Raw genomic sequence first — 57,671 nt, forward strand, 5'->3', positions numbered from 1 at the left:
GCCGAGGAGCTGACCGCGCTGGACCGCGTGGCCGAGCGCAAGCTGCACGAGATCGACCGCGCGGACGTCCACGAGGTGACCGACGGCTCCGACGACGGTTTCCTCTACGCGCGCGGCTTCGTCCTCGCGATGGGGCGGGAGTTCTACGAGGCCGTGGCCCGCGACCCCCGGATGGCGATCGAGGACGCCGAGGCGGAGGCGTTCTGCTACCTGTTCGCCCGGGTGCACGAGGAGCGGTTCGGGGACTACCCGGAGACGGGGTCGGGGATCTCCCGGGAATCCTGCTCGAACGCGGCGGGGTGGCCGGAGCTGGGGGTACCGTCGAACGCGTGATCGACTTCGAGAAGCAGTCCGTCTTCAAGCTGGCGCCGTGCCGCCCCGAGGAGATCGCGTCCCAGGTGACGCCGATCATGATCCAGGGCGAGCGGGTCGTGTCGTGCTTCAAGACCGTGCGCGATTTCGTGGTGTTCACCGACAAGCGGGTCATCGCGGTGAACGTCCAGGGCATGACGGGGCGGAAGAAGGATTTCACCTCCCTGCCCTACAGCCGCGTGCAGGCGTTCTCCATCGAGACCGCCGGCACCTTCGACATGGACGCCGAACTGGATTTGTGGTTCAGCGGGCTCGGCCAGGTGCGCCTGGAGTTCAGGGGCCACGCCGACGTGAAGCTGCTGGCGCAGATCATCGGCACCTACGTGCTCTGACGCGCCGCGGTCGGGGCACGGGTTCGCCCCCTTGTCCCTCGTGTCACGCTGACGGGGAAGGGGGCGAGGGTGACGTCGACCGGGGAGGTGGCGGCACAGGTCCGGGCCGCGTGCGCGAAAGGCGAACAAGCGCGGACCGCCTTGGAACAGGCGAAAGACCTGGCCGGCGAAGCGCATGACGTGTTGGCCCGCGCGTTGGAAGGCGCACGCCACCTCGGATCCGACGTGGAACAGGTCCTGTCCGCGCTCAACCAGGTGGTGGACGGGTGCGAAGGCCACCTGTGGCCGCTGATCAACGAGGCCGTGAAAGCCGCCGAGGACTTCGCGGCCGAATTGCGGGGCGGGCGGCAGCCCACCACGTTCCCCGCCCCGACTGCCCGGGGGCCCGCACAGCCGCCGCAACAGCACCCGGCCCGCCAGTCCGACACCGCCGACCCGCCCGTGATCCCGCCCGAACGGATCGAGCGACTGCGGCGCGAACTCCCTCCCGATGTGCCTCCGCCCGATCAACGCCCGCCAGGCACGCCGCGACCCAAGACACACGGGCGGTGGATCGGTCCCGATGGACAGGCCCGGCTCGTTGTCAGCGGCGAAGACGAGATGTACCGCGAATCCGAAACTGTGCTGGCTGATCTCGGTTTTCGCAGGAAGCTGACCCGTGCGTCCGACGTCGAGATGAAGTTGGCGGCGTACATGCGCAACCACGGTGTCCGATCGGCCACACTGTTGATCAACAACTTGCCCTGCCGCGGTCCGCTCGGCTGCGATGAGCTCGTACCGGTGTTGTTGCCCGAGGGGTGCACAATGACCGTACACGGCGCAAATGGCTTCACGAAGACCTACCGAGGAGGGGCTGCACCACCGTGGCGCAAGGGCTGAACGTCTACTACGACGACGGACACGCAGACAACCCCGTTGTCATCACCGAACCGGAGGAAGTCCGGGAACTCTTCGTGGCCCTACGGGGCAAGTACTCCGCCGGCAGCGCCGTCCTGCTCACGATCGTTCCCGTCTCCGATCCGTGGAGTTCAGAGCTGAACGCGGGGATCGATGGTGACGTGGGCGTTCTGCACTACTCCGGCGAGGACCACCCGGAGGGCGTTTACAGCAGGAGTTCCACGCCTTCCAACGCCGAACCGGTGATCTACTACTACGTCACGGCGGACACGGAGTTCCCGCCCAACTCCGAAGTCCCCGTTGCCGATGTGGAAGCCGCCGTCGTCGACTACCTGACCACCGGCCACCGGCCGGAGTCCGTGGTGTGGCAGCCCACCCGCGGCATCCACGTGCCCTGAGCCGCCGGGGTCAGGTGCGGTAGGCGGCCGTCGCGAGCTGGACGAACGACCGGATCAGGTGATTCGTGTCGTCCCTCTTCCAGGCCAGCACCACGCGGCTGGGGCTCATGTCGACCACCGGCACGACGGTGAGTCCCGGGGCCGGCTCGTGGCCCAGGACCGTCACCCCGATCGTGCCGTTCCAGAGAACGGATTGCCGGCATTCCTGGACCGCGCGCACCACCGGCCCCTCGCGGGGTTCCCCGCCGTTCCAGTACGACTGCCAGAGGGGGTCGGTGCCCTCCGGGAACAGGAACCAGCGGCGGTCGGCCAGGTCGGCCAGCCCCAGGCTCCGGTGGCGGGCCAGCGGGTCGTCCGCGCGCAGCAGCGCGCCCACCGGGTCCGCGCGCAGTTCGCACACGGTCAAGCCGGTCTGGTCGAACGGCGCCCGGGTCAGGGCGACGTCCACGAGCCCGGCGCGCAGCCCGCAGGTGGGATCGGTCAGGTCGGTCTCGCGGATGTGGACCTCGACGTGCGGGTGCCGCCGCCGGTGGGCGCCGGCCAGTTCGACCACGTCCGGATCGGTGCTGTCGCCGAGGATGCCGACGGTGATGGTCGCGGGGCCGGCCGCGGCGGCCACGCGCACGCGGGCCCGGTCGGCGTGCTCCAGCAGGGCGCGGGCCTCGTCGAGCAGCACCGCCCCGGCGGGCGTCAGGTGGACACCGGTCGGGGACCGGTGGAACAGCACGACGCCGAGTTCGCCCTCCAGGTGCTTGATCGCCCGGCTCAGCGGCGGTTGGCTCATGTGCAGCCGGGCGGCGGCGCGGCCGAAGTGGAGTTCCTCGGCGACCGCCAGGAAGTAACGCAGTGTGCGCAGCTCCACGGTGCGACGATACCCGTGCGGTATCGGTTGGGTGACACAGGTCTTGGACAGCCGCGACGCCCGGCGGTGGAATTCGGGGCGTGGACATCGCGTACTGGTTCGTCGCCGGCCTGCTGAGCCTCTTCTACCTCTACTCGGGCGGGATCAAGGTGATCCGGAGCCGCGAGCGGCTCCGGCCGATGATGGCCTGGGTGGACGACACGCCGATGCCGGTCGTCCGAACCCTCGGCGTGCTCGAGGTGCTCGGCGCGATCGGCCTGGTCCTGCCGCCGCTGACCGGCACCGCGCCCTGGCTGGCCCCGGTCGCGGCCGGCGGGCTCGTCGTCCTCCAGGTCGGGGCGACCGCCGTCCACCTGCGTCGCGGTGACCGCCGCATCGCCCTCAACCTCGGGCTCCTCGTCGCCGCGGCCGGGGCAGGCTGGCTGGCCACCACCTGGTTGTAAGACCCGACCACGCACCGACGGCGGTCACCCGTCAGGCGGCGCACCTGACCGCGTTGAGGCTGACCCCGGTGAGGGGCAGCGGGGAGCCGTTGTGGTTCACGGCGAACTCGATCTCGGCGTACTGACCGGTGTACAGGTCCCGGTTCCAGGACGGGGCGTTGACCCGCACGTGGTAGGACAACTGGGTGAAGCTGCCGCCCCAGAGGTAGGCGATCGTGCCGGGGCCGCCCAGCTCGAAGTTGACGTACCAGGGCGCCGCCCGCTCCGGGCCCAGGTTCGTCACCTTCAGCTTCACCTGGTACCCGCCCTGCCAGGCGTTCACCACGGTGTACTCGTAGCGGCAGGTGAGGCGCGGCGCGGGCGGGTCGTCGACGGCGACCGCCGGGGTGGCGAGGGCGATCCCCCCGACCACGGCCAGCAGGGCGGCGAACACTCGTCTGAACCGCATGGCCGTCCTCCGGGGCAACGGGGAAGCGCTTGCCCAGCAAGCTAACGGGTGCGGCCCGGCACGCGCTACGGCCGTTCGCGAACCACTCCCCCGCCGGGACCCACGGGCCCGGAGCCCGCGACCGGGTCGGGCCGCCGCCAGTGGCGCTGGTCCAGCTCGCGGGCGCTCCACTCCCGGCCCTCGCTCGCCACCGCCTCCAGCACGCGCAGCGCGTCGACGACCCCGGCCGTGTCCAGCGCCAGGTTCCGCAACTGGTCCAGGCTCTCGACCTCCGCGTCCCGCAGCCCCTCGAAGTTCTCCACCACGACGGTGATCGACTCCCCGTTGACCAGCGACAGGCTGAACGCCTGGCTGAGCACCAGCGCGTCGTCGTCGTCCACCGGCGCCTGGTCCGGCACGACGAGCTGCCGCAGCCCCTTGGCGAACCGGACGCCGACCTCGGACACCCGGGCCGAGGCCAGCGCGTCGTACCGGAACGACGCCCGCCGCTCGTTGTGCACCGACCCGTCGAGCAGGTCGAGGTCCACCTCGATCTGCCGGACGCCCCTGGCGGTGAGGAAGAAGACCCGCACCACGTAGGCGGAGTAGCGCGGCGGACCGAGCAGCACGCGGGCCCGCGCGGCGTCCCGGGCGCCCTCCACCAGCGTCACCTGGGCCAGTACGTCGTGGGAGGCCAGATCGCAGCGGTGCAGGGCCGACATCTTGATCGCGGCCTTGTCGTGGTCGAGCCACCTGGCGATCTGGCCGTCGTCCGGCCTGGTCCTGAGTGCTTCGACGAGTTCGGCGTGGTGCCGCTGGTCGAGTCGCAACCTCTCGGCGCGGTCGCGCTTCACCCGGGCGCGCCACCGCGCCACCGCCACCAGGTGGCCGACGCCCTGACCCACGAGGGCGCACACACCGGCCGCCACGGCGAGCAGGTCGAGGACCGCCCCCAGGGCGGGCGAGAAGTACGAGAGGACGAGTTCGCCGACGATGATCGCGCCTCCCGCCGCGCACACCAGCACGTACCGCCTGAACCGGCGCCGGACCTCCTCCAGGACGGCGCTCCTCTCCACGTGCCGGTGCTCGGTGATCTCCCCGACCCGGCTGCGGATCAACCAGTTGATCGCCGAGGGGCCCACGTCCGTGCCCCGGTAGGTCTCGACGATCTCGCGCGTCAGCGACCAGCGCGGACCCTCGTCGGTCCCGGTGTCGCCGGCTCGACGGCGCTTCTCGAACCGCATCCCGACCAGTTCGGTGATCCGGGCCGCGAACCGGCGTTCGGTCTCGGTGCCCCCTCCCGGCACCCCGGCCGCGGTCGCGTTGTCGAGGCGTTCGGCCTGCTTGAGCTGCCGCAGGACGAACGCGCAGCGGTACCAGGAGAACCCGACCAGCGCCGTGCCGACCGCGGTCGCGCCCAGGATGAGCGGGAGGTGGAGGTCGTCCCAGAGCGGGCTGTGGCCGCCGAGCCGCCAGCCGCCCTCCTCCACCAGGTAGAGCACGCCGGCGGCGGCGAGCACGAACAGGAGGAGCTGGACCGGACCCGAGCGGGAGGGCTCGCGGGGCAGGTGGGCCGGTAGCGGCGGAGCGGGCTCCGGCTCGAAGAACTTCCACGACTGGCCGCGCCGGTCGTTCTCCTGGCGCCGTTCTTCGATCAGCCCCCTCCTGGCCCGGTGCGCACCGCTCCCGTGGACGCCGTCGAGCACCAGGTCCAGGTGTCGGACGGCCTCGGCGTGGCGCTCGCGGGGCAGGCTCTCCAGCCGGTCGAGGACTTCCGGACCCCGGTCCTCGGCCCGGTCGACCGCGTGGCCGACCAGGTCCAGCACGACCTCCAGCGCGTCCCACCAGTCGTCGCGCGGTAATCGGGCGGCCACCCGGTGGGCGATGTCGAGTTCGGCGAACTCGACGCTGCCCAGGTCGCGCGGCCCGCGTCCGTGCACCACGGCCAGGGCTGAGTAGTAGGCGACCCGGGTGGAGGGCTGCTCCCCCACCAGCAGGTCGTGCAGGAGCCGCCGCGCGACGTGCGCCGAGCCGGCGTCCAGGTTGGCGAGGGCGACCTGGAGGCGGCGCTCCGGCGTGTCCCCGGGGACGGCCTGGTACACGGTCTCGTGGCGGTGGAACACGGCGTTGCCCTGCACCACCCCGATCTGCGCCTCGACGGTGGCGTTGCCGCCGGCGACGTTGGTCATCGGTCCTCCCCGGTCCCCGGGCGGGACGGCGCCGCGCCGAAGGTGACGTTGCCGTTGACGACGCCGACCTGCGCGCCCACGTTGGCCTGGTCGGTGGCGGAGTTGTGGTACGTGGGCTCGTGCCGGCCGCCCCCGGGCCGGTCCGCAACCCGGTCCGCCGCCGGTCCCCCGGCCGTGTCGTCGTGCTCCGCGACCAGGGCGGCGGCGAACGCGGCGGCGTGCCGGGCCGCGAGCGGCTGGAGCCCGGCGGCGTCCGCGTCGGCCTTGCGCCCGTCGGCCCGGTCGCAGATGCCGCGCACGGTGATGGTCGGCGTGGCGTCGTTGAGGTGGCCGGCCTGCGCGACCCCGGCGCTCTCCATCTCCACCGCGACCGCGTCGTTGTAGTGCAGGCGCAACTGCTCGTTCAGCGGCGAGGTCGTCGAGTTCAGCACGACCTCGCCGGCCGCGACGGGGTCGAAGTGCACCGCCACGTCCGCGCCCCAGCCACCCCGGCGGGCCACCAGCCTGGCCAGCTGCTCCAGCCGGTGGGAGGTGTCCCAGGCCCGGGGCCTGGCCAGGAACTCGTCGCCGTCCTGGCGTCCGCCGTGCGGGGCGTAGACCCTGGTGGCGACGACCACGTCACCCAGCCCGATCCAGTCGCGCAGCCCGCCGGCGATGCCGACGAAGAGGACCGCGGCCGGGCGGAACTCGGTGATGGCGCGTTCGGTGATGGTCGCGGCGGCCGAGTTGCCCATGCCGATCGACGCCAGGGCGACGCGGCACCCCGGCCGCCGGGCGAGCCGGCCCACGTCGAACACGGTGCCCGCCGCCTGGTGGTGCGGACGCACGTCGGCCAGGTGCTCCCGCACGGCCGCGTGCTCCAGGTCGAGCGCGGTCAAGATCACGATCATCGGCTGTCCCTCCTGTGCCCGCGCAGCCAAACACCCGAGTCAATTTTCGTCAAGATGACGATTATTGCGGTTACCGCAGGTCGTAACGATGTGGTCACCTTTTGTCGTCAGAATGACGTGAATTAGGATGATGATCGTGGACGAAGAGTGGACGAGCCCGACCGTGGACGTGACGGTCGACCTGGCGGTGCTCACCGTCCGGCACGACGTCCTGGAGGTCCTGCTCGTCGAGCGCGGCGAGGACCCGTTCCGCGGCGCCCTCGCCCTGCCCGGCGGTTTCCTCGCCGACGAGCGCGAGGACATCGACACCGCGGCGGCGCGCGAGCTGGCCGAGGAGACCGGCCTCGTGGCGGACGGGCTCCACCTGGAGCAGCTGCGCACCTACGGCGCGCCCGACCGCGACCCGCGCGGCCGGGTCATCACCGTCTGCTACCTCGCCCTGATGCCCGACCTGCCGCTCCCCACCCCGGGCGGTGACGCGGCCGCCGCCCGGTGGGCCCCCGTCGCCGACGTCCGCGACGGCCGGTCGCCGCTGGCGTTCGACCACTCCGCCATCGTCGCCGACGCGGTGGAGCGGGCACGGTCCAAGTTGGAGTACACGACGCTCGGGGCGTCGTTCTGCGGCCCGGAGTTCACCGTGGCCGACCTGCGCCAGGTCTACGAGGCGGTGTGGGGCAGGCGGTTGGACGCGCGCAACTTCCACCGCAAGGTCACCGGCATCGAGGGGTTCCTGATCCCCACCGGCGAGCGCACCACCCGGCAGGGCGGCCGGCCCGCCGCCCTGTTCCGCCGCGGCCCCGCGACCGTGCTGCACCCGCCGATGCTGCGCTCCCGCGCCGACTGACCGCGTCCAGGGCCGGTGGTGCAGGCTCGTACCCGTGATCGACGACTTCGCGAAGGACTACCTGCACGGCGACCTGCGGGAGGTCCGCGAGGCGGTGCTGCGCAAGCTCGACGGCCTGTCGGAGTACGACATCCGCCGCCCCCTCACCCGGACCGGGACCAACCTCCTCGGCCTCGTCAAGCACCTGGCGCTGTCGGAGGCCCGCTACTTCGGCGAGGTCTTCGGCCGACCGTTCCCCGAACCCGTCCCCCGCTGGGACGACCTCGACCGGCGCGGCACCGACATGTGGGCGACCGAGCACGAGACCCGCGAGGAGATCACCGACCGCTACCGGCGCGCCTGGGCGCACTCCGACGCCACGATCACCGCGCTCGCCGTCGACGCACCCGGCCACGTGCCCTGGTGGCCGCGCCCCGACGTGGTGCTGTTCACCGTCCTGGTCCACGTGCTCACCGAGACCAGCCGGCACGCCGGGCACGCCGACGTCCTGCGCGAACAGCTCGACGGCGCGGTGGAGACGGGCTCGGACCGGGACGCGGCGTTCTGGGCGGACCGGTGCGCGGAGATCGAGCGGGCGGCCAGGGCCGCCGACCCGACCGGGGTGTGAGCGCGCGACGGCCACCGGCACGCCGGGCCGGTCAACCCGGCGTCACCGGAGAGGTGGCCGCCTTCAGTCGAATTCGGGTTCTCAGCCAGGAATTGTCACACGCGCTCAACGGCACAATTTGGCCGCACCCTGCCTCGATCGGCGGTCGGCTTCAGTGGGCGCGCAGAGGTGCCGTAGTCGATGACGAATGATCAGGACCGTCGCCCTTGCAACGGCAACGAGACGAGCGGTATAGCGCGACCAACCACCCTCAGCGACCCGGACTAGACCGCAAAGTATTCCATGGGCCGAACAGGTGGAATACCCTGGATCATCTGGCGCCATTCCGACATGTGGGATCTGTGATACACGGCAGAAGAACCAGGTGCGGCGCGCCGAAGAGCAGGGCCAATGCGCGTCGACCCGACTTCGAAGTTCATTTCGATTCCGTCCGACCTCAAGGATCACGGGCGGACGACGCGACACAGGAGGATGACCCATGCGCAAGTTCAGGTGGGCGGCGATCGTCGCTCTGCTGCTGGGCGGGATCGCGTTCGCCGGCGCGCCCGCCACCGCGGAGCCAGCCGGAGCCGCCCCCAACGCCCTCCGCGGTCTGTTCACCTGGTGGCACAGTGCCAGAGCCGACCACTATGCCTCCGGCACCGCGGTACGGGACAACGACGCGTTGAACGTCGGCTACACGTTCCTTCGGAATGAGGGTTACCTGCAGACGACGAACGTCAGCGGAACGGTTCCCCTGTACTTGTACTGGCACAGCGGCCGGATGGACAACCTCACCACGGCAACCGCAACCGGAATCAGCGACGCCGTCGCCTCCGGCTACACGTTCGCACGGATCGAAGGCTACGTTTTCCCGGCTTGACGCTCCCCAGCACCCAACGGCGCGGAATGAATTCCGATACATGGGCGAAACGGATATCGGGAAACGCATGAGGCCCGTTCGCTGCGTGCGATACCGGGTGTTCGTTCCCGCCGATGGGAGCTGGAACGCGTTGTGCGGGTCATCGACACCTACGTACTCCGACTCCAGGCCCGCTCGAACTCCTCGGCGGTGATCGGCGCCATGCCGTGCTCCCGAGGGCTCGATCGGCTGGTCGGTGAGCCCGAACCCGTCACCGTCCAGGCGACGCCACGAGAACCGGTGCGACCACCAAGCCCTCGACGTCCACGAACTCGAAGTACGCCCGCGGACGGTCCGACTCCTCCAGCACCCGATACCAAGAGGGCCGGGTCCGTCACCGGATCGACCGCGTCGTCCCGTCCCACCCGGACACCACACCCGGCAGCGCCTCCGCCAGCTGCGCCGGGTAGACCACCGCGTCCCCGCCGGCCAACTCCTCCACCGACCACCACCGGTGGCCGCGGATGGTGCGCTGCTCCACGTCGTCGAAGCGCGAGGTGTCCACCTCGGACCCGCGCGGAGCCCGGCCGACGAAGAACCACTCCACCGCCGCGTAGTTCCGCCCGTCGAAGGCGAACACGGCGTGCCGCTTCCACACCGGACCGACCAGCTGGTCCGCCGGCAGCGCCATCCCGGTCTCCTCGAACAGCTCCCGCACCGCCGCGTCCCGCAGCTCCTCCCCCGGCTCGACCCCGCCGCCGGTGGTGAACCAGAACAGCTCGTCCGGCCGGGTCGGGTCGAAGCCCTCGAACAGCAGCACCCGGTCGGCCTCGTCCAGCAGCACCACCCGCGCCGACACGCGCTGCACCAGCCCCGACGCCTCCGCGTCACCACCCGGTTCGGCGATCTCGAAGTACGTGGGCGTCGGCGCGGTGCCGGCCAGCCGCAGCCAGCGCACCGAGCGTCGGCGGCGCAGCGCCAGCGTGTCGCGCACGGCGTCGTTGTGCACCCGGCGCGCCAGCACCACCCGCTGCTCCGCGTCGGACAGCTCGGCCGCCAGCGCGGGCGCCAGCACCGACCGGTCCAGCCCCGCCAGCAGCGCGCTCAACCGGTTCTCCGCCGCCTCGCGGTCGGGTCGCCGCGCGCCCTCCGCCTCGTCGGCGGCCACGCCCAGCTCGGGCCTCCCGCACACCACCGCGACCGCCCGCGTCACCACCGCGCGCCGCGCCAGGGCCGCGTCCAGGGCCGCCCACGCCGAGTCCGTGCGCACGTGCAGCCGGTCCAGCCGGTTGGCCGTGCCCAGGATCCACGGACCCACCAGCAGCGCCACGCCCAGCAGCACCAGGAACGCGGTCGCGGTCCCCGAGCTGGTCACGCCTCCACCACCCGCCGCGGGTCGGCGGCCGTGGCGCTCTCGTAGACCCTGAGCACCTGGTGCGCCACCACGGACCAGTCGAACGTCATCACCCGCTGCCTCGCCACGTCCACGTACCCCGCCCGCCGCTCGGCGTCGGTCAGCAGGTCGCGCAGCGCCGCCGCCAGCGCGGCCGGGTCGCCCACCGGGGTCAGCACCCCGGCCTTGCCGTCGTCCAGCACCCGCCGGAACGCGTCCAGGTCGCTGGCCACCACCGCCGCGCCCGCCGACATCGCCTCGGTCAGGATGATCCCGAAGCTCTCGCCGCCGGTGTTGGGCGCGCAGTAGACGTCCACGCTGCGCAGCGCGCGCGCCTTCTCCTCGTCGTCGACCATGCCGAGGAACACCATCCGCGACGCCAGCTCCGGCCCGGCCTGCTCGCGCAGCTCGTCCTCGTCGCCGCGGCCCACCACCAGCAGCCGCGCGTCCGGCAGGTCCAGCGCCCGGAACGCGTCCAGCAGCACCGGCATCCCCTTGCGCGGCTCGGTGAACCGGCCGACGAAACCGATCGTGCCGCCGGGGCGCGGGTAGCCGTCCAGGGGCGCGGCGTCGGCGAAGAAGCCCACGTCCACGCCGTTGGGGATCTCCAGCGCGTCCCCGCCCAGGTGCTCCACCTGCACGCGCCTGGCCAGCGCGGACACCGCGATCCGGGCGGTGATCTTCTCCACGAACGGCTGGAGGAACGGCTGGAGCGCCAGCAGCATCTTGGACCGGGGCGTCGAGGTGTGGAAGGTGGCCACGATCGGCCCGTCCGCGATCATCAGCGCCAGGAACGACAGCGAGGGCGAGGTCGGCTCGTGCAGGTGCAGCACGTCGAACTCGTGCTCGGCGATCCACCGCCGGACCCGGGTGAACGACACCGGCCCGAACGACAGCCGCGCCACCGACCCGTTGTAGGGGATGGCGACCGCGCGGCCGGCGGAGGTGACGAACTCGGGCAGGGGCGTGTCGTCGTCGGCGGGCGCGAGCACCTCCACCTCGTGCCCGAGCGCGCGCAGGGCCCGCGCGAGGTCGACCACGTGGGCCTGCACCCCCCCGGGGACCTCCAGGGAGTACGGGCACACGATGCCGACCTTCACACCGACTCCCCTCGGCGGGCCAGCACCCGGCGCAGGGCCCGCTGCCTGCTCTCGGGCAGGTCGTCGATCCACAGCGGCTGCATCATGTGCCAGTCGGCGGGGTGCGCGGCGATGTCGGCGGCGAACACGTCGGCCACCTGCTGGGTCGCCGCGCCCACACCCGCCACGCCCGCGACCCGGACCGGCGGGTGGAAGCGCAGGTTCCAGCCGTCCTCGGTGAACCACAGGCCCACCGGCAGCAGCGCCGCGCCCGTGGTGGCCGCCAGGTGGGCCGGGCCCGCGGGCATCAGCGTGCGCTCGCCGAAGAACGTCACCGGCATCCCGCCCGCGGTCAGGTCGCGGTCGGCGAGCAGGCAGACCACCTTGTTCTCGCGCAGCCGCTCGGCCAGCACCACCGCCGGGTTGCGCTCGCCGCCGGTCAGCGGCACCACCTCGAAGCCCAGGCTCTCCCGGAAGGCGATGAACCGCCGGTAGAGCGACTCCGGCTGGAGCCGTTCGGCGACCGTGGTGAACGTGCCGCAGTGCTCGACCATCCAGATGCCGGCCAGGTCCCAGTTGCCGCTGTGCGGCAGGGCCGCGACCACGCCCCGGCCCTCGGCCAGCGCCGCGTCCAGGTTCTCCACGCCGCTGAAGCTGCGGTCGAGCTCGGCGAACAGCGCCGCCCGGTCCATCGACGGCAGCCGGAACGCCTCGCGCCAGTACCGCGCGTAGGAGCGCAGCGACTGCCGGACCAGCTCGTCCAGCTCGGCCTCGCCCGCCCGCGGCACCACCCGGCGCAGGTTCCGGCGCAGCTGCCGGACCCCGTCGCCGCCGCGTCTCGCGCCCCGGTCGGCGGCCGCGTCGAACACCCCGCGCGCCACCCGCTCCGGGAGCACGCGGGCGAGCCGCCAGCCCGTCGCGTAACCGAGGTCCACCAGCCGCTGCTTCACGTCAGCTCCTTAGCCTCGCGGCTCACGCCCAGCACGCGTTGCGCGACGGTGGCGATGACCAGCGCCGCGAGCAGGTAGAGGGCCACCGGGAGGATGTAGGGCACACCGAGGCCGTGCAGGCCGATGCCGAGCAGGCTGATGATGAACCGCTCGGCGCGTTCGGCCAGGCCGCCGTCCGCGGCGACGAACCCGGTCGCCTCCGCGCGCGCCTTGACGTACGAGATGACCTGCGCGCCGACCAGCGACACGAGGGCGGCGACGGCCAGGCCGCGCTCCCCCGCGTCGAACGCCCACCAGGCGATGGCGGCGAACAGCGCGCCGTCGGCGATGCGGTCGCAGGTGGCGTCGAGGACGGCGCCGAACCTCGTGCCGCCGCCGCCCGCGCGGGCCATGGCGCCGTCGAGCAGGTCGAACAGCACGAACGCGGCGACGAGCAGCGCGCCCGCGACCAGCTGTCCCCGGGGGATGAACCACAGGGACGCGGCGACGGAGCCGACGGTGCCCAGCACCGTGACGGCGTTCGGGGTGAGGCCGCGGCGCAGCAGCCACGCCCCGATCGGATCGGTGACGCGCGAAACCGACGCGCGAGCGAAGATGTTCAGCATGGGGTGGCCAGGCACCTACCGGCGGGGACGATGTGGTCCCCGGCAGCCTAACGGCCCAGCTCAGCCGAGCTTGCGGTGGTCCCTGGAGATCTGGTCCAGCAGGTCGTCCAGCTCGTCGCCGCGCACCGCCAGCCGCTCCAGCCTGCCGAACAGCGCCAGGTACTCGCGCACGTCGTGCGGGTCGGTGATGGTGGCGTTGCCGGTGAGCACGGTGAGCGTCACCACGCGCTCGTCGTAGACCTGGAACCCGTGCGGGGCGACCATGTTCGCGTCCACCGACCAGGGCACCACGCCCAGCTGCACGTTTGGTCTTCGCAGGAGCTGCACCAGGTGGTCGATCTGCTCGCACATCAGGTCCGCGGACCCCATGCGCCAGCGCAGCGCGCTCTCGGCCAGCAGGAACACGAACCGCTTGCCCAGGTCGTCCATGCGCGCCCGGCGGCTGCGCAGCGTGGCGATCGCGGTGTCCTGCTCGTGGGAGGGGGTCGAGTTCAGCACGACCCGGAGGTAGTTCTCGCTCTGGAGCAGCGAGGGCACACCCGCGTTCTGGAAGAACCGGCTGGTGGTGGCGCGGGCCTCGATGCGGGCCACGGTCTGCTGGTGGCGGTGGGCCCCGCGGTGCAGCACCACCCGGCGGGTCTCGGCCTCGGCGTGCAGCTGGCGGGCCAGCTCGACCAGTTCGACCCTGGTCTCCCTGGTCGCGGACAGCTCGGCGACCAGGCGCTCCACGTCGGTCACGGACGGGAGGAGCATGCCGTTCTCGATCTTCGACAACTTGGACTGGCTCATCCCGGTGGCGCGCGCCGTGGCCGTACCCGTCATCTTGGCCTCGGTGCGCAGCCTTCGTAACTCGCGCGAGAGCCGTTCTCGGGCCAGCCGCGAACGCTCAGGTGCGGTCATGCAACGCACCGTATCGATCGCCAACCCTCTTGACGATCGGCCACCACGGTGCTTGCGGCCCCTTGACATGTCACTCGTTGGTGATCTGCATTACGCCGATGACGATCACGCGCAAACGCACGTGCACCCGCCCGTGCACCTGCCGAACTCCCGCGAGTCGTACGTCCAGGACCCCCGAGTTACACGTTCAGGACGCCCTCGCGGGTGCGCGAACGTGTAACTCGGGGGTCCTGGAAGTACGACACGGGGGGCCTGGACGTACGACTCGCGCGGGGTTCAGGCGGTGGGCCAGGCTTCCGCCAGCAGTGCCCGGGTCTCGGGCAGCAGCTGCGGCAGGACCTTGGTGTGGCCGATGACCGGCATGAAGTTGGCGTCGCCGCCCCAGCGCGGCACCACGTGCTGGTGCAGGTGGGCCGCGATGCCCGCGCCCGCCACCACGCCCTGGTTCATGCCGATGTTGAAGCCGTGCGGGCTCGCCACCAGGCGGATCACCCGCATCGCCCGCTGGGTGAACTCGGCGAACTCGACCGTCTCGGCGGGCGTCAGGTCCGTGTAGTCCGGCACGTGCCGGTACGGCAGGACCATCAGGTGACCCGGGTTGTACGGGTACAGGTTCAGCACCGCGAACACCAGTTCGCCGCGCGCCAGGATCAGGCCCTCGGCGTCGGCCAGACCGGTCACCCGGCAGAACGGGCACCCCTCCGGCTCGTCCCCGACCGCCTTGCCCTCGCCGCGCACGTAGGACAGGCGGTGCGGGGTCCACAGCCGCTGGAGCGCGTCGTGGACCCCGACCCCGTCCTGCTCCTCGTAGTCCGTCGTCACCTGAGGAGGTCCGCGGTGGGCGAGGAGTTCTCCCGCCGGGAGACCCAGTCGACGACCAGTTCCACGGCCCGCGCCACCGGCACGCCGTTGACCTGCGTGCCGTCGCGGAAGCGGAACGACACCGCGCCCTCCTCCACGTCCTTGCCGCCGGCCAGCAGCATGAACGGCACCTTCTGCGTGGTGTGCGTGCGGATCTTCTTCTGCATCCGGTCGTCCGAGGCGTCCACCTCGACCCGGATGCCCCGCGACTTCAGCGCCGCGGCGACCTCGCGCAGGTGCTCCACGTGCTCGTCGGCGATCGGGATGCCGACCACCTGCACGGGCGCCAGCCACGCCGGGAACGCGCCCGCGTAGTGCTCGGTCAGCACGCCGAAGAACCGCTCGATCGAGCCGAACAGCGCCCGGTGGATCATGATCGGCCGCTGCCGCGAGCCGTCCGGAGCGGTGTACTCCAGCTCGAACCGCTTGGGCTGGTTGAAGTCCAGCTGGATGGTCGACATCTGCCACGACCGGCCGATGGCGTCCTTGGCCTGCACGGAGATCTTCGGCCCGTAGTACGCCGCGCCGCCCGGGTCCGGCACCAGTTCCAGCCCGGAGTCGACCGCGGCCTGCCGCAGCGTCTCGGTGGCCTCTTCCCACTCCTCCGGGTCGCCGATGAACTTCGGCGAGTCGTCCCGGGTGGACAGCTCCAGGTAGAAGTCGCTCAGGCCGTAGTCGGCGAGCAGGTCCAGCACGAACTTGAGCAGCGACCGCAGCTCGCCCGGCATCTGCTCCTTGGTGCAGTAGATGTGCGAGTCGTCCATGGTCAGGCCGCGCACCCGGGTGAGGCCGTGGACCACACCGGACTTCTCGTACCGGTAGACCGTGCCGAACTCGAACAGCCGCAGCGGCAGCTCCCGGTAGGACCGCCCGCGCGACCTGAAGATCAGGTTGTGCATCGGGCAGTTCATGGCCTTGAGGTAGTAGTCCTCGCCCTCGAACTGGATGGGCGGGAACATCGTGTCCGCGTAGTACGGCAGGTGGCCCGAGGTGTGGAACAGCCCGCTCTTGCTGATGTGCGGGGTGTTCACGAACTCGTAGTCGGCGTCCTCGTGCCGGCGGCGCGCGTAGTCCTCCAGCTCGCGGCGGATGATGCCGCCCCGGGGGTGGAACACCGCCAGGCCGGAGCCCAGCTCGTCGGGGAAGCTGAACAGGTCCAGCTCGACGCCGAGCTTGCGGTGGTCGCGCCGCTCGGCCTCGGCGAGGCGCTCCAGGTGGGCGTCCAGCGCCTCCTGCGACTCCCACGCCGTGCCGTAGATGCGCTGGAGCTGCGGGTTCTTCTCGTCACCGCGCCAGTAGGCGGCGGCCGGGCGGGTCAGCTTGAACGCCGGGATGTGCTTGGTCGTCGGCACGTGCGGGCCGCGGCACAGGTCGCCCCACACCCGCTCGCCCGAGCGCGGGTCGAGGTTGTCGTAGACGGTCAGCTCGCCCGCTCCGACCTCCATCACCTCGGAGGTGTCGACGTCGCTCTTGAGGTCGACCAGCTCCAGCTTGAACGGCTCCGCCGCCAGCTCGGCCTTCGCCGCGTCCACCGACTCCACCACCCGGCGGTTGAACCGCTGGGCGCCCTTGATGATCGCCTTCATGCGCTTCTCCAGCGCCTGGAGGTCCTCGGGGGTGAACGGCCGGCCGACCTGGAAGTCGTAGTAGAAGCCGTCCTTGACCGGCGGTCCGATGCCCAGCTTCGCCTCGGGGAACTGCTGCTGCACGGCCTGCGCCAGCACGTGGGCGGCGGAGTGGCGGATGACCGAGCGGCCGTCCTCGGTGTCGGCGGCGACCGCCTCCACCTCCACCTCGACCGACGGCGCCCACGACAGGTCCCGCAGGTGGCCTTCGGGATCGCGCACGACCACGACGGCGTCGGCGCCCTTGCCGGGCAGACCCGCCTCGCGCACCGCCGTCCCCGCGGTGGTCCCCGCCGGCACCACCACGCGCGGTGGGGCTTGAGCGGCTGCGGGACGTGGCTGGGACACGATGACTCCTCGGGTGTGCGGACGGTCCTTCCCCCGAGATGTTATCGGTGCTCACCGACTCGTTTTCGGCCGCACCGCTCCGGCACGCCGGGTAACGTGCCGCTCCCGACCCCCGATCGTCACCGGTAGTGACCGCGGAGGAAACGAGGTGGTCCCCGTGCTGCGGCTCGAAGTGCTGGACCACCGCGACGCGACCTCCTGGCGGTGGCGGCTGACCGACGGCGGCGCCTTCGTCGCCGATCACCTGGTCGGGTTGGACCCGGCGGAGTGGCGGTTCGAGGCGTTCACCGATCTCTACCGCTACCTGCGGTGGCACGCCGCCCCCGACCGGCGGGCGGCCCACGAGGCGGAGCTGGTCGCCCAGGTCGGGGACTGGGTCGCGGACCGCGTCCTGGGCCCGATCGCCGGCGCGCTGGCCGCGGCGCGGCGGCCGGTGCGGCTGGAGGTCGGCGCGGGCGTGCTGGGCCACCTGCCGTGGGAGCTGGCCCGGGTCGACGGGCGGACGCTGGCCGAGCACCGGGTGGTCTTCGTGGTGGACCGGTTGCCCCGCCGGCCCGTGGCCAAGGCCGAGGTGGGCGACAAGCTGCGGATGCTCGCCGTGTTCAGCCTGCCGGAGGACGCGGGCGCGCTGAACCTGCGCAAGGAGCGCCACGCCCTGGCCCGCCTGGTCCACGACATCGCCAAGGTCCACCACAAGGGCGTCGAGCTGCGCGTCCTCCAGTACGGCGCGACCCGCGAGCGGCTGGAGGACGCGCTGCTGGAGCAGGAGGGCTGGGACGTGGTCCACCTGTCCGGCCACGGCCTGCCCGCCGGGCTGGTGCTGGAGGACGAGGCGGGCGGGCGCGACCTGATCACCGGCACCGACCTGGTCGACCTGCTGGACCTGACCTCGAACCAGCTCAAGCTGGTCACCCTGTTCGCCTGCGAGTCCGCCGCCGTGACCGCCGCCGAGCACCTGCACCACCTGGGCCTGGGCCCGGCGGTCCGGGCCGACACCGCCCCGGTCGACTCGCTGCCCGCCGTGGCCACCGAGGTGGTCGGCAGGCTGGACTGCGCCGCGCTGGCCATGCGGTACCCCGTGACGGACGACTTCGCGATCGCGCTGGCCGGCTCCTTCTACCGGCTCGTGCTGGGCAAGGGGCAGCCGGTCGCGCGGGCCCTGGCCCTGTCTCTGGCCAAGACGACCGGGCTCGCGTCGGCGACCCCGACCCTGTTCGGCGCCCGAGCCGCCGACCTGCGCCTCGTGCCGCCCGCCGGCGAGCCGCTGGTGTTCCAGGTGGAACACCGGAAGCTGGCCGGGTTCCCGCCGCAGCCGGACCGGTTCGTGGGGCGGGTGGGGCCGATGACCCGGGCCACGACCGCGCTGGCGCCGCGCAGCGGGCGTGCCGGGGTGCTGTTCCACGGGATGGCGGGGGTGGGGAAGACCGCCTGCGCGCTGGAGCTGGCCTACACCCACCAGGACTCGTTCGGGTCGCTGGCCTGGTACGCCGCGCCGCCCGAGGGTCACGCGATCACGACCTCGCTGGTGGACTTCGCCTTCGCGCTGGAGCGGCAGCTGCCGGGGTTGAGGCTGGCCCATCGCGTGACCAGCCCGGACGCGCTGCGGGCGGCGCTGCCCGCGTTGAGCGAGGCGCTGGAGCAGGACCGGGTGCTGATCGTGGTGGACAACTGCGAGTCGCTGCTGACCGGGGACGGGCGGTGGCGCGACGAGTCGTGGGGGTTGCTGGTCGGCGCGCTGCTCGGCCACGGCGGGTTGTCGCGAGTGGTGCTCACGTCGCGGCGGAGGTTCGTGGACGTGCCTGGGGCCGTGGTGGTGGAGGGCGTGCACGCGTTGTCGCTGCGGGAGAGCGTGCTGCTGGCCCGGGAGTGGCCGAACCTGCGTCGTCTCGTCGACTCGGACCAGGAGTTGGCCGCTCGGGCTCTGCGGGTGGTGCAGGGGCACCCGAAGCTGCTGGAGCTGGCCGAGGGGCACGCCGGTGATCCGGTGGCGCTGGCGGAGCGGCTGGACGGGGCGGATGGGGAGTGGCGGGCGCGCGGGGTGCGGCTGGGGCCGTTCCTGAGGGGGGAGGGCGGAACGCCGGACGGTGAGGACTACCTCGCCGTGGTGAAGGGCTGGACCCTGGCCACGGCTGCCGCCCTGCCGCCGGGGTCGCGGTTGTTCTTCCAGTTCCTGTGCTGCCTGGAGGACGACGACCGGATTCCCCTGGTGATCGAGCGCTGCTGGCTGCTGGTGCTGGAGGGGATGCCCCCGATCGAGGACCCGGTCCGGCCGTTGGTCGAGCACGCCCTGGTCACGGTGGCGCGCGGGTCGGGTCGCCACGGGATCCATCCCGGCGTGGCCGAAGCCGGACGCGGGTCCGCGTCGGCGGGCCTGCGGGAGGCGGTGGACACGGTGCTGGCGGAATTCTGGCTGGTGGTCCTCAGCCGAGCGGTGGAGCAGGAGACCGAGAGGCGACTCGGCGGGACGGTGCGCCGTGCGGCCCGTTCGGTGCTGCCCTACCTGCTGCGTCGACAACGCTGGGACAGCCTCTGCACGGTGGCCGCCCACGTGCTGAACCGCGACGGCTCCACCGCTACCGCCACCGCCCTGTTACCCGTGTTGAACACCGCCGTCGATGCCGTTCGGGATGTGCGACCCGCACTGTCACTGGGTCGGATCCGCGCCCGTGCCGTCACCGGCGTCGAGCCCGCGCGGGCCGAGGCGCTGTACCGGGAACTCCTCGCGACCGCGACGGCCGAAGGGCAGTACGACCAAGCGTCGGCGATCGCCTCCGACCTCGTCTTCCTGCTCCGCGACCTGGGACGATGGGCGGAAGCGCTTCACCTGGCGGACGAGGCGCTGGATTACTCGACGCGAGCCGGATCCGATGAGTGGACCCGACTCGCCGCCGAGTCGCAGCGCCTCCGGATCCTGCTCGAGCGGGGTTATCACGAGCAGGTCCTCCAGGCGGTCGAGCGACACCTGACCACCATGAGCGAACTGCCCATGGACGCCGGGGCACCTGACAGCGCCATCCCGTGGAGCGTGCTGGAGGGGACGGCGACCATCGGAGCGGTCGCGGCGGGTGCGCTCAAGCGGTGGCAGCGCGCCCTGGACCTCAACGCCGTCGCCCTGCGCTCCAAGATCGATCGAGGCGCGAGCCACCTGGAGCAGGCGAACACCGCGTTCAACGACTACTTCGCCCTGCTCGGGTCAGGGCGCGTCGGCGAGGCTCAAGAGCTGCTGCGCTGGTGCTCGTCCGTCTACGAGGTCAACGACCACAGCCGTGGGATGGGACGGGTCATGGACGCGCTCGCCGAGGTGGAGGCGTCGCTCGGTCACCACGACGTGGCGGCAACCCTCCAACGGGAATCCCTGCGGTTGTGCTACCTCGACGGGAACGCCGCTGATGCCCTGACGACGCACTACCACCTCTTCCACAACCTGCTCCTGGCGCACGGGGACAGGAGAGCGGGGTGGGCGCACGCCGTCGCCGCCGGCGTGCTCGCGTACCAGACCGGCAACGGCTACCTGGGGCACACCGTGCGCGGCACCGGTCTCCTGCTCGCCGGCAGGTCGTGGTCGACGGACAGCTTCGACCTCGTGTGCGAGGTCGTGGAGGAGGTCGAAGGCGTCCGTTTCGCCGAACTGGTGGCGGAACTGGCCCGGCACACCGTGGACGGGCCCACCGCCCTGGCCGAGGTCCTGAGGATGGCCGGGGAGGCTGCCCGGCAGCTGGTGGACTCAGCCGAGGTCGAGGTCGGGGCCAGCTGAGCCGGGCGCCGCCTCGCGTCCCGTGGTGCGCCGGTGACGCCGGACCGGTTCCCGGTCTCGTGCGCGGCCTGGTCCGGTTCGGTGATCGCCGACCTGGCCGTCGGCACACGTCGACGGCAGGATTCACAGCTTCTCACAGCAAACCGACAGCGGTCCGTGATCGGTGGCTCAGTGTCCGCTCAGGTTGTTCGCGCACCCTTGGCGCAGGTCAGGGACGCGAGAGCAGGAGAACGCCATGTCAGAGCAGCACCCGGCGCCGGAACCGCGCCCCACCACGGGGCCACCCGCCGCCGCACCACCCGTCGAGGAACCCACCCCGCCACCCACCGCTCACCCCGTCGTCGAACAGCCCGCCCCGCGCCGGAGGTTCGGCCGCGTCGTCCGGCACCGGGCCACCCAGCTGGTCGCCGTCGGCCTGCTCGGTCTGGTCCTCGGCGGCGGGCTCGTCGCGCTCCTCGACCGCGACCACCACCGCTTCGGCAACGCCGACCGCCCCGGCACCTCGCGGTTCGACGACCGCGGGCCCGGACGCGGCGACTTCGACCGGGGAGAGCGCGGGGAGCGCGGGGAGCGCGGGCAACGGGGAGAACGGGGGGACCGCCCGGACCGGGGCGACCGCTAGGCGAGGAAGCCGCGCAGCAGCACGGCCGTGCCGTCCAGGTGCTCGGCCATCGCCCGCCGCGCGGCTTCGCCGTTCCCCGCCAGGATGTGGCCCACGATCCCCTCGTGCTGCGCGTTCGAGTGCGCCAGGTTCGGCGACAGCAGCGGGATCCGGTCCAGCAGCTCGTTGACCCGCGTGCGGGCGTCGGCCACGGCCGCGGTCAGCGACGCCGAGCCGGTCGCCTCCGCGATCGCCAGGTGCAGCCGCGAGTCCTTGCGCCGGTACTCCTCCAGCGCCGCGCCGCCGCACTCGGCCAGCCGCCCCAGCAGGTCGCGCCGCTCGACCGGGTCCAGCGCCCGGCCGGCCGCGCACTCCGCCGCCCCCGTCTCCACCGCCGCGCGCCACGTCAGGGCGTCCACCAGGTCGGCCGCCGCGACCCGTCCCCCCGCCGCCGGGACGGGCGGCGGCGAGGTGACGAACGTGCCGCCGTACCGGCCGCGCCGCGACTCGACGTACCCGGCGTCCTGGAGGGACCTGATCGCCTCGCGCAGCGTCACCCGGCTCACGCCGAGCCGACCGGCCAGCTCCCGCTCGGCGGGCAGCCGCTCCCCCGGTCCGACCACGCCCAGCCGGATCGCCCGCACGAGCCGCTCCACGGTCTCCTCGAACGCGTTGCCCGCCCGCACGGGGCGGAACAACGCGTCCCGCAGCGGCGTCACAGCGGTGTCACGTAGGCCCCGGCGATGCCACCGTCCACCAGGAAGTTGGCGGCGGTGATGAACGAGGAGTCGTCACTGGCCAGGAACGCGACCGCGCCCGCGATCTCCTCCGGCTCGGCGAACCGGCCCAGCGGCACGTGCACCAGCCGCCGCGCGGCGCGCTCCGGGTCCTTGGCGAACAGCTCCCGCAGCAGCGGCGTGTTCACCGGTCCGGGGGACAGCGCGTTGACCCGCACCCCCTGCCGCGCGAACTGCACGCCCAGTTCCCGGCTCATCGCCAGCACCCCGCCCTTGGACGCGGTGTAGGAGATCTGCGACGTGGCCGCGCCCATGGTGGCCACGAACGACGCCGTGTTGATCACGGACCCCTTGCCCCGGTCGAGCATGTGCGGGATGGCGTACTTGCAGCACAGGTACACCGAGGTGAGGTTCACCCGCTGCACCCGGTCCCACGCCTCGATGCCGGTGGTCAGGATCGAGTCGTCCTCCGGCGGCGAGATGCCCGCGTTGTTGAACGCCACGTCCAGCGAGCCGTAGGCGTCCACGGCCGTCTGGAACAGGGCCTGGACCTGCTCCTCGTCGGTCACGTCGACCTGCACGAACAGCCCGTCCACGGCCTCCGCCGCGGCCTTGCCCGCGTCACCGTCCACATCGGCCACGACCACCCGCGCGCCCTCCGCCGCGAGCCGCCGCGCCGAGGCCAGGCCGATGCCGCTGCCGCCGCCGGTCACCACGGCCACGCGGCCCTCAAGTCGCTGAACCATTGCCACTCCGATCAGTGCGCGAGGAAGACGTTCTTGGTCTCGGTGAACGCGTCGAGCGCGTCCGGGCCCAGCTCACGGCCCAGGCCGGACTGCTTGAACCCGCCGAACGGGGTCCAGTACCGCACCGACGAGTGGGAGTTCACCGACAGGTTCCCGGCCTCCAGGGCCCGCGACACGCGCAGCGCGCGTCCCACGTCGCGCGTCCAGATCGAGCCGGACAGCCCGAACGAGCTGTCGTTGGCCAGCCGCACGGCGTCCTCCTCGTCGGTGAACGGCAGCACGGCCACCACCGGCCCGAAGACCTCCTCCACGGCCACCGGGTCGGTCGGCGCGACCGGCGCGAGCACCGTGGGCGGGAACCAGAAGCCGGGACCGTCCGGCGCCGAGCCCCGGAACGCCACGGGCGCGTCCGGCGGCACGTAGGAGGCCACCCGCTCGCGGTGGGCGGCGGAGATCAGCGGCCCCATCTCGGTCGCCTCGTCGCCGGGCAGACCCACCACGACGCCCTTGACCGCGGGTTCCAGCAGCTCCATGAACCGGTCGTAGACCGAGGACTGCACCAGGATGCGCGAGCGGGCGCAGCAGTCCTGCCCGGCGTTGTCGAACACCCCGTAGGGCGCGGTCGCCGCGGCCCGCTCCAGGTCCGCGTCGGCGAACACGACGTTGGCCGACTTGCCGCCCAGCTCCAGGGTGACCCGCTTGACCTGCTCCGCGCACCCGGCCATGACCTGCCTGCCGACCCGCGTGGACCCGGTGAACACGACCTTGCGCACGGCCGGGTGCGTGACGAACCGCTGCCCCACCACCGCCCCGGCGCCCGGCAGCACCTGGAACACGTCCTCGGGGATGCCCGCCTCCAGCGCCAGCCCGGCCAGCCGCAGCGCGGTCAGCGGCGTCAGCTCGGCGGGCTTGAGCACCACGGTGCAGCCCGCCGCGAGCGCGGGCGCGAAGCCCCACGCGGCGATGGGCATGGGGAAGTTCCACGGCACGATCACGCCGACCACGCCGACCGGCTCCTGGAAGGTGACGTCCCACCCGCCCGCCACCGGGATCTGCCGGCCGAACAGCCGCTCGGGCGCGGCCGCGTAGTAGTGCAGCACGTCGCGGACGTTGCCCGCCTCCCAGCGGGCGTTGCCGATGGTGTGCCCGGCGTTGAGCACCTCCAGCGCGGCCAGTTCCTCCACCGCGCCGTCGACCGCGTCGGCGAAGCGCCGCAGCAGCCGCGCCCGGTCCCCCGGCGCCACCGCGCGCCACGCGGGCAGCGCGCGGGCCGCGCGGTCGATCGCCGCGTCGGTCTCCTCGGCCGAGGTCGAGGGCACCGACCGGACCACCTCGCCGGTGGCCGGGTTGATCACGTCGTGGGCGGTCATCGCGCTCCTCGCTGCCGAACCGGCCGGTCCCGGACCTCGTCCCGGACGGCCTTCTCCAGGGCGGCCCGCTCCTGGGCCGCCTTCTCCCGCGCCGCCTTCTCCAGGGCGGCCAGCTCCCGCGCCGTGCGGTCGCGGGCGGCCCCGACCAGGGCGGCGAACAGGCGGTCGTCCTCGCTGTCGGCCTCGGGGTGCGACTGCACGCCGAGCACGAACCGCGACCCCCGCAGCTCGACCGCCTCCGCGGTGCCGTCCGGGGCCCTCGCCACCACCCGCAGGCCGTCGCCGACGGTGTCCAGGGCCTGGTGGTGGTGGCAGTGCACGGTGGTCGCCGGCCCGACGACCGAGGCGAGCACCGAACCCGGCGCCACCGCGATCCCGGTGTGGCCGAACACCCCGGGCGCCGGGTTGTGGCCGTCCACGTGCTGGAGCAGCGTGCCGCCCAGCGCCACGTTGAGCACCTGCATGCCCCGGCACACCGCGAGCACCGGCAGGTCCAGCTTGAGCGCGGCGTGGGCCAGGTCCAGCTCGGCGGCGTCCCGCTCGGGCCGCGCCGGGCCGGTGCGCGGGTCGCGCGGGCGGCCGTAGCGCGCGGGGTCCACGTCCGCGCCGCCGGAGAGCACCAGGCCGTCGAGGAACCCGATGCCGTCGGCGTCCCAGGTGCCGACCGGCGGCAGCAGCACCGGGTTGCCGCCGGCCCGCACCACCGCGTCGAGGTAGTCGCGGTGCAGCACGGCCGCGTCGACGTCCCACACGCCGAACGTGGTGCGCTCCAGGTAGGTGCTGACGCCGATCAGCGGTCTAGAGCCGTTCGAAGCCACGGACGCGCTCCCAGTCGGTCACGGCCGCGTCGAACGCGGTCAGCTCCACCCGCGCCGCGTTGAGGTAGTGCTCCACCACGTCCGTCCCGAACGCCTCGCGGGCGATCTCGCTGCGGGAGAGCAGGGACGCGGCGTCGCGCAGCGTGGTGGGCACCGTGGGCCGGTCGGAGGCGTAGGCGTTGCCGATGAACTCCTCCTCCAGCGGCAGCTCGTTGTCCAGGCCGTGCAGGCCCGCCGCGATCAGTGCGGCGACCGCCAGGTACGGGTTGACGTCCGCGCCGGGCACCCGGTTCTCGAACCGCAGCGACGGGCCCTTGCCGACCACGCGCAGCGCGCACGTCCGGTTGTCCCGGCCCCACGCCACCGCCGTGGGCGCGAAGCTGCCGCGCGCGAACCGCTTGTAGGAGTTGATGTTCGGGGCGAGGAAGCAGGTCAGCTCGCGCAGCGCGGCCAGCTGGCCCGCCAGGAAGTGCTCCATGGTCCTGGACATGCCGTCGCCGTCTGCGAACACCAGCTCGTCGTCGGCGGAGCGCAGGCTGAGGTGGATGTGGCAGGAGCTGCCCTCGCGCTCGTTGTACTTGGCCATGAACGTCAGCGACTTGCCGTGCAGCGCCGCGATCTCCTTGGCGCCGGTCTTGTAGATGCCGTGGTTGTCGCACGTGGCGAGCGCCTCGGTGTAGCGGAACGCGATCTCGTGCTGGCCTGGGTTGCACTCGCCCTTGGCGGACTCGACCACCATGCCCGCGCCCGTCATGTGGTTGCGGATGTCGCGCAGCAGCGGCTCGACGCGCCCGGTGCCGAGCAGCGAGTAGTCCACGTTGTACTGGTTGGCCGGGGTGAGGCCGTGGTAGCCGCGGTCCCACGCCTGCTCGTAGGTGTCGTTGAAGACGATGAACTCCAGCTCCGTGCCCGCGAACGCGCGCAGGCCGCGCTCGGCGAGGCGGTCGAGCTGGCGCTTGAGCACCTGCCGCGGCGAGACGGACACGGGCTCGCCGTGGTGGTCCACGACGTCGCACAGGACCAGGGCCGTGCCCTCCTGCCACGGGACGCGGCGCAGCGTGGCCAGGTCGGGCCGCATCACCAGGTCGCCGTAGCCCTGGTCCCAGGACGAGTTGGCGTAGCCGGCGACGGTGTTCATCTCCACGTCCACGGCGAGCAGGTAGTCGCACCCCTCGGCGGAGTGCTCCAGCACCTCGTCGAGGAAGTAGCGGGCGGCGCAGCGCTTGCCCTGGAGGCGGCCCTGCATGTCGACCACGGCGACGAGCACCGTGTCCACCTCACCCGAGTCCACCAGCACGCGCAACTCCTCCACGGCGAGCATCCGCACCACTCCCAAAGGTATGACGGCGAGCCATTGGACCGCCTCATCTTGGCACCACCGGGTGAGGGCACGCCACCGCCCGGACCGCTCCTCCTCCCGCCGGGGCCCGGAATCCGCGCCCGGACCGCCGTTGACACGGTCGGGTGGCTCGGCCACGCTCAACACCCGCAGCAATGGAGCGCGACTGACCCATTAGAGGGAGCGCACATGGCCAAGCACGTCGAGTACGAGACGGTGGGCAGCGACTACCTGGAGCAGCGGCAGCTCAAGCGCGGCGCGGCGGGGTGGGTGCTGCTGGCCGGGCTCGGGGTCTCCTACGTGATCTCCGGCGACTTCGCCGGGTGGAACTTCGGGTTGGAGCAGGGCGGTTGGGGCGGCCTGCTCGTCGCGACGGTCCTGATGGGCGCCATGTACACGTGCATGGTGTTCGGCCTGGCGGAGCTGGCCTCCGCGCTGCCCGTGGCGGGCGGCGGGTACGGGTTCGCCCGGCGCGCGCTCGGCCCGCTCGGCGGGTTCGCCACCGGTGTCGCGATCCTCATCGAGTACGCCATGGCGCCCGCGGCCATCGCGGTGTTCATCGGCGGGTACGTGGAGACGCTGGGTCTGTTCGGGCTGACCAACTCCTGGCCCGTGTACCTGGTGTGCTTCGCGGTCTTCATCGGCGTGCACCTGTACGGCGTGGGCGAGGCGCTGCGGCTGATGTTCGTGATCACCGGTGTGGCCGTGGTGGCGCTGGTCGTGTTCGTGATCGGCATGGTGCCCGCGTTCGACTCGGACAAGCTGTTCGACGTGGTGGGCGGCGACGGCGGGTTCCTGCCGTTCGGCGTGGCGGGCGCGCTGGGGGCGCTGGTGTACGCCATCTGGTTCTTCCTCGGCGTGGAGGGCGTGCCGGTGGCGGCCGAGGAGGCGCGCGACCCGAAGCGGGACATGCCGCGCGGGATCATCGGCGCGATGCTGGTGCTGCTGGTGTTCGCGGGCGCCATCCTGGTGCTGGCGCCGGGCGGCGCGGGCTCGGAGGCGCTGAAGGCGTCGGACAACCCGCTGCCGGCGGCGGCGCGCGCGGCCTACGGCGAGGGCAGCGTGCTGGCGCAGGTGGTGAACTACGTCGGCCTGGCCGGGCTGGTGGCGAGCTTCTTCTCGCTGATCTTCGCCTACTCGCGGCAGCTGTTCGCGCTGTCGCGGGCCGGGTACCTGCCGCGGTGGCTGTCGCGGACCGGCCGGCGCAAGACGCCGTACCTGGCGCTGGCCGTGCCGGGCGTGATCGGCTTCGCGCTGGCGGCGATCACCCGGGACGGGGCGCAGCTGATCAACATCGCGGTGTTCGGCGCGGCGCTGTCCTACGTGCTGATGATGGTGTCGCACATCGTGTTGCGCGTTCGCGAGCCCGAGCTGGAGCGGCCGTACCGGACGCCGGGCGGCGTGGTGACGACGGGGGTCGCGCTGGTGCTCGCGGTGGCGGCGGTGGTGGCGACGTTCTTCGTCGACGAGCTGGCCGCGGGGATCACGGCGGGCATCGTGGTGGTGGCGCTGGCCTACTTCTGGTTCTACAGCCGGCACCACCTCGTGGCGTCCGCGCCGGAGGAGGAGTTCGCCGCGATCGCGCGCGCCGAACAGGAGTTGAAGGACTGACACCGCCGGTTCGGGTGGTTTCCCGGCTCTTCCACGCCACCCGAACCAGGTTCCCCCTAACGTGGAATCAAGTTCCGCTCCGCAACGGGAATACCTCATCCATCGGGTGCCACCGAGGAGGAGGTTGAACCATGACACCCAAGAAGGTTGCGGTTGGCCTGGCCATCGCGGCACTGATCGTCACCACCGGCACGGCCACCGCCGCGCCGACCCAGCAGGAATCGGTGCTGTCGCTGACCAACCAGGAGCGCTCCGCGGCCGGGTGTCCGGCACTCGCGGTCAACGACCAGCTCGCCGCGGCGGCCCGACGGCACAACGACGAGATGATCAGGACCGGCAACTTCAGCCACACGGGGGTGGACGGCAGCACCGCCGCCCAGCGGGTGTCCGAGGCCGGGTACCCGTACCGGGTGACGGCCGAGAACATCGCCGCCGGGCAGGGGACGGCGGGGGAGGTCGTGCGGGACTGGATGAACAGCGCGGGGCACCGGGCCAACATCCTCAACTGCGAGCTGCGGGACCTCGGTGTGGCGTACGGCGTGGACGCGGGCGGGCGGGCCTACTGGACCCAGGAGTTCGGCGTGCGGCAGTGATGTGGGTGGTGGGATCAGCTCTCTTCGAGATCCACATCGCTCGACAGTTCACGCCCGAACAAGCCCTTGACGCGGATCCCGCGGTCGTGCTCCAGCTCACGGACGACCGCGGGGTTCACAGAGGCCGACCGCGAGATCCTGATCTCCTTCAGGGCGGGTAGCTCCGCGACCAATTCCGCTGTGGAACGGTCCAGCACCTCGGTGCTCAACACCTCCAACCGGCTCAGGCGAGGCGCGACCGTTCGGAAGTTCTTCGGCTCGGTCATGACCAGGTGGAGTTCGACGAGGCGGGGAAGCTCCACCAGCGCGGCGAGGTCGACCTTCCCGCAGTTCCACACGCTCAGCACCTCCAGCGTGTCCCTCCACCGCTCCACGCCCCGGATGTCCGTCACTGCGTGGCACTGCGTTATGCCGAACTTCCGGAGGCGTGGAGCGAAGTCGTACAGGCGGAGGTCGACCATCCCTCCGATGTTCGAGAGCAGCAGTTCCCGCAACTGCCGGAGTGTGTCAGGCCCTCCCAACACGCTCGCATCGCAGGATCCGAAGAGTTCCAGGTGAGTCAGGTGGGGAAGGTACCGTAGGCCCCGAAGCCCTTCGACCAACTGCGCGTGGACGTGGACCCGGCGCAGGTCGACCAGTTCTCCCAATGGGCTCACGTCCTGCGTGTCGCGGACGAGAACGCCGAGGTTGCGCAGCCCCGTTGCCCTCAGGGTGCCGAGGTCGACCCCCCGTTTCGAATGCAGTCTGAACGACTCAACCTGCGGCGACAGGAAGTCGAGTGCGCCACCGGGTTCCATGCAGGTGATGTGGCGCACTTGCCGCAGGTGACGCACGGCACGCGCCATTTCAGGGCCGTTGACGGCGAGGGTGGGCGCACGGTAGTCGGCCAGCACCTGCGCGGCGTAGGTCTCGGGGTCGAAGTTCCGCCATGACTGGAGGAGCGCTCGGCGCACCGCCGTCCGGCCGTCGTGCCGGTACTTCGCGATCAACGGCACGGCATCGTCCAGGCCGGTCGCCGCGGCGGCCCGGATGGTCGAGGCGACCTCGGCCTCGGAATGCGGCTCCGTCGCGGCGAGCAGGTCGAGGGCGACCGCGCCAGCCAGGGCGATGGACCTCGCCATGGCCGGTGTGGTCGGTGGGAGCAGGCTCGCGGCACGGGCCAGGATCTCCTCCCTGAGCCGGGGCGCCAACTCCGGCGCGGTCTCCAGGCACGCCAGTGCGAGCAGGTCGAGCGCGCCCCGGTACTTCTTCGTCGTGGCGCGTTCGAGCATCCGCTCCAGCAGCTCGTCGCGGCGGGCGCTGGACGCGTGGCCGGCGGCCACGACGACGACCTCGTGCCACTGGTCGAGGTGGGCGTTGGCGACGAGCGCGCCGATGTCGTCGGCGTCGACCACCGCTTTCGCCGCCAGGTGGTCCTGGAAGGTGCGGTGCACGAAGTCGACCCGCCCCTCCACCGGCTCGCGCAGCAGCCCGGTGCGCTCCAGCAGGTGCCGGTACACCTCCTCCGGCGAGGCCGCGACCTCCGGCATCGCGACCAGGCGTGACGCGATCCGGTCGACGGCCCGGGGCACGGCGGCGTCGGCCAGGCCGTTGCGCAGGAACCAGTAGGCCAGGTCACCCAGCAGCAGGGCCTTGCGCGTGCGGGACAACCCGGGGACGGGGATCAGCCGCCGCTCGGCGTCCCGCCGCTCCAGCAACATCTGCAACGCCGTGTCGTACAGCTCCATCCGGTTGTCGGGCAGGTCGCCGCGCCGGTCGCGGTGCAGTGCGCACAGCAACGCGCACAGCAGCGGGTAACCCGCGAGCTTGCGCAGGTGCTGGCGTACGGCGAACTGCTCCAGCAACCACACCGCGTAGTCCGCCAGCTCGACCCGCGCGGCCTCGTCGGCCAACTGCGAACGCATCGCCTCGTGCCAGCGCGTGACGAACACCCGGACGTCCGCCGCCGTCATGGGCAGCAGCGACGCACTCCCGAACCCCTCCGCGAGCAACCAGTCCGGGTCGACCGCGCTCGGCCTGGACGTCACCACGAACCGGGCTCGCGGGAACGCCACGACCAGCGACCGCAGCCAGTTCCGGGCCTCGTGGCGGCGGTCCGGCGCGAGTTCGTCGACGCCGTCCACGAGCACCAGACCCCGCCCCGAGCGCAACTGCGCCTGCACCCAGCCGGGCGGCATCTCGTCCGCGATGTGCCTGCCGACCTCGTCCGGGAACCGCTCCGGGGCGGGCAGGTCCCGGTCGGCGTAGCGACGCAGCGGGATGAAGAACGGCACCGTGTCGTTCCACGCGGTCAGCGGCTCGGTGAAGTCGCGACGGGCGCTGCGGACTGCGATCCACTGGAGCAGTGTGGTCTTGCCCAGGCCGGCCTCGCCGCGGATGAAGACCCGGTCACCGGCCGCGAGCAGGTGCTCCACCCGACTGCCGGGGGTGGCGTCGTCGCCGTCCGCGCTGAGGCTGATGTAGGCGACCGACAGCGGGTAGCGGCGACTCGCCTCGGACAGGGTCGCGCCGAACATCTCGACCTGGTCCAGGGTGCGGGCGGCGAGCTGCCGGTAGTCGTAGGAGAAGTCGGCGGAGGCGCGCCGCTGGGGCAGGCGGTCCAGCACCTTGCGGACCTCGGTGACGATCTCGGTCTCCCGGCGCAGGATCTCGGTCAACGCGCTCGGGCCGAACGCCGGCAGGGCCCGGGACACCTCGATCACGTAGCCCGCGCACTCGCGCAGCAGCAGCCCGTACAGCTGCGTGCCGTCGGTGGACAGCCCGTCGGGCGCGGTCGGCACGCGGCCGCGCAGGTGGCGGTCCAGCCTGCGGGCGTCGAGGTCCGCGGCGAACAGGTCGTCGTCGTCGAGCGCGGCCTCCTCGAACGTCTCGCGCACGGCCTCGATCGCGGCCAGGCGCTCGTGCTCGGGTAATCGGCGGTACTCGGTGTCCACGATGGGCTGCACCCGCTCCACCACCGCGTCGGTGAACTGCTCCGCCACCCGCCGCAGCTTGCGCTGGTCGAGCGCGTTGGTGAGGCGTCGTTCCAGCAGGTCGACGCCGGTGCCGCCGGCCGCGGCGGTGACCGACTTGTCGCCCAGCCAGAGCTTGAGCGCGCTGCGCACCACCGATGCGCCCAGCGGGATGAGCACGGCTTCGACGCCCATGCCCCCCATCGTGCCGGACGAGGCGTGCCGTCCGCCGAACGCCCTGGCAGGATCGGGGCGTGAGTGACATTCAACGAGTTGGAGTGGTGGGCTCGGGTCTGATGGGCTCCGGCATCGCCGAGGTCTGCGCACGCGCGGGCCTGGACGTGCTGGTGGCCGAGGTCAACCCGGACGCCGCCGAGGCCGCGCGCGGGCGGATCGCCTCGTCGCTCGGCCGCGGGGTGCGCAGCGGGAAGCTGTCCGCCGAGGACCGGGACGCCGCACTGGAGCGCCTCCGGTTCACCACCGACCCGGGCGACCTCGCCGACCGGAACCTGGTCGTGGAGGCCGTCGCGGAGAACGAGCAGGTCAAGATCGAGGTGTTCGCGGCGCTGGACAAGGTCGTCGAGGACCCGGACGCGATCTTCGCGTCGAACACCTCGTCCATCCCGATCATGAAGCTCGGCATGGCCACCGGCCGCCCGGAGCAGGTCATCGGCGTGCACTTCTTCAACCCGGTGCCGGTGCTGAAGCTGGTCGAGCTGGTGCCCTCGCTGCTGACCGGCGAGCAGACCAGGTCGCGCGCCGAGGCGTTCGTGACCGGCGTGCTGGGCAAGGAGGTCATCCGCTCGCAGGACCGGGCCGGGTTCGTGGTCAACGCCCTGCTCATCCCCTACCTGCTGTCCGCGATCCGGATGATGGAGTCCGGCTTCGCCAGCGCCGAGGACATCGACAACGGCATGGTGCTCGGCTGCGCGCACCCGATGGGACCGCTGCGCCTGACCGACCTGATCGGCCTGGACACCACCAAGGCGATCGCCGAGTCGATGTACGAGGAGTTCAAGGAGCCCCTCTACTCCCCGCCGCCGCTGCTGCTGCGCATGGTCGACGCGGGCCTGTTCGGCAAGAAGAGCGGGCGCGGGTTCTACGACTACTCCTCCTGACCCGGGGTGCCGGAGGGGCCGTCGACCGGGTGGTCGGCGGCCCCTCCGGTGTCGGGCCGCGTACCACAGGTGCACCTCGGAAGTCACGTCCCGGCGACTGTGGAACAATTAACAGAACTGTCTTGAATGGCCACGGGCCATTGCCTGCCGAACATTCGACCGTACACCGGGCCGAGCCGGGGGCAAAATGCCACGATCCGTCATCGAAGATCGTCGGCGCATTGGTGCAAAAGACTGACAGAGGTCTAGTCAATAGGCCGTTCGGAGTAGTCTTGATTACCGTTCCGAGCCAGGCGTGCACTGATCGACAGGACCTGTGAGCTGGCCCTAGAGTGCCCTACGTCACGCTACCGCCGCCTGGTGGACAAGATTGCTTCGCGTAGCGTAACTTTCGGTTCGCACCCCACAAGGAGACCCCCGCCTTGGAGCCCAAAACTATTCCCGTACGCGTTTTCACGGGACGACAGTTGAGCGCCCTTCTACATTCTGTGGGCATCACTGAAAACGTCCCGGAATGCGTTGGACTGCTCGCGGACGCCCTGGGTCCGGGCGGCTTGCGGCCGGTTTCCACCAGCCCCGCATGGCCTTCCGACGTGGCCGACGACCACACCCCGGTCGAGTTCTCCACGGCGTTCGGCCCGGACGAGTCCCCGGTCGTCCGCATGATCGTCGAAACCTCCGCCACCAGGCCGTCCCGCCAGGCCAACACCGCCGCGGCACTCGCCGCGCTCGACCGGATGCGGCGCCGTTACAACGTTGACACCGCCCAGTTCGACGCGGTCCGCGACCTGTTCCTGCCCGCCGAGGCGGAGCGGGACTTCGCGTTCTGGTATTCGCTGGTGTTCCGCGCCGGTGAACGGCCGATGGTGAAGGTCTACCTCAACCCGGAAGTCCGCGGCGAGGACGCCGCGGAGGAGTTGGTGCGCGAGGGGCTGGGCCGGAGCGGTTTCGCCGCCGGTTTCCCGGTGCTGCGCGACCACGCGGTGACCCGTCCCGGGTTGGACCGGTATTCGTTCTTCGCGCTCGACCTGACCGAACAACGCCGCGCGCGGACCAAGGTGTACATCTCCCACGACGACGCGGAAGTGCGCGACGTCACCCGCGCCGCGCAGGCCGCCCGGGGCGTGGACGTGGACCGGGTCCCCGATTTCTGCCTGCTCACCGGCGGCACGGCGACGTTCGACAAACGCCCGCTGATTTCCAGCTATACGTTCATGGACGGCGACGCGCACGCGCCCAGCGGCTATTCGCTGTACGTGCCGATCCGGGACTACGTGGCCGACGACGAGGAAGCCAGGCGCCGGGTGCTCGCGGTCATGACGAAGTACGACCTGGATCCCACCCCGTTCGAACGCGCGCTGCGGGCCGTGGCCCGGCGCCCGCTCGACGAGGGCGTCGGCCTCATCGCGCACGTGTCGCTGCGCATGGGCCGGCCGCGTCCCGGCATCACCGCATACCTGTCGTCCGAGGCGTACCACGTGTCCGCGCCGCGCCCGGTCAGCCTGGCCGTCTAGGAGCCCCGTCATGCCCATCATGGAGCCGTACCGCATCAAGGTCGTGGAGCCCATCCCGATCACCACGCGCGAGCACCGGGAGCGGGCGCTGGCCGCCGCCGGGTACAACCCGTTCAACCTCGCCGCCACCGACGTGACGATCGACCTGCTCAGCGACTCGGGCACCAACGCCCTGTCCGCCGAGCAGCAGGCGGCCGGGCTGCGCGGCGACGAGACCTACGCGGGTTCGCGCTCCTACTACCGGTTCCGCGACGTGGTCGCGGAGCTGACCGGGTACCCGCACGCCTTCCCGGTCCACCAGGGGCGCGCCGCCGAGCGGATCCTGTTCACCGCCCTGCTGAAGCCCGGCCAACTCAGCGTCAGCAACACCCACTTCGACACCACGCGGGCGAACGTCGAGATCCTCGGCGGCGTGGCGGTCGACCTGCCGTGCCGGGCCGCCGGGGACCTCGACAGCGACGCGCCGTTCAAGGGCGACATCGACCTGGAGGCGCTGGAGGCGGTGCTGTCGGGTCCGCGGGACGTCGCGGTCGTGCTGATCACCGTCACCAACAACGGCGGCGGCGGGCAGCCGGTGTCGATGGCCAACATCAGGGCGGCGGGCGAGCTCGCCCGGAAGCACGGCGTGCCGTTCTTCCTCGACGCCGCGCGCTTCGCCGAGAACGCGTGGCTGGTCACCCAGCGGGAGCCGGGGTACGCCGACCGCACGCCGCGCGAGGTCGCCCAGGAGGCGTTCCGCCTGGCCGACGGGTGCGTGGCGAGCCTGAAGAAGGACGGCATCGTCCACATGGGCGGGTTGCTCGCGGTCCGCGACCCCGAGCTGGCCCAGCGGTGCGAGCTGCTGCTGACCGCGACCGAGGGCTTCCGCACCTACGGCGGGCTGTCGGGCCGCGAGCTGGAGATGCTGGCCCAGGGCCTGCTGGAGGTCACCGAGCCCGAGTACCTGCGGGCGCGCGCCGCCGCCACGGCGTACGTCGCCGAACTCGCCGCCGCGGCCGGGGTGGACAGCGTCCGGCCGACCGGGGTGCACGCGGTGTACCTCAACGCCGGGCGGCTGCTGCCCCACCTGCCACCGGGCCGGTTCCCCGGCTTCGCGCTGGCCACCGAGCTGTACCTGGCGGGCGGCATCCGGTGCGCCGAGCTGGGGTCGCTGTACCTGGGCGAGCTGGACGACGCGGGCGAGCTGCTCAAGGCCGCCCCGTTCGAGCTGGTGCGCCTGGCCATCCCGCGGCGGGTCTACACGCAGAGCCACCTGGAGTACGTCGGCGAGACGCTGGCCGGGATCGCGAAGAACCCCGAGCGCGTGCCCGGCTACCGGTTGACCCACGTGCCGAAGCTGTTGCGGCACTTCAACTGCCGCGTGGAGCCGGTGGTCTGAGCGTCGGGCCCGCGGTCCCCCGGGAAGGGGGTCGCGGGCCCCGCCGTCCTCGCGGCACGGGAGCCCACGGGTCCCACCGGGGGCGCCGCGGTGCGGTCCGCAGCGCCCGGCGGTCCTCTAGGCCATCGCGTCGAGCCGGTCCATCGTGTGCTGGATCAGGCTGACCAGCACGTTCTTCGACGACTCGCGGTCGCGCGCGTCGCACAGCACCAGCGGGATGGCCTCGTCGACGTCCAGCGCCCGCCGGACCTCCTCGGCCCCGTACTGGTGCGCGCCCTCGAAGCAGTTCACCGCGATGATGAACGGGATGCCCCGCCGCTCGAAGAAGTCGATCGACGGGAAGCTGCTGTCCAACCGGCGCGTGTCCACCAGGATCACCGCGCCGATCGCACCGTAGGCCAGCTCGTCCCACATGAACCAGAAGCGGTTCTGGCCCGGGGTGCCGAACAGGTACAGCACGACCTCGGGGTTGATCGTGATGCGCCCGAAGTCCAGGGCGACCGTGGTGGTCTCCTTGTTCTCCAGGCCCACCACGTCGTCGACGCCGACACCGGCCTCGGTGAGCAGCTCCTCGGTGTGCAGCGGCGGGATTTCGCTGACCGAGTTGACCAGCGTCGTCTTGCCGGTGCCGAAACCTCCGGCGATGACGATCTTGACTGGGGTGGGGACCAGCAGTTCCCCGCCCGGCCGCTCAGATTCCACGGACACCATCCAGCACTGCCTGCAACAGGTTCCGGTCCGGTACCACCGGAGCTCGGGAGGGGTCTCGGACGACGACGTCACCGCGTTGGATGAGATCGCTCAACAGCACCTTGACGACCACCAGGGGCACGTCGAGGTAGGCGGCGACCTCCGCCACGGACAGCGGTCGCCGGCACAGCTCCATGATTTCGAGGTGCTCGACCGACAGCGAGTCCGGGTCGGACGGCGAGGGCATCGCGCGCACCTGGGTGACCAGGTGCAGTTCCGGGCGCAGCGGTCGGGTGCGGCCGCGCACCATCGCGTAGGGCCGGACCAGCGGACCGGCCGCCTCGTCGTACCACCAGTCCTCGCGGCCGTTCATCATGACGACCTTCGGGCAACGGGCAGGCTCGCCGCGGTGGTGCCGCGCGGCGCGGACGACAGGTAGGTGCCCACCCGCTTGACCAGCATGTTCATCTCGTAGGCGATCATGCCCATGTCGGAGTCCTCCTCGCCGAGCACGGCCAGGCACGCGCCGTGGCCCGCCGCCGTGACGAAGAGGTAGGCGTGCTCCATCTCGACGATGGTCTGCCGCACCGCGCCGCCGCCGAAGTGCCGCCCGGTGCCGCGGGCGAGGCTCTGGAACGCCGAGGCCATGGCGGACAGGTGGTCCGAGTCGTCCTTCGACAAACCGCCCGAGCGGCCCAGCAGCAGCCCGTCCGCCGAGAGGACCACGGCGTGCCGGGCCCCGACCACGCGTGTGACCAGGTCCTCCAACAACCAGTTCAGTTCGTTGTGCTGGCTGGCCATGTCGTTCATCGGGTTGCCTTTCCGGTTTCCAGTCGTCCGGCCACTGCTGCTGGTCAGGGTTCGAGGTCCTCACTGCGACGGGCATCGCGAGTGCCCCGCTGGAACGCCGACAGGCCCTTGCGGACCCGATCGGACTTCTCGGGGTCGACCTCGGCGAGCGGTTCGGGCGAAGGGTGGAAATCGTTGCGCACCAGCTGCGGCGCGAGGTTCTGCTGCCTGCGCCGGCGTGGCAGTTCGGGCCGGCCCACGGCGCCGGTGCCGCCGGCGGACGGGTCCGGTTCGGTGCCGGGCCACTCCTCGACCCGCTTGCGCTGCGGCAGTTCCAGTTCGCCACTGCGCTGCGACAGGTCCAGCCCGCCGCTCATCCGCTCGACCTCGGGAAGGGGATCCGCGGTGGTCGTCGCGTTGGGGGTGTGGTTGTTGACCGGGGCGCCGGCGTTGGCAGCGGCCTCGGCCTGGGCCCAGAAGCCTTCGAGGTCTCGGGAGGTGTCGGGAAAGCCGGCGTCTCGCACTGGGTCGTCGCCCTGCTGGGGGATGTCGTGGAAGGGTCGACGGGGCAGCTGCCTCGTCTCGGCGGGCTCGGTCACCGTGGTGGGTCCCGCGACGATCGCGGAGGGGATGAGCACGAGCGCCAGCGTGCCGCCGTAGGGCGACTCGCGCAGCTCGACGTGGATGCCGCGGCGGGCGGCCAGCCGGGCGACCACGAACAGGCCGAGGCGGGACTCGCCGCGCAGGCGCATCGCGTCGAACTCCGGCGGGTCGGCCAGCATCGCGTTGTGCTGGTCTCGGTCCTCCGGGTTGATGCCCAGGCCGTGGTCCTCGATCTCCACCACGATGCCCTGCGGCACCTCGCTGGCGTGGACCTGCACCTGCGAGCGCGGCGAGGAGAACGCGGTGGCGTTGTCCACCAGCTCGGCGACCAGGTGGATGGTGTCCGCGACGGCCGCGCCCACCAGCGCGGTGTCCGGCACCGGGTTGACCTTGACCCGGACGTACTGCTCGGTCTCGGCCACCCCGGCGCGCAGCACGTCGAGCAGCCGCACCGGCTTGCGCCACTGCCTGCCCGGCTGCTCGCCCGCCAGGATGATCAGGTTCTCGGCGTTGCGGCGGGCGCGGGTGGCCAGGTGGTCGAGCTGGAACAGGGCGTCGAGCTGCTCGGGGTTCTCCTCCTCGCGCTCCAGCTTGTCCAGGATCTTCAGCTGGCGGTGCACCAGGCCCTGGTTGCGGTGCGCGATGTCGAGGAAGACCCGGTTCACGCCCTCGCGGGCCTGGCTCTCCTTAACGGCCGCGGCCACGGCGGTGTACTGGGCGGCGTTGAACGCGTCGGCCACCTGGCCGATCTCGTCGCTGCCGTAGTCCAGCGGCGGCACCTCGACCTCGACGTCCACGTGCTTGCCCTCGCGCAGCCGGTCGACGATGTCGGGCAGGCGCTCGTGGGCCAGGGCCAGCGAGTCCTTCTTCAGCGAGGCCAGGCGCGTGATCAGGGCCTTGTTGACCAGGCGGTTCGACGTGCGGATGGCGATCAGGATGCCGATGATGACCGCGAGCAGCGCGATCAGGCTGCCGACGATCACGGTGCGGAACTTGCTCTCGCCGCGCGACATGGTGACCCCGACGGCGCTGGCGGCCTGCTCGCTGACCAGCGCGGTCAGCTCGGCCGACATCGGGCCGCTGACGTTCTGCCACTCCTGGAGCGAGCCCGCCTCGAGCGGCCGGTCGCCGTTCTGGACCAGCCTGCCCTCGAACGCGATCAGCCTCTTCCACTCCTCGCCTTCGACCATGAACCGGTAGTGCTCGCGCACCTCGGGCCGGGCGTGGGCCTCGTTCGAGTTGAACGAGGCGTGGTAGGCGCCGACCAGGCTGGCGAACTCCACGTGCTCCTCGGGCGTGAACCGCCCGGCGGCCAGCGCGCCCGAGGCCAGCGAGGTGGCCCGGGACATCCAGTCGGACGCCTTGAAGTACTCGGAGGCGGTGATGGCGCCCTTCATCGACTCGGCGTCGGGCACCACGCGCGCCTGCACGCTGAACAGCGCGTCACCGGCGTCGAGCAGGCTGTTGTAGTACGTGTAGATCTCGGTCTTCGACGCGCGGCCCGCCGCCAGGGCGCTGCGGCGCTGCGGCAGCTGGTCCACCAGGACGTTCAGCGCGTTGATGCGCTCCACGATCTCCGGCGGGGCCTGCGAGGCCAGCTCGGTGAACGCGGCGCGCATGTCGTCGACCGCGCGGTCGGTGTCCTGCTGCTGGGCCTCCAGGTCGCTGGTGCCGGCGTCCGGCAGGGCCAGCGCCGTCATGCTCAGCTCGCGCTCCTTCTGGATCGCGGCGAACGTCTGGACGGCCGGGATCGAGGCGTCCCGCACGCCCTGCGCCACCGCGCGCAGGTAGAAGCCGTCGAAGACGGTGTAGGAGGAGAACAGGGCCCACATGATGAGCAGGACGATGCTGGGGACGACGACGACACCGGTGAGTCGCGAGCGGATCGTCTTGTAGTTCGTCTCCGTGGTGCTCTTCTGCTTCACAGCACTCCGCAGCCTCGTCCAGGTACCAGGTCAGGCGCAGCACTAGGAGCGCTGTCTCTTCGTTCACCCGATCCGGCCACGGAACGGTAACACCGAAAGATCATTATTACGAAGAGACAGCGATCACTCGCACCACGCGACGATGAGGTTACCCAGTCGAGTGACACCCCGAACAGGGGGCCGATGTGAACTTCCCTTGATCAGCCCCCTGTCTTTCACGCCTCGGGAACGGAAACCGCGTTGTACGTCGTCGTGGGCGTGGGCGGGGTGGTGAAACGGGCGTTCGGCAGGTACAGCCGGTTGCCGAAGGCGGCGACCGTGGTCGGCACGTCGAACCGCGGGTCGGTGATCTTGGTCACCAGCTCCCCCGCCGCCCCGTTCCGGGCGAGGTCGAAGACGGCCAGCGCGTTGAGCCGGTTCTGCACCACGTAGAGGGTGCGGCCCTCGACCAGCAGGCCGTCACCGTTGGTCAGCACCTCGCCGCCCAGGTCGACGACCCGGGTCGAGCCCGAGCGCTGGTCGACCCGGTGGAGTTGGCCGGTGTTGCCCTGCACGACCAGCAGCGCCTTGCCGTCGGGGGTCTCGGCGATGCCGTTGGCGTTGTTGACGCCCGGCGTCAGGACGAAGTCCCCGCTGAGCGGAATGGCGATGTGCGACTTCGGCAGGTCGCCGCGCCGGCCGAACGGGAGCGCGTAGAGCACCGCCTTGCGCGAGTCGGTGAAGTAGGCGGCGTCATCGGTGATCACGACGTCGTTGACGAACGTGTTCGCGTCCTCCGCGAACCGGTACGACCTGAGGACCTCTCCCGTTCTCGCGTCGACGACCCGGCCGTCACCCCCGGCCCCGCCGGCGACGAACACCCTCTTGCGCCGGTCGATCTTCAACCCGACCGAGGCCGTGCCCGGCCCCTGGCTGAACACCTCCCCGCGCCCGGTGCGCAGGTCGACGCGGAACAGGTCGCCGTCGGCGCGCGACCCGAAGTAGGCGGTGGGCGCCGAGCCGATCGCGATGCCCTCCGGCAGGAAGCCGTCGGGCAGGGGGAATTCGGTCGGGAACGGAGGTGCTTGCGCTGCGGTGGCGGGTGCGGTGATGACCAGGGAGACCCCCAGCACCACGGCGGCCAGCGCACCGGGGGTGCGAGACATGACCACTCCTTGCGGTTCGAGTCCGTCGCGGGAGTGTTCCGCGCCCGCGGGGGTCGCGAGAAGGGCCCACAGCGAATCGACAGGACCGGCGCCCCGCCGGGCGACCTCCACGGGGCCGGCCCACCGGTCGGCCCGGAAACGTTTCACGCCCCCGGCGCGATGACGTCTCCGGGGGATCGACACCGGCCGACCCCGGAGATGATCAAGAAGTCCCGATCGCCGACCCGAACAAAACGTGAAACATGATTCGACGACCGTTCCGACCGGATATGGGCAACAAGTGGGCGTCACACTATTCTAGCCTGGAGGGAATTCACCGCCCGATAGGGTCAACTGTGCCACAAAAGCTCGTACCGACTTGTCGGAACCGTCGACACCGACCATGCTGAAGGTAACCATAAATGTGCCCGGCCCTCTTCGAGAGCCGGGCAACAGTGGTGGGGTTGATCACCGCTCACTCGCGTGAGCGTTCACCTGGATCGCTAGTCCCACCACATCGACGAGGTGTTCAGGTCGCACTGGACAAGAGTGGACCCGACACCTGTCGGCTCGGCCGACGCGGTGGCCGGACCTACGGGCCCGGCCACCGCCGTCACCACGAGGGTCGTACCGGCGAGGACTCGGTACACCCTCCTCTTCGTTGGCCCCTGGGGGCGCTCGATCTTCACGGGGGCGGATCATCGCACCCCGGACCGACACCGCGTATACCGAGGTAGTCACCTTGGGCTGACCCCCGCATCACACTCGGTGATACGACCATGTCAGGGACTTATTGCGCCCCTATGGTCTTAATAAGACCACCCAATCGAGTGTACTAAACCCCACGAACGGATGATGGATTGTTGGCGCCCTCGGAGTTCCTCCCGGCAGGGACGTCGGGCTCCGACCACTCGGTCAACCGGGCCAGGACGCCGTCCGCCCTCCGGTCGCCCAAGCCGGCGTAGAGACCGTGGGACAATTCCCAGCAGAGGCGCGCTTCCCCGCGCCGCCCCTCGCTCCAGTGGATCTGGGCGAGCACGTCCTGCGCGGCCGCCTGGCGCAGCGAGTCGTGCGCGTCCCGGCAGAGGTCGACCGCGCGTTCGGCGTAGAACTGCGCCCGCTCCCACTCGCCGAGGTCGCGCAGCACCGCCGCCGCGGTGGTGGCCGCCTGCCCCTCCTGCGCCAGCCTCCTGGTCCTGCTCAGGGTGGACATCGCCTGGTGGGCGTGGCCGAGGGCGCCCATGTGGTCGCCGGAGGCGTAGTAGGCGGCCGCCAACGAGGCCAGTGCCGTCCCGGCGCCGGCCTCGTCCCCCAGGCGGTCCCGGACGGAGCGGGCCAGGTGCAACTGGACTATCGCCTCGTGCAGGCGCCCGCCCAGCAGCATCGCGTCGCCGATGCGTTGCAGCACACCGGCTTCACCGTCCGGGTCGCCCACGCGGCGGGCGATGCCCAGGGCCTGGTCGAGCAGTTCCAGCCCGCCGGGGACGTCCCCGGTCAACGCGCGGAGTTCGCCGGCGTTGCGCAGGACGGTGATCGCGCCGAGGGTGTGGTCGATTTCCCGGACGATTTCCATCGCCCGCCGGTAGCAGTCGTCCGCTTTCGGGTACTCGTGGAAACGGGTGTGGATCAGGCCGAGGTTGCACAGGGCGCTCGCCTCCGCCGAACGATCACCGACCACGCGCGCCGCCCGCAGGGCCGTCCCCAGCCCGCGCAGCAACTCGTCCTTGAACCCCAGCCTCATCATGACCTCGCCGACGACGTTCTGCATGCGCCAGGCGTATTCACCGAATCCGTTCGACGCGGCGAAGTCGATCACCGACAGCAGTTCCGCGCGCTCCCGCGCGCACCAGTCCATCGCCTCCTCGTCGCTGGAGAACCGCTGGGGCAGCACCCCCTCGGACAACTCCAGCAGCGGCACGGCCTCGCGCTGCGGGAAGAGCCTCCGGTCGACGTCGTTGCCGGTGTGCAGGAACCAGTCGAGCATCCGGACCAGGGCGTGCCGCCGCCCCTCCCCGCCCTCCTCGGCGACCGCGCGTTCGGCCGCGTAGTCGCGCAGCAGGTCGTGGAAGGCGTACCGGTCGCCCTCCCGCGGTTCGAGGAGCCGGGCCCACACCAGCACCTCCAGCAGCGGCCGCACCTCGTCCGCGGGCAGACCGGCCAGGGCCGCGGCGACCCCCAGCTGGAAGGCCACCCCGGGGTATAGCCCCAGCAGGCGGAACAGGCGGCGCACCCGCGGGGTCAGCACGAGGTACGAGCAGTCGATGACCGCCCGCAACGACACGGTGGACGACGGTCCGCTCGTGCTCAGGTCCAGGATCGCGCCGCGCTCCCGCAGCCGGGCCACGAAGTCGCCGAGCGGCTTCCCGCGCTGCGCGGCCACGTACTCGCCGACGAGCCCGAGGGCCAGCGGTATGCCGCCCGCCATCCGGGCGAGGCGGTCCACCGCCTCCGGTTCGGCGTCCGCGCGCGAGCCCCAGCGGTCCCGCAGCCACCGCCGCGCCACGTCGGGTTCCAGCGGCGGCACGGTGAAGCACCGCGCCCCGTACCTCAGGCTGAGGTCGCTCAACCGCCCCCGGCTGGTCACCACCACGACCGACCCGGCCAGCAGCGGCAGGAGCCCTTCGACGTGGCTCGCGTCGGCCGCGTTGTCGAAGATCACCAGCATCTTGCGGGTCGCCAGGACGTCGTGGAGCTTGGCCCGCCGCGCACGGGCGGTGGGCAGGCGGTCGGCCGGGGCGACCCCCACCGCGTCGAGCAGGTCGGTCACCACCTCCTCCTCGGTCAGCGCGGGCGCGTCGCCGAAGCCGTGCAGGTTGACGAACCAGAACCCGTGCGGGAACCGCCCGCGCACCCGGTGCGCCCAGTGCACGGCGAGCGCGGTCTTGCCGACCCCCGGTTGGCCGTCGAGCGCGATCAACCGGCGCCCACCCGCCACGAGGCCGTCCAGCTCGGCCAGCAGGTCGTCGTGGCCGGTGAACCCGTCCACGTCGTAGGGCAGGTTCCGGGGCGGCACGACCGGCTCGGCGGAGGACGGCGCCACCGGCCGCGCCTGGCGGTTGAGCAGCACGTCGTGGGAGCGGCGGAGTTCGTCCGCGCGCTCGGGGTAGTCGGGTTGGACGCGGTGGTAGTAGTCGAGGTAGTACTGGACCGCGTCCTCGACGCGCTCCAGCGCGTAGAGGGCCTGGAGGCGGCGCTTGGCCAGCAGCACGTCGGTGTCGTGCTCGACCTGGACGGCCTTGACCAGCCGCAGCATCTCCTCGTACTCGCCCAGCTTGTACCGGCCGTAGATCAGCGCCGTGCTGGCCTGCAACCACTCGTCCCGGACGGCCACGCGGCGCCAGTTCTCCGCGCGCTCGGTGTCCAGGTCCGCCAGGGGCTCGTCCCAGAGCCGCAGGGCCTGCTCCACGAGTTCGCAAGCGCGGGCCTGCTGGCCCGTCCTGCCCAGCCGGCGCGCGCCGTCGACGGTCCGCTGGAAGACGTGGAGGTCGACCGTCGCCGGATCGGCGGCCAGCCGGTAGGAGCCCTCCCCCGTCTCCAGCGTGGCCGCCGAACCGCACCGCTTCAGCGCCCCGCGTATTCGAGTGGAATATGTGGACAAAGTGGCCGCCGGATCGCGCGGCATTCTGTCCGGTCGCCAAACCCATTCCGCCAAAGTGCGGACCGGAACCGCCCTGCCGACGTTGAGCAGCAGTACCGCGAGGACTGCCCGCTCTTTGGGCCTGCCCCATTCATGAGTGAAACCCCCGACCGTGCGCAGCTGCGTGCGCCCAAGGATCTTGAAATCCAAGTTCACCAGCGCCACCCCTCGCTGGAAGCAATGATTCACATCGGAGTGTGCCGGTACGCACCTGCCCGAGCCAGCGGTTCGTCACGTTCCGATACCTCTATGTGACAATCCGTAGTCCAACTGGACCAACCGGCTGCGACGTACCGGAATGTGAGCTGAAAGGCTGCTGAAAGTTCGCCGGACGCACATGCCGGTGCACGTGCAACTCCATTCGCCCACATGATCACGCTCACCGCGCTGAGCTAGCCTTTCGCCTATCCGTCCGTCCGCTGAACCGGATTCGACATCGGCCACCGGCACGCTGGCACCAGTCGCCCGGCGGGACGGACCCGGCGGGCCGCGGTGGAGGTTTCGATGGCTTCTCCGGATGTGGTGGTGGTCGGCCTCGGGTTCACCGGGCTGCCGACCGCGGTGGCGGCGGCCGCCGCCGGGATGCGGGTCGTCGGCCTGGACAGCTGCGCGCGGCGGATCGCCGAGGTGCTCGACGCGCAGCCGGGTTCCGGGTTGGGCACGGTGTCGGAGACCGCGCTCGGCGACGCGCTGGCGAGCGGGCGGTTGGTGGTGCGCGACGTCGCCTCCGGCGTGCCGGCGGGCGACGTCCACGTGCTGTGCCTGCCCACTCCGCCGGATCAGCGCGGCGGCGTGGACCTGCGGCCCCTGGCCCAGGCGCTGCGGGCGGTGGCCGCCGTGCTGCGCCGGGGAGACCTGGTGCTCGTGCAGAGCACGTGCCCTCCCGGCACGGTCGCGCACGCCCTGGTGCCGGTGTTGGAGGAGGTCTCCGGGCTGCGGGCCGGCTCCGCGTTCCACGTGGCGTGCGCGCCGATGCGGATCGACCCCGGCAACCGGGCGCACCCGCTGGCCACCATCCCGCGGGTGGTCGGTGGGCACACCGCGCGGTGCGCCCACCGCGCGGCCCAGTTCCTCTCCTCGATGGCGCACGACGTGGTGCAGGTGACGAGCACCCGCGCCGCGGAACTGGCCAAGCTGTTCGAGAACACGTTCCGGCTGGTCAACATCTCCCTGGTCAACGAGTTCGCCTCGGTGTGCCGGGCGTACGGGGTCGACGTGGCGGAGGTGCTCCGGGCCGCGGGCACCAAGCCGTTCGGCTTCCTCGGGCACCAACCCAGCGCGGGTGCGGGCGGTGACTGCGTGCCGGTGTCCGCGAGGTTCCTGTCCACCGCGGCGCGCCGGCGCGGCCTGCTGAGCCCGCTGGTCGACGCGGCACTGGCGATCAACGACGCGATGCCGGCGCGCACGGTCCACCTGCTGCGCGACACGGCCGAGCGCGTGCTGGCGAAGCCGTTGCGGAACTGCCGGGTGCTGGTGCTCGGGGTGACCTACAAGGCCGACACGCCCAACGTGCGGCAGTCGGCCGCCGTGGCGGTGCTGGAGGAGCTGCGCCGCGAGGCGTCGGCCGAGTACCACGACCCCCACGTGCCGGAACTGGTGCTGTCCGACGGGACCCGGCTGCGCCGGACGGACCTCGACGACCGCGCCTTCGACCACCGCGCCTTCGACCTCGCGGTCCTGATGACGCCCCACCGCCACTACGACGACCTGCCGCTCCGGGGCCTGCCGGTGTTCGACTGCACGACCGGGGAGCCGCGCCGGGTCGTCGAGTACGTCGGGGTGGCGGCGTGAGCGCCCGGTGGATCAGGGGTCCGGTCGGGCCCGACGCCGACCGGCGGGTCACGGTGGCCGGGTGCCGGACCGTGCTGGTGGTGGTCCCGCACCCGGCGGCGGGCACGCGGTTGCTCTCGGACGTGGTGCCCCTGCTGCGCGACGACCCGAGGGTCCAGGTGGTCTTCTCGGTCACCGACACCGGGCAGCGGTGGCACGGCACCGAGGACCAGGTGCGCGCACGGGGCGGACTCGTGGTGCCCTGGGACCAGGCCACGCAGCTCGACTTCGACCTCGTGCTGGCGGCCGGCTACAACGACATCGACCAGGTGCGCGGCCCGCTGCTGCTGCTGCCGCACGGCGCGGGCAACCTCGCGTCGCGCAGGTACAGCAGGCACGCGGGCCCCGGCGCCCTGCCGCACACCGGGCTGAGCCGGGAGTCGCTCACGCGGCGGGGCAGGGTGCTGCCCGCCGCGATCGGGCTCAGCCACGAGGACGAGGTGGCGGCGCTGCGGACGTCCTGCCCGGAGGCGCTGCACACGGCGGTCGTCGTGGGCGACCCGTGCCTGGACCGCATGGTGGCGAGCGCGCCCCTGCGGTCCCGCTACCGCGAGGCGCTGGGCGTTCCCGAGGACGGGCGGCTGGTGACGGTGAGCTCGACCTGGGCACCGGACTCGGCCTTCGGCAGCCGGCCCTCGCTGTGCCGGGCGTTGCTGGACGAGCTGCCCGCCGAGCGGTACCGGGTGGCGCTGGTGCTGCACCCGAACGCGTGGGCCGTGCACGGGCGGTGGCAGGTGCGGGCCTGGCTGCACGAGTGCATCGAGGCGGGGCTGCTGGTGATCCCGCCGGAGGAGGGCTGGCGGGCCACCGTCGTCGCGAGCGACCACGTGCTGGGCGACCACGGTTCCACGACCCAGTACGCCGCCGCGATCGGGACGCCGGTGGCGCTGGCGTCGTTCCCGGACGGCAACGTCCGCCGCGGCAGCCTGGCCGACGCGGTCCGCCGGTGCTGCCCCCGGGTCGACCCCACCCGGCCGCTGCTGCCGCAGCTGCCCGCGGCCGTGCCGGGGAGCGGCGCGTCCCACCTGGCCGGTCTGGTGTCGTCGCGTCCCGGCGCGGCGGCGGTCGAGCTGCGCCGGACCATGTACCGGCTGCTGGACCTGCCCGAGCCGACCGGCCCGGCCCGCGTCGAGGCGGTGCCCGCCCCGGTGCCGCTGCGACCGGACCCGACGTGATGGTGTGGCTGGTGGTGGACGGCCTGGGTCCCGGTCTGCACCGGCTGGTCGTCGCCACCCCGGGCCGCCGTCCCGACCAGGTCGTGATCGGCGAGCTCGGTCGTGCCCGACCGGACGCCCTGGGGCTGGCCGACCTGGTGGTCGGGTTCCCTCACGGGTCGAGCCGCGCGAGCTCGGCGCCGATCGCGGCGGCCCTGGGGTTCCCCACGTGGGCGAACAGGCGCCGCGCCTCGGCGTAGCGCTCGCGTGCCGCGGGGAGGTCGCCGCGGGCCTCGGCGACCTCCCCCGACAACACCAGCGCCTCGGCCTCGTAGTGGGGCGAGCCGGCCCGGCGGAGCAGGTCCAGCGCGGTGGACAGGCGCGCCTCGGCCACCGCGACCTCGCCCCGGCGCGCCTCGACCGCGCCCGCGGACATCAGGCACCTCGCCCGGCCGGTGTGGTCGCCGAACCGCCCCATCGCCTCGGCCGCCGCGTGCAGTTCGGCCAAGGCCTCGTCGTCCCGGCCCAGTTGGGCCAGCACCTCGCCGACCCGCCGGGCGCACAGCGCCTCGGCCCGCGGCGGGCCGATGTGCCGGCGGATCTCCCGCGCCCGGGTCAGGTGGTCCAGCGCGCGCTCCAGGTCGCCGGTGCCCTGGGCCACGCCGCCGAGTTCGGTCAGCGCCACCGCTACGCCCTGGCGGTCGCCGTCGACCTCGGCGATGTCCAGCGCGCGGGCGCCCTCGCGCTCGGCCTCCGGGAACCTGCGCAGCACGCCGTAGGTGTACGCGAGCTGCGCGCGCAGCTTCGCCTCGGCCGCGCGATGACCGCTGCGGACCGCGGCCGGCACGCCCAGTTCGTGCACCGCGAACCAGTCGTCGTAGTGTCGGGCGTGCAGGAAGAAGCCCCACATCGCCTCGCAGAACTGCCAGACGACGTCGTCCAGGTCGAGCGCGGCGGCGGCGCGGCACGCCTCGCGGAGGTTGGAGCGCTCGCGTTCCAGCCACGCCAACGCGTCCTGCCGCTCCCGGAACGGCGAGCGCCGGTCCCGGTACCGGGGCCCCACCCGGTGCCGGGTCGGCCGCAGGGCGAGGTCCGCGTCGACCAGGCGGTCCAGGTACCACTCGACGACGCGGCGGAGCGCGGCGTCGCGCTCGGCGGGCGACGCCCGGTCGGCGTGGTGGCGGGCGTGCAGCTTCAGCAGGTCGTGGAAGCGGAACCGCTCGTCGCCGACCTCGGTCAGGAGGTTCTTCTCCACCAGGTGCTCCAGCACGGGCTCGACCAGGGGAGCCGGCTCACCGGCGGCCGCGGCGGCGGCCTCGACGCCGAAGAACGCGCCGGGGTGCACGGCGCACAGCCGGTAGACGCGGGCGTGGTCGGGCGGCAGGTCCGAGTAGGACAGGTCGAGCACCGCCTCGACGGACACCTCGCCCAGGGTGAGGGTGGCCAGGCGTTCCGCGCGCAGCGAGCCGACCTCCTTGGACAGCGAGCGCTTGGGGCGCGTGGAGAGGCGCGCGCCGATCACCGACAGCGCGATGGGCAGGCCCGCGCACAGGCGCGCCAGCTCCCGGGCCGCGTCGGGCTCGGAGGTGACCCGCGGTCCCACCGCGCGCGCCAGGAGCTCCAGCGACGCGGACTCGTCGAACGACTCCACCTCCACGAACCTGGCCCCGTCGACCGCCAGGCCGCCCAGCCGCCACCTGCTCGTCACCACGACCGCGCTGCGGGCCGAGGTGGGGAGCAGCGGGCGGACCTGGGCGGCGGACACGGCGTTGTCCAGCATCAGCGCGACGGCGCGGTCGGCGGTGGCGCTGCGGAAGGCCGCCTGCCTGCGGGCCAGCCCCGGTGGGACCTCCGCGGCGGGCACGCCCAGCGCCACGAGGAACCACTCCAGCACCGCCTCGGGCGTGGCGGGGCCGTCCGCGGGGTGCGCGGCGAGGTCGACGTACAGCTGGCCGTCGGGGAAGCGCGACCGGTTGGCGTGCAGCCAGCGCGACGCCAGGGAGGTCTTCCCCACCCCGCCGGGACCGCTGACCACCACGACCGGCGCCTCCTCGGTGGCGAGCCAGCCGTCCAGCGCCGCCAGCTCGCGGCGCCTGCTGGTGAAGAGCCGGGGTGCGGGAGGGAGCTGGTAGGGGATCAGCGGTTCGCCGCGCGAGGCGTGGAAGTGCACGTCACCGATGCTGTCCGCCTGCACCACGGGCCCGTGCGCCGTCCCGGACACCACGTTCTCCCCACCCCGACGAATCACGCGTGTCCTCCCGTGCACTCCCCGTGATTCGAGTGTCACAGAAATGGCATCTCCCGTCGGGGGGCCACCGGGTGGACTCTTGCGTCCGGTTGGCCGCCGGGCGCAAGTTAGGGGTGGGCATTTGATAACGAAAAGGTAACAGGTAGGTCGCGGCGTCGAGACCGCACGTATGCCCCTGTGTCCGCCGCCCACCGGCGGTCGGGGTTGTTCGGTTGTTCGGTTGCACATGCGCGTACCTACGACGAGGTGACACATCCATGACGCGAAACCAGGGGCGGCACCGCTTCTCCCGGCGCACGAAGCTGACCGCCGGCGTTACCGGGCTGGCGCTGACGATCGGCCTGGCCGTCGCGATCAGCACCACCGGCGACCAGGGCACCGCCCAGGCGGACGGGGCCGACATCTCCCTGTTCGTCGACATCACCACGCAGCAGCGCAACGTCAACGCGCCCCGGCCGCGGCGCGGGGCGAGCACCGGCACGTTCACGGTCGACTGCGGGCGCAACGAGAACGGCCACTTCAACCCGGACAACTTCATCGCCCAGCCGGGCGTCCGCAACGGCGCCCAGCACCTGCACGACTACGTGGGCAACGTCTCCACCGACGCCGACTCGACCGACGAGAGCCTGCTCGCCGCCGACACGACCTGCAAGAACGGCGACAAGTCCACGTACTTCTGGCCGGTGGTGCGGATCGACCGCGAGGGCGAGGACGAGGAGCCCGGCGAGCCGAACAACGCCGAGGTCGAGTGCCCGGACGTGAAGCGCAAGCTGCGCGACGTCCCGCAGCGCGCGCGGGGCGAGGTGGACCGCCAGCTGCGGGCGCTCAAGGACCAGGTCGCCGAGGCGAACGCCAAGCTCAAGGGCGCCGCGAACGTCGACGACCCGAACTTCGTCAACAACAGCGTGCTGCGGCCGTTGCGGGACAAGCGGACCGCCACCATCGAGCGCATCGCCGACGTGATCGACCGGTTCGGCCAGCGCCCGCGCGGCCTGAGGCGGCTGGCCCCGTGCACGGTGAAGGACGGTGACGCCAACGACGCGCAGGTGGCCGAGGCCGCCAAGGAGGCCGAACCCGACGCGCCGGAGAACGGCGACGGCAAGAGCGGCAGCGACGAGAACGAACTGCCCGGCAACGAGGGCGAGATCCAGCGCCCGGAGGTCGTGGACATCACCTTCCGCGGCAGCCCGGTCGGCAAGGTCAAGGCGATGCCGCAGTTCCTGCGGGTGCTCTACGGCGACGCGAAGGTGACCACCAACGGCACGCGCAACGCGCGCAACTCGTGGACCTGCACCGGTTTCGAGGACCGCGTGCTGATGAACAAGTACCCGATCTGCCCGGATGGCAGCAAGGTCAAGCGCGTGCACGACTTCGCCGGCTGCTGGGACGGGCAGAACACCGACAGCGCCAACCACCGCGACCACATGGTGTACGCGAACGAGCGGGGCGAGTGCCCGAACGGGTTCACCGCGGTGCCGCAGCTGCGGATCAGCCTGACCTACGACATCCCGCGCGACGTGCAGGTGGCGGGGCAGTACGCGGTCGACGCGTTCCCCGAGGAGGAGCACAACCCGTTCTCCGACCACGACGACTTCGCCAACGTCATGTCGCGGGAGATCATGGACCGGCTGGTCCAGTGCGTGAACACCGGTCGCCGGTGCCGGGAGTGAACTGGTGCCGGGCGGTGAGCCAACGCCCGGAGTAAGCGGTCCGCGCGTTCCCCGGGATTTCCCTCCGAGACCCGGTTCCCCGGCACCGCGCCGACCCACCGCGTGGACCTCTACCCCGCCTGGAGCGCGAGGTAGAGGTCCACGCGTTCGGCGAAGTTCGACAGGTCCGCGCCCAGCAGGTCCTCGACCCGCCCCACGCGGTAGCGCAGGGTGTTCACGTGGACGTGCAGCCGGGCGGCGGCCGCGGTCCAGGAGCCCGAGCAGTCGAGGAACACCCGCAGCGTCCCGACCAGGTCCGAACCGTGCGCGGCGTCGTAGTCCAGCACCGGGCCCAGCAACCGGCGGCGCAGCGACCCGCGCAGGTCCTCCGGCACGCCGGCCAGCAGCAGCTGGTGCAGCGCGATCTCCTCCCCCGCCACCACGCACGTCCGGCCCGAGCGTCGCTCTCCCCGCCGCCGCTCTGCCAGCTGCTGCTCTGCCAGCTGCTGCTCTGCCAGCTGCTGCTCCTCCAGCCCTCCCTCCCCCAGCCGCTGCTCTCCTAGCCGCCTCTCCCCCCGTCGCCTCTCCCCCAGCCGCCTCTCTGCCAGCCGCCGCGCGTGGGACGCCTCCTCGGCCGCGCCGCGCAAGCCGCCGTGCCCCGCCGGGGAGGAGATGCCCACCAGCACCCGCGTGTTTCCCAGACCCGGTTCCGCGGTCCGCAGCGCCGACCTCACCCGCTCCACCCACGGCCCGGACGGCGCCAGCGCGTACACCTCGTCCTCGACGGTCGCCAGCAGGAACCCGGCCGTCACCGCGGCCAGCGCCTCCTCCAACAGCGCCGCGACCAGCTCGACCGGCCCGTCCGACGCCGAGGCCACCACGACCCGCAGCTGCGCGTCCGGGTCCCAACCGACGTCCGCGATCCGGGCCGCCGCGTCGCCACCAGCCAGCACCTGCCGCAGCAGGGGCCCGGCGGCGCGGTTCTCGATCCGCCGCCCCTGCACCACCCGCGCCCGCTCCACCCCGACCAGGCTGGCCAGTTCGACGGCGGCCTCGTCGTCGGCGCGGTCCCCGGAGACGACCAGGATCCACGCGGTCAACCGCCCGCCGCCGCGCGCGGTCACCGGCAGCAGCGTCACCCCGCGCACGACCCTCGGCAGCCGTTCGGCCACCAGGAACTCACGCACCAGCACGGCCGCCCCCGGCAGGTCGGGACCCGCGACCACGTGCCCGGCGCACGAGAGCACCCAGCAGGGCGTGCCCAGTTCCGCCGCCCCGGCCTCGACCAGCTCCGACAGCCCACCGCCCTCGGCGACCACGGTCAGCAGCCGCCGGTGCCGGCCCAGCTGCGCGCCCGCGTCACCGACCCGCTCGGCCGCCAGCTCCAGCACCACCCGCTCGGTGATGGTCGCGAAAGACAGGTCGACCGGCACCGCCAGCAGCGGCACCCCGTGCCGCTCGCACGCCTCGACGAGCGCCGCCGGCAGGTCACCGGCCTCGGGCGGGCTGGCCGCCAGCGCGGCGACCCCGGCCCCGGCCAGCGAGGAGACGAACCGCTCGCAGTCACCGTCCGCGCGGTGCCACAGGAGCCCGGACAGCACCAGCTCCCCGCCGGACAGGTACCGCGCCGGGTCCGGCAGCTCGGTGCCGTAGAGCCTGGTCACCGGCCGGTCGAGCAGCTCGGCGCCGACGACCGGGCGCAACCCCAGCTCGGGCATCCCCACCAGGTCCCGGACCCGCACCACGCCTCCTCGCCCGGCCTGGCGGATCGTTGCACGGGGGACATCTCCGCGATTCACCGTCGCCCTACCGTGTTTGTAGGAAAGCACAAATCACGTCGCCGTAGGAGCCTGTTGTTCATGCACCGCCGCCGTAGCCGATCATGCGCACCGGTCTGTGTACTGACCCGCAGACCCCGCGCCGACCCACACCGACCACACGCCCCGCACCGACCGCCCACCCCCCTCCAACCCCACCCCCTCCAACCCCACCCCCTCCAACCCCACCCCCTCCGACCGCACTCCCCACACCGACCGCACCGACCGCCGAGGTAGCCGATGGACTTCCTTCGCCCCGCCACCCTGGCCGAGGCGCTGAGCCTCAAGGCGCAGCGCCCGGAGGCCGTGCCCATCGCGGGCGGCACGGACGTGATGGTCGAGCTCAACTTCGACCACCGCAGGCCCACCGCGCTGCTCGACCTGACCCGGATCGCCGAGCTGCGCGAGTGGGACCAGGCCGACGGGTCGGTGCGCGTCGGGGCGGGCGTGCCGTACACGCGGATCATCGAGGAGCTGGGCGACCGGCTGCCCGGCCTGGCCATGGCCTCCCGCACGGTGGGCTCGCCGCAGATCCGCAACCGGGGCACGGTCGGCGGCAACCTCGGCGCGGCCTCGCCAGCCGGCGACACGCACCCGGTGCTGCTGGCCGTCGGCGCGACCGTGGAGGTCGCCTCGACCCGCGGCACCCGGACCATCCCGGCCACCGGGTTCTACCTGGGCGTGAAGCGCAACGCGCTGGAGCCCGACGAGCTGATCACCGCGGTGCGCGTGCCCGTCACGGGAGCACCCCAGCAGTTCGCCAAGGTCGGCACCCGGAACGCCATGGTCATCGCGGTGTGCTCGTTCGCGCTGGCCCTGCACCCGGCGCGGGGTGCGGTGGGCGCCGCCGTCGGCTCGGCCGCGCCCACACCGCGCCGCGCGTCGGCGGCCGAGGACTTCCTGTCCGGTGAACTCACCTCCACGGGTCAGTGGGAATCGCCGGGCCCGCTGCTCGACTCGGTGAAGCGGCGGTTCGGCGAGCTGGTGGCCGAGGCCGCGAGCCCCATCGACGACGTCCGCGGCACGGCCGCGTACCGCAAGCACGCCCTGTCCGTGCTGGCCCGCCGCGCACTGGGCTGGGCCTGGCAGGACTACTCCGGGAAGGCGGCCTGACCATGCGCGTGGACGTGACGGTGAACGGTGAGCGGCGGCAGGCCGACGACGTGTGGGAAGGCGAGAGCCTCCTGTTCCTCCTTCGCGAGCGACTGGGCCTGCCCGGCTCCAAGAACGCCTGCGAGCAGGGCGAGTGCGGTTCGTGCACGGTGTACCTGGACGACGTGCCGGTGTGCGCGTGCCTGGTCGCCGCGGGCCAGGTGCAGGACCGCGAGGTCCGCACGGTCGAGGGGCTCGCCACGGGCGACCCCTCCGCCGGCGCCGACGCGCTCGACCCCGTGCAGGAGGCGTTCGTCGAGGCGGGCGCGGTGCAGTGCGGCTTCTGCACCCCCGGTCTCGTCATCGCGACCCACGACCTGCTCAACCGCGTCCCGCGCCCGAGCGACCCGGAGATCCGCGAGGCGCTGGCAGGCAACCTCTGCCGCTGCACCGGCTACGAGAAGATCCTGGACGCGGTGCGGCTGGCGGCCGCCGTCCGGGCGGACGGACGCCGATGACCCCGACGATCATCGACGGCGCCGCGGTCGCCACCGTGGACGCCGCCGGCACCGAGCACGCGTCCGGCCACGTCGTGGTCGAGAACGGTCGGATCACCGCCGTCGGCCCCGGCCAGGCGCCCAGGCCCGCCGGGCCCCACACGTGGATCGACGGCAGCGGCTGCCTGATCACTCCCGGCCTGGTCAACACGCACCACCACCTCTACCAGTGGGCCACGCGCGGCATCGCCCAGGACGCCACGCTGTTCGAGTGGTTGACCGCGCTGTACCCGGTGTGGCGCGGCCTGGACGCCGGGATCACCCACGCCGCCGCCGCGGCGGGCCTGGCCAGGCTCGCGACCACCGGGTGCACGACCGCCGCCGACCACCACTACGTCTTCCCCCGCGAGGGCGGCGACCAGTTCGAGGCCCTGGTGAGCGCGGCCCGTCGCGTCGGCATCCGCCTGCACGCCGTGCGCGGCTCGATGGACCGCGGCCGGTCGCGGGGCGGCCTGCCGCCGGACAACCTGGTCGAGGAGACCGAGGCCGCCCTCATCGCCACCGAACGCGCGATCACCGACCACCACGACCCGGCGCCCGACGCGCTGGTCCGCGTCGCCGTCGGCCCGTGCTCGCCGTTCTCGGTCAGCCGGGAGCTGATGACCGGCGCCGCCGAGCTGGCCCGGGCCAGGGGCGTCCGCCTGCACACCCACCTCGCCGAGACCACCGACGAGGAGGAGCAGTGCCTGGCCGAGTTCGGCTGCACGCCGACCGAGTACGCCGAGCGCCTCGGCTGGCTCGGGGAGGACGTGTGGCTCGCGCACACCGTGCACCTGTCGCCCGAGGCGGTGAAGCGGCTGGGCGCCACCGGCACCGGCTCGGCGCACTGCCCCACCTCCAACGGCCGCCTGGGCACCGGTCTCGCCCCGGTCCGCGACCTGCTCGACGCCGGCGCGCCGGTCGGCCTGGGCGTGGACGGCGCCGCGTCCAACGAGTCCTGCGGCATGGTCGAGGAACTGCACCAGGCGCTCCTCCAGGCCCGCCAGCGCGGCGGTCCCCGGGCGCTCGACGCCCGCGAGGCGCTGTGGCTGGGCACCGCGGGCGGCGCGCGCTGCCTCGGCCGGGACGACGAGATCGGCTCGATCGAACCCGGCAAGCTCGCCGACCTGGCCGTGTGGCGGCTCGACGGCCTCGACCACGCGGGCATCGACGACCCGGTCGCCGCCCTCGTCCTGGGACCGGCGCCGAAGCTCAGGCTCCTGCTCGTGGGCGGCCGGACCGTCGTGGACGACGGCGAGCTGCGCACCGCCCCGGAGGCCGAGCTCGCGCGCGACCTGCGCGCCGCCGCCGGACGGCTGAAGGCGGCTTCCCGATGAGGGGGTGGACGATCCCAGGAGAGGGGAACGCGGCACCGCGTGGGCGCGAGGACGGCCCGGCCACCGCGGAAAACGGCCCGGTCATTGCGGGGAACGACCCGGGCACCACGGGAAACGACCCGGCCACCGCGTTCGGCTCGCCCACGCCCGTGGGGGCGCCGGCAGGCCGGGCACGGTGCGGCGCCGGTCCGCGCGGAGCGGTACGAGCAGCGGGAACGGCGGGGTACGGGGTCGAGACCGCCGGTACGCGCCAGGAAGGACGGTAGGACGCGATGAGCCTGACTCCCGCCGAACTGACCTCCGCCGTCGCCGGGGGCATCGGATCCAGCCCGCAGCGGCCCGACGGCAACCTCAAGGTCCGGGGCGAGTTCGCCTACGCCTCGGACCTGTGGCACGAGGACATGATCTGGGGCGCCACCCTGCGCAGCCCTCACCCGCACGCCCGGATCCGGTCGGTCGACATCACCGGGGCGTTGCAGGTGCCCGGGGTGTACGCCGTGCTCACCCACCGGGACGTGCCGGGCCTGAACCTCTACGGCCTGGAGCACAAGGACCAGCCGGTCCTGGCCGAGGACGTCGTGCGCTACCAGGGCGAGCCGATCGCGCTCGTGGGCGCCGACCACCCCGAGACCGCGCGGCGCGCCATGGAGCGCATCGAGGTCGAGTACGAGGTGCTGGAACCCGTCGTGGACATGGAGACGGCGGTCGACGACCCGCCCCTGCACCCCGGCGGCAACCTCGTGCGGCACGTCCCGATCCGGCGCGGCGACCAGGACGCGCGGGCCGAGGTCGTGGTCACCGGCCGCTACGAGGTCGGTATGCAGGACCAGGCATTCCTCGGTCCCGAGTCGGGCCTGGCCGTGCCCGCCGAGGACGGCGGCGTGGACCTCTACGTCGCCACCCAGTGGCTGCACGTCGACCAGGCCCAGGTCGCCGCGGCGCTCGGCCTGCCGCTGGAGAAGGTGCGGCTGACCCTCTCCGGGGTCGGTGGCGCGTTCGGCGGGCGCGAGGACCTGTCGATGCAGGTGCACGCCTGCCTGCTCGCGCTGCACACCGGCAAGCCCACCAAGATGGTCTACAACCGCGAGGAGTCGTTCTACGGGCACGTGCACCGGCACCCCGCGGTCCTGCACTACGAGCACGGCGCGGACCGCACCGGCAGGCTGGTGTACGTCAAGGCGCGGATCCACCTGGACGGCGGCGCGTACGCGTCCAGCACGGGCGCCGTGGTGGCCAACGCGGCGACGCTCGGCATCGGCCCCTACGAGGTGCCCAACGTGACGGTGGACTGCTGGGGCGTCTACACCAACAACCCGCCGTGCGGCGCGATGCGCGGTTTCGGCGCGGTGCAGACCGGTTTCGCCTACGAGTCCCAGATGGACAAGCTCGCGGCGGCCCTGGGCATGGACCCGGTGGACCTGCGGTTGGTCAACGCGATGAGCGAGGGCTCGGTGATGCCGACCGGCCAGGTGGTCGACTCCGCCGCGCCGGTGGCGCGGTTGCTGGAGCTGGTCAGGGCCAAGCCGCTCCCGCCGCGGCGCACCGCCGTCGACCTGCGCGACCTGCCCGGCGGCGTCTCCAACACCACGCACGGCGAGGGCGTGGTGCGCGGCGTGGGCTACGCGGTCGGCATCAAGAACATCTGCTTCTCCGAGGGCTTCGACGACTACTCCACCGCGCGGGTCCGGCTCCAGGTGATCAACGGCGAGCCGGTCGCGCTGGCGCACACCGCCGCGGTCGAGGTCGGCCAGGGGCTGGTGACGATCATGCAGCAGATCGTGCGCACCGAGCTGGGCGTGGAGCGGGTGACGATCCTGCCCATGGACACCGGTATCGGCAACGGCGGC

At 72.3% G+C, this 57,671-nt stretch carries 47 protein-coding genes (2 of these 47 cut by a window edge); 21 read left to right on the forward strand and 26 right to left on the reverse strand.

Annotation, left to right across the window (positions count from 1 at the left end; genetic code table 11):
* The 4 genes from Q5530_RS02045 to Q5530_RS02060 all read left to right on the forward strand — a co-directional run.
* Window positions 1-333, forward strand: partial view of a DUF4240 domain-containing protein gene (locus tag Q5530_RS02045; protein WP_415360301.1) — the 3' portion only. 207 nt of this gene lie to the left of the window's left edge; the window shows 333 of its 540 coding nt (coding positions 208-540); the start codon falls outside the window, past its left edge; the stop codon is at window positions 331-333.
* Complete coding sequence (locus Q5530_RS02050) at window positions 330-704, forward strand: PH domain-containing protein (protein ID WP_380633563.1); 375 nt, start codon at window positions 330-332, stop codon at window positions 702-704. Before Q5530_RS02045 ends, Q5530_RS02050 begins: the two co-directional genes overlap by 4 nt.
* A 69-nt stretch (window positions 705-773) precedes the next feature.
* Window positions 774-1,583, forward strand: coding sequence for a DddA-like double-stranded DNA deaminase toxin (locus Q5530_RS02055; protein ID WP_415360303.1), 810 nt, complete (start codon window positions 774-776; stop codon window positions 1,581-1,583).
* The gene (locus tag Q5530_RS02060) at window positions 1,568-1,999 is read left to right on the forward strand and encodes an Imm1 family immunity protein (protein WP_415360305.1); all 432 of its coding nucleotides are present in this window, start codon (window positions 1,568-1,570) and stop codon (window positions 1,997-1,999) included. The genes Q5530_RS02055 and Q5530_RS02060 overlap by 16 nt, the downstream gene beginning before the upstream one ends.
* 10 nt (window positions 2,000-2,009) lie before the next feature.
* Here the strand turns inward: Q5530_RS02060 and Q5530_RS02065 are convergent, their stop codons facing one another.
* Window positions 2,010-2,861, reverse strand: coding sequence for a LysR family transcriptional regulator (locus Q5530_RS02065; RefSeq protein WP_415360307.1), 852 nt, complete (start codon window positions 2,859-2,861; stop codon window positions 2,010-2,012).
* Window positions 2,862-2,941: 80 nt separating this feature from the next.
* On the opposite strand from Q5530_RS02065, the gene Q5530_RS02070 reads away from it, so the two are divergent.
* Window positions 2,942-3,304 (forward strand): DoxX family protein, encoded by a 363-nt coding sequence (locus Q5530_RS02070; RefSeq protein WP_415360309.1) that lies wholly within the window; start codon window positions 2,942-2,944, stop codon window positions 3,302-3,304.
* Window positions 3,305-3,335: 31 nt separating this feature from the next.
* On the opposite strand, the gene Q5530_RS02075 is transcribed toward Q5530_RS02070, so the two are convergent.
* From Q5530_RS02075 to Q5530_RS02085, 3 genes are all read right to left on the reverse strand, one after another.
* Window positions 3,336-3,752 (reverse strand): cellulose binding domain-containing protein, encoded by a 417-nt coding sequence (locus Q5530_RS02075; protein ID WP_415360312.1) that lies wholly within the window; start codon window positions 3,750-3,752, stop codon window positions 3,336-3,338.
* A 65-nt stretch (window positions 3,753-3,817) separates the two neighbouring features.
* Window positions 3,818-5,920, reverse strand: coding sequence for a hypothetical protein (locus tag Q5530_RS02080; RefSeq protein WP_415360314.1), 2,103 nt, complete (start codon window positions 5,918-5,920; stop codon window positions 3,818-3,820).
* Window positions 5,917-6,810, reverse strand: a complete 894-nt coding sequence (locus tag Q5530_RS02085; protein WP_415360315.1) for a hypothetical protein — start codon at window positions 6,808-6,810, stop codon at window positions 5,917-5,919. The genes Q5530_RS02080 and Q5530_RS02085 overlap by 4 nt, the downstream gene beginning before the upstream one ends.
* A 130-nt stretch (window positions 6,811-6,940) precedes the next feature.
* Between Q5530_RS02085 and Q5530_RS02090 the strand changes: the two genes are divergently transcribed.
* The 3 genes from Q5530_RS02090 to Q5530_RS02100 all read left to right on the forward strand — a co-directional run bounded on the left by Q5530_RS02090 (window position 6,941) and on the right by Q5530_RS02100 (window position 9,123).
* The gene (locus Q5530_RS02090; protein ID WP_415360317.1) at window positions 6,941-7,654 is read left to right on the forward strand and encodes an NUDIX hydrolase; all 714 of its coding nucleotides are present in this window, start codon (window positions 6,941-6,943) and stop codon (window positions 7,652-7,654) included.
* Window positions 7,655-7,688: 34 nt separating this feature from the next.
* Window positions 7,689-8,261 carry a DinB family protein gene (locus tag Q5530_RS02095; RefSeq protein ID WP_415360319.1) on the forward strand — a complete coding sequence of 191 codons (573 nt, stop codon included), beginning with the start codon at window positions 7,689-7,691 and terminating at the stop codon, window positions 8,259-8,261.
* 478 nt (window positions 8,262-8,739) lie between these two features.
* Window positions 8,740-9,123: a hypothetical protein gene (locus Q5530_RS02100; RefSeq protein ID WP_415360321.1), complete on the forward strand. Its 384-nt coding sequence runs from the start codon at window positions 8,740-8,742 to the stop codon at window positions 9,121-9,123.
* Between the two features lie 373 nt (window positions 9,124-9,496).
* Here Q5530_RS02100 and Q5530_RS02105 read toward each other — a convergent pair whose 3' ends face one another.
* The 7 genes from Q5530_RS02105 to thrS all read right to left on the reverse strand — a co-directional run bounded on the left by Q5530_RS02105 (window position 9,497) and on the right by thrS (window position 16,863).
* Entirely contained in the window at window positions 9,497-10,477 is a 981-nt protein-coding gene (locus tag Q5530_RS02105; RefSeq protein ID WP_415360322.1) for an NUDIX hydrolase, read from the reverse strand.
* Entirely contained in the window at window positions 10,474-11,595 is a 1,122-nt protein-coding gene (locus Q5530_RS02110; RefSeq protein ID WP_415360323.1) for a glycosyltransferase family 4 protein, read from the reverse strand. The genes Q5530_RS02105 and Q5530_RS02110 overlap by 4 nt, the downstream gene beginning before the upstream one ends.
* Complete coding sequence (locus Q5530_RS02115) at window positions 11,592-12,524, reverse strand: phosphatidylinositol mannoside acyltransferase (RefSeq protein ID WP_415360324.1); 933 nt, start codon at window positions 12,522-12,524, stop codon at window positions 11,592-11,594. Before Q5530_RS02115 ends, Q5530_RS02110 begins: the two co-directional genes overlap by 4 nt.
* Window positions 12,521-13,129, reverse strand: coding sequence for a phosphatidylinositol phosphate synthase (gene pgsA, locus Q5530_RS02120; RefSeq protein ID WP_380633543.1), 609 nt, complete (start codon window positions 13,127-13,129; stop codon window positions 12,521-12,523). Before pgsA ends, Q5530_RS02115 begins: the two co-directional genes overlap by 4 nt.
* A 60-nt stretch (window positions 13,130-13,189) precedes the next feature.
* Window positions 13,190-14,029, reverse strand: coding sequence for a helix-turn-helix domain-containing protein (locus Q5530_RS02125; RefSeq protein WP_380633541.1), 840 nt, complete (start codon window positions 14,027-14,029; stop codon window positions 13,190-13,192).
* A 276-nt stretch (window positions 14,030-14,305) separates the two neighbouring features.
* Window positions 14,306-14,851: an HIT family protein gene (locus Q5530_RS02130; protein WP_415360326.1), complete on the reverse strand. Its 546-nt coding sequence runs from the start codon at window positions 14,849-14,851 to the stop codon at window positions 14,306-14,308.
* On the reverse strand, window positions 14,848-16,863 hold the full coding sequence (gene thrS, locus Q5530_RS02135; protein ID WP_415360327.1) for a threonine--tRNA ligase: 2,016 nt from the start codon (window positions 16,861-16,863) through the stop codon (window positions 14,848-14,850). Before thrS ends, Q5530_RS02130 begins: the two co-directional genes overlap by 4 nt.
* 157 nt (window positions 16,864-17,020) lie before the next feature.
* Here thrS and Q5530_RS02140 point away from each other — a divergent pair, with 157 nt between their 5' ends.
* Complete coding sequence (locus Q5530_RS02140) at window positions 17,021-20,617, forward strand: CHAT domain-containing protein (protein ID WP_415360328.1); 3,597 nt, start codon at window positions 17,021-17,023, stop codon at window positions 20,615-20,617.
* A gap of 238 nt (window positions 20,618-20,855) precedes the next feature.
* Here Q5530_RS02140 and Q5530_RS02145 read toward each other — a convergent pair whose 3' ends face one another.
* From Q5530_RS02145 to Q5530_RS02170, 6 genes are read right to left on the reverse strand one after another with little or no spacing between them, the layout of a single operon-like run.
* Window positions 20,856-21,197, reverse strand: coding sequence for a hypothetical protein (locus Q5530_RS02145; RefSeq protein ID WP_415360331.1), 342 nt, complete (start codon window positions 21,195-21,197; stop codon window positions 20,856-20,858).
* Between the two features lie 38 nt (window positions 21,198-21,235).
* A complete protein-coding gene (locus tag Q5530_RS02150; protein WP_415360333.1) occupies window positions 21,236-21,937 on the reverse strand; it encodes a FadR/GntR family transcriptional regulator in 702 nt (233 codons plus the stop codon).
* Entirely contained in the window at window positions 21,934-22,701 is a 768-nt protein-coding gene (locus Q5530_RS02155; protein WP_415360335.1) for a 3-oxoacyl-ACP reductase, read from the reverse strand. Before Q5530_RS02155 ends, Q5530_RS02150 begins: the two co-directional genes overlap by 4 nt.
* 11 nt (window positions 22,702-22,712) lie before the next feature.
* Complete coding sequence (locus Q5530_RS02160; RefSeq protein WP_415360337.1) at window positions 22,713-24,071, reverse strand: aldehyde dehydrogenase family protein; 1,359 nt, start codon at window positions 24,069-24,071, stop codon at window positions 22,713-22,715.
* The gene (locus Q5530_RS02165) at window positions 24,068-24,889 is read right to left on the reverse strand and encodes a gamma-glutamyl-gamma-aminobutyrate hydrolase family protein (protein ID WP_415360339.1); all 822 of its coding nucleotides are present in this window, start codon (window positions 24,887-24,889) and stop codon (window positions 24,068-24,070) included. The genes Q5530_RS02160 and Q5530_RS02165 overlap by 4 nt, the downstream gene beginning before the upstream one ends.
* Window positions 24,870-26,210 carry a glutamine synthetase family protein gene (locus Q5530_RS02170; protein ID WP_415360450.1) on the reverse strand — a complete coding sequence of 447 codons (1,341 nt, stop codon included), beginning with the start codon at window positions 26,208-26,210 and terminating at the stop codon, window positions 24,870-24,872. The genes Q5530_RS02165 and Q5530_RS02170 overlap by 20 nt, the downstream gene beginning before the upstream one ends.
* A 207-nt stretch (window positions 26,211-26,417) precedes the next feature.
* On the opposite strand from Q5530_RS02170, the gene eat reads away from it, so the two are divergent.
* Window positions 26,418-27,839: an ethanolamine permease gene (eat, locus tag Q5530_RS02175; protein WP_415360341.1), complete on the forward strand. Its 1,422-nt coding sequence runs from the start codon at window positions 26,418-26,420 to the stop codon at window positions 27,837-27,839.
* 131 nt (window positions 27,840-27,970) lie between these two features.
* On the forward strand, window positions 27,971-28,432 hold the full coding sequence (locus Q5530_RS02180) for a CAP domain-containing protein (RefSeq protein ID WP_415360342.1): 462 nt from the start codon (window positions 27,971-27,973) through the stop codon (window positions 28,430-28,432).
* Window positions 28,433-28,446: 14 nt separating this feature from the next.
* Here the strand turns inward: Q5530_RS02180 and Q5530_RS02185 are convergent, their stop codons facing one another.
* Window positions 28,447-31,578 (reverse strand): NACHT domain-containing protein, encoded by a 3,132-nt coding sequence (locus tag Q5530_RS02185; protein ID WP_415360344.1) that lies wholly within the window; start codon window positions 31,576-31,578, stop codon window positions 28,447-28,449.
* Window positions 31,579-31,637: 59 nt separating this feature from the next.
* Here Q5530_RS02185 and Q5530_RS02190 point away from each other — a divergent pair, with 59 nt between their 5' ends.
* From Q5530_RS02190 to Q5530_RS02200, 3 genes are all read left to right on the forward strand, one after another.
* Window positions 31,638-32,501, forward strand: coding sequence for a 3-hydroxybutyryl-CoA dehydrogenase (locus Q5530_RS02190; protein ID WP_380633519.1), 864 nt, complete (start codon window positions 31,638-31,640; stop codon window positions 32,499-32,501).
* Window positions 32,502-32,923: 422 nt separating this feature from the next.
* Window positions 32,924-34,015 carry a tryptophan dimethylallyltransferase family protein gene (locus tag Q5530_RS02195; RefSeq protein ID WP_415360346.1) on the forward strand — a complete coding sequence of 364 codons (1,092 nt, stop codon included), beginning with the start codon at window positions 32,924-32,926 and terminating at the stop codon, window positions 34,013-34,015.
* Window positions 34,016-34,025: 10 nt separating this feature from the next.
* Window positions 34,026-35,393 carry a tryptophanase gene (locus Q5530_RS02200; protein ID WP_415360348.1) on the forward strand — a complete coding sequence of 456 codons (1,368 nt, stop codon included), beginning with the start codon at window positions 34,026-34,028 and terminating at the stop codon, window positions 35,391-35,393.
* Between the two features lie 117 nt (window positions 35,394-35,510).
* On the opposite strand, the gene Q5530_RS02205 is transcribed toward Q5530_RS02200, so the two are convergent.
* From Q5530_RS02205 to Q5530_RS02230, 6 genes are all read right to left on the reverse strand, one after another.
* Window positions 35,511-36,104, reverse strand: coding sequence for a GTP-binding protein (locus tag Q5530_RS02205; RefSeq protein ID WP_380633514.1), 594 nt, complete (start codon window positions 36,102-36,104; stop codon window positions 35,511-35,513).
* Window positions 36,085-36,456 (reverse strand): DUF742 domain-containing protein, encoded by a 372-nt coding sequence (locus tag Q5530_RS02210; RefSeq protein ID WP_380633512.1) that lies wholly within the window; start codon window positions 36,454-36,456, stop codon window positions 36,085-36,087. The genes Q5530_RS02205 and Q5530_RS02210 overlap by 20 nt, the downstream gene beginning before the upstream one ends.
* Window positions 36,456-36,893 carry a roadblock/LC7 domain-containing protein gene (locus Q5530_RS02215; protein ID WP_380633510.1) on the reverse strand — a complete coding sequence of 146 codons (438 nt, stop codon included), beginning with the start codon at window positions 36,891-36,893 and terminating at the stop codon, window positions 36,456-36,458. The genes Q5530_RS02210 and Q5530_RS02215 overlap by 1 nt, the downstream gene beginning before the upstream one ends.
* Before the next feature lie 44 nt (window positions 36,894-36,937).
* Window positions 36,938-39,400, reverse strand: coding sequence for a nitrate- and nitrite sensing domain-containing protein (locus tag Q5530_RS02220; protein ID WP_415360351.1), 2,463 nt, complete (start codon window positions 39,398-39,400; stop codon window positions 36,938-36,940).
* A gap of 215 nt (window positions 39,401-39,615) precedes the next feature.
* Window positions 39,616-40,545 carry an SMP-30/gluconolactonase/LRE family protein gene (locus tag Q5530_RS02225; RefSeq protein WP_415360352.1) on the reverse strand — a complete coding sequence of 310 codons (930 nt, stop codon included), beginning with the start codon at window positions 40,543-40,545 and terminating at the stop codon, window positions 39,616-39,618.
* A gap of 814 nt (window positions 40,546-41,359) precedes the next feature.
* On the reverse strand, window positions 41,360-44,146 hold the full coding sequence (locus Q5530_RS02230) for an ATP-binding protein (RefSeq protein ID WP_415360354.1): 2,787 nt from the start codon (window positions 44,144-44,146) through the stop codon (window positions 41,360-41,362).
* Between the two features lie 519 nt (window positions 44,147-44,665).
* Here Q5530_RS02230 and Q5530_RS02235 point away from each other — a divergent pair.
* Together Q5530_RS02235 and Q5530_RS02240 are read left to right on the forward strand one after the other, a co-directional pair.
* A complete protein-coding gene (locus tag Q5530_RS02235) occupies window positions 44,666-45,952 on the forward strand; it encodes a nucleotide sugar dehydrogenase (protein WP_415360356.1) in 1,287 nt (428 codons plus the stop codon).
* Complete coding sequence (locus Q5530_RS02240; RefSeq protein WP_415360358.1) at window positions 45,949-47,166, forward strand: hypothetical protein; 1,218 nt, start codon at window positions 45,949-45,951, stop codon at window positions 47,164-47,166. The genes Q5530_RS02235 and Q5530_RS02240 overlap by 4 nt, the downstream gene beginning before the upstream one ends.
* A 151-nt stretch (window positions 47,167-47,317) precedes the next feature.
* On the opposite strand, the gene Q5530_RS02245 is transcribed toward Q5530_RS02240, so the two are convergent.
* Window positions 47,318-49,366, reverse strand: a complete 2,049-nt coding sequence (locus tag Q5530_RS02245; RefSeq protein WP_415360359.1) for a tetratricopeptide repeat protein — start codon at window positions 49,364-49,366, stop codon at window positions 47,318-47,320.
* Window positions 49,367-49,650: 284 nt separating this feature from the next.
* On the opposite strand from Q5530_RS02245, the gene Q5530_RS02250 reads away from it, so the two are divergent.
* Entirely contained in the window at window positions 49,651-51,063 is a 1,413-nt protein-coding gene (locus Q5530_RS02250) for a DUF1996 domain-containing protein (protein ID WP_415360360.1), read from the forward strand.
* 110 nt (window positions 51,064-51,173) lie between these two features.
* Here Q5530_RS02250 and Q5530_RS02255 read toward each other — a convergent pair whose 3' ends face one another.
* Window positions 51,174-52,784, reverse strand: a complete 1,611-nt coding sequence (locus tag Q5530_RS02255; RefSeq protein ID WP_415360362.1) for a PucR family transcriptional regulator — start codon at window positions 52,782-52,784, stop codon at window positions 51,174-51,176.
* A 315-nt stretch (window positions 52,785-53,099) separates the two neighbouring features.
* On the opposite strand from Q5530_RS02255, the gene Q5530_RS02260 reads away from it, so the two are divergent.
* From Q5530_RS02260 to pucD, 4 genes are all read left to right on the forward strand, one after another.
* Window positions 53,100-53,972 carry an FAD binding domain-containing protein gene (locus Q5530_RS02260; protein WP_415360364.1) on the forward strand — a complete coding sequence of 291 codons (873 nt, stop codon included), beginning with the start codon at window positions 53,100-53,102 and terminating at the stop codon, window positions 53,970-53,972.
* Between the two features lie 2 nt (window positions 53,973-53,974).
* Window positions 53,975-54,469, forward strand: a complete 495-nt coding sequence (locus Q5530_RS02265) for a (2Fe-2S)-binding protein (RefSeq protein ID WP_415360366.1) — start codon at window positions 53,975-53,977, stop codon at window positions 54,467-54,469.
* Window positions 54,466-55,824 (forward strand): 8-oxoguanine deaminase, encoded by a 1,359-nt coding sequence (locus tag Q5530_RS02270; protein WP_415360368.1) that lies wholly within the window; start codon window positions 54,466-54,468, stop codon window positions 55,822-55,824. Before Q5530_RS02265 ends, Q5530_RS02270 begins: the two co-directional genes overlap by 4 nt.
* A gap of 272 nt (window positions 55,825-56,096) precedes the next feature.
* Window positions 56,097-57,671, forward strand: the 5' portion of a protein-coding gene (gene pucD, locus Q5530_RS02275; protein WP_415360370.1) for a xanthine dehydrogenase subunit D. Its footprint extends 756 nt past the window's final position; the window shows 1,575 of its 2,331 coding nt (coding positions 1-1,575); the start codon lies at window positions 56,097-56,099; its stop codon lies off the right edge, out of view.

The sequence above is a fragment of the Saccharothrix sp. BKS2 genome, assembly GCF_047689505.1.
In the GTDB taxonomy this organism is placed as follows: Bacteria; Actinomycetota; Actinomycetes; order Mycobacteriales; family Pseudonocardiaceae; genus Actinosynnema; species Actinosynnema lopnurensis.

What these genes read in the sequence shown, in the direction of transcription:
- Q5530_RS02100 (WP_415360321.1), top strand. Translation starts at nt 8,740, where the DNA reads ATGCGCAAGTTCAGGTGGGCGGCGATCGTCGCTCTGCTGCTGGGCGGG.
- Q5530_RS02155 (WP_415360335.1), bottom strand. Translation starts at nt 22,701, where the DNA reads ATGGTTCAGCGACTTGAGGGCCGCGTGGCCGTGGTGACCGGCGGCGGC.
- Q5530_RS02075 (WP_415360312.1), bottom strand. Translation starts at nt 3,752, where the DNA reads ATGCGGTTCAGACGAGTGTTCGCCGCCCTGCTGGCCGTGGTCGGGGGG.
- Q5530_RS02250 (WP_415360360.1), top strand. Translation starts at nt 49,651, where the DNA reads ATGACGCGAAACCAGGGGCGGCACCGCTTCTCCCGGCGCACGAAGCTG.
- Q5530_RS02225 (WP_415360352.1), bottom strand. Translation starts at nt 40,545, where the DNA reads ATGTCTCGCACCCCCGGTGCGCTGGCCGCCGTGGTGCTGGGGGTCTCC.
- Q5530_RS02080 (WP_415360314.1), bottom strand. Translation starts at nt 5,920, where the DNA reads ATGACCAACGTCGCCGGCGGCAACGCCACCGTCGAGGCGCAGATCGGG.
- eat (WP_415360341.1), top strand. Translation starts at nt 26,418, where the DNA reads ATGGCCAAGCACGTCGAGTACGAGACGGTGGGCAGCGACTACCTGGAG.
- Q5530_RS02260 (WP_415360364.1), top strand. Translation starts at nt 53,100, where the DNA reads ATGGACTTCCTTCGCCCCGCCACCCTGGCCGAGGCGCTGAGCCTCAAG.
- Q5530_RS02270 (WP_415360368.1), top strand. Translation starts at nt 54,466, where the DNA reads ATGACCCCGACGATCATCGACGGCGCCGCGGTCGCCACCGTGGACGCC.
- Q5530_RS02125 (WP_380633541.1), bottom strand. Translation starts at nt 14,029, where the DNA reads ATGACCGCACCTGAGCGTTCGCGGCTGGCCCGAGAACGGCTCTCGCGC.
- Q5530_RS02170 (WP_415360450.1), bottom strand. Translation starts at nt 26,210, where the DNA reads ATGCTCGCCGTGGAGGAGTTGCGCGTGCTGGTGGACTCGGGTGAGGTG.
- Q5530_RS02090 (WP_415360317.1), top strand. Translation starts at nt 6,941, where the DNA reads ATGATCGTGGACGAAGAGTGGACGAGCCCGACCGTGGACGTGACGGTC.
- Q5530_RS02235 (WP_415360356.1), top strand. Translation starts at nt 44,666, where the DNA reads ATGGCTTCTCCGGATGTGGTGGTGGTCGGCCTCGGGTTCACCGGGCTG.
- Q5530_RS02265 (WP_415360366.1), top strand. Translation starts at nt 53,975, where the DNA reads ATGCGCGTGGACGTGACGGTGAACGGTGAGCGGCGGCAGGCCGACGAC.
- Q5530_RS02160 (WP_415360337.1), bottom strand. Translation starts at nt 24,071, where the DNA reads ATGACCGCCCACGACGTGATCAACCCGGCCACCGGCGAGGTGGTCCGG.
- Q5530_RS02210 (WP_380633512.1), bottom strand. Translation starts at nt 36,456, where the DNA reads ATGAACGGCCGCGAGGACTGGTGGTACGACGAGGCGGCCGGTCCGCTG.
- Q5530_RS02185 (WP_415360344.1), bottom strand. Translation starts at nt 31,578, where the DNA reads ATGGGCGTCGAAGCCGTGCTCATCCCGCTGGGCGCATCGGTGGTGCGC.
- Q5530_RS02230 (WP_415360354.1), bottom strand. Translation starts at nt 44,146, where the DNA reads ATGCCGCGCGATCCGGCGGCCACTTTGTCCACATATTCCACTCGAATA.
- Q5530_RS02085 (WP_415360315.1), bottom strand. Translation starts at nt 6,810, where the DNA reads ATGATCGTGATCTTGACCGCGCTCGACCTGGAGCACGCGGCCGTGCGG.
- Q5530_RS02205 (WP_380633514.1), bottom strand. Translation starts at nt 36,104, where the DNA reads ATGGTGTCCGTGGAATCTGAGCGGCCGGGCGGGGAACTGCTGGTCCCC.
- Q5530_RS02200 (WP_415360348.1), top strand. Translation starts at nt 34,026, where the DNA reads ATGCCCATCATGGAGCCGTACCGCATCAAGGTCGTGGAGCCCATCCCG.
- Q5530_RS02215 (WP_380633510.1), bottom strand. Translation starts at nt 36,893, where the DNA reads ATGAACGACATGGCCAGCCAGCACAACGAACTGAACTGGTTGTTGGAG.
- pgsA (WP_380633543.1), bottom strand. Translation starts at nt 13,129, where the DNA reads ATGCTGAACATCTTCGCTCGCGCGTCGGTTTCGCGCGTCACCGATCCG.
- Q5530_RS02180 (WP_415360342.1), top strand. Translation starts at nt 27,971, where the DNA reads ATGACACCCAAGAAGGTTGCGGTTGGCCTGGCCATCGCGGCACTGATC.